This is a genomic window from Streptomyces sp. NPDC088762, assembly GCF_044750905.1.
Classification (GTDB): Bacteria; Actinomycetota; Actinomycetes; order Streptomycetales; family Streptomycetaceae; genus Streptomyces.
Genome location: NZ_JBIVKT010000019.1, coordinates 1 through 57671 on the forward strand (window position 1 = coordinate 1; position 57671 = coordinate 57671).

At 72.5% G+C, this 57671-nt stretch carries 50 protein-coding genes and 1 tRNA gene (1 of these 51 running past the window's edge); 15 read left to right on the forward strand and 36 right to left on the reverse strand.

Features of this window, described 5'->3' with window-relative positions; translation table 11 throughout:
- Nucleotides 1–317: 317 nt before the first annotated feature.
- Nucleotides 318–1955, forward strand: a complete 1638-nt coding sequence (locus tag ACIP5M_RS30840; RefSeq protein WP_401202771.1) for a penicillin-binding transpeptidase domain-containing protein — start codon at nt 318–320, stop codon at nt 1953–1955.
- Nucleotides 1956–1964: 9 nt separating this feature from the next.
- Here the strand turns inward: ACIP5M_RS30840 and ACIP5M_RS30845 are convergent, their stop codons facing one another.
- From ACIP5M_RS30845 to ACIP5M_RS30860, 4 genes are read right to left on the reverse strand one after another with little or no spacing between them, the layout of a single operon-like run.
- Entirely contained in the window at nt 1965–3128 is a 1164-nt protein-coding gene (locus ACIP5M_RS30845; RefSeq protein ID WP_401202774.1) for a serine hydrolase domain-containing protein, read from the reverse strand.
- 28 nt (nt 3129–3156) lie between these two features.
- On the reverse strand, nt 3157–3930 hold the full coding sequence (locus ACIP5M_RS30850) for an energy-coupling factor ABC transporter ATP-binding protein (RefSeq protein WP_401202776.1): 774 nt from the start codon (nt 3928–3930) through the stop codon (nt 3157–3159).
- Complete coding sequence (cbiQ, locus tag ACIP5M_RS30855; RefSeq protein ID WP_401202777.1) at nt 3918–4679, reverse strand: cobalt ECF transporter T component CbiQ; 762 nt, start codon at nt 4677–4679, stop codon at nt 3918–3920. The genes ACIP5M_RS30850 and cbiQ overlap by 13 nt, the downstream gene beginning before the upstream one ends.
- Before the next feature lie 17 nt (nt 4680–4696).
- Nucleotides 4697–5746 (reverse strand): energy-coupling factor ABC transporter permease, encoded by a 1050-nt coding sequence (locus ACIP5M_RS30860; protein WP_401202780.1) that lies wholly within the window; start codon nt 5744–5746, stop codon nt 4697–4699.
- Between the two features lie 172 nt (nt 5747–5918).
- On the opposite strand from ACIP5M_RS30860, the gene ACIP5M_RS30865 reads away from it, so the two are divergent.
- Complete coding sequence (locus tag ACIP5M_RS30865) at nt 5919–6344, forward strand: SsgA family sporulation/cell division regulator (RefSeq protein WP_401202782.1); 426 nt, start codon at nt 5919–5921, stop codon at nt 6342–6344.
- A 69-nt stretch (nt 6345–6413) separates the two neighbouring features.
- Here the strand turns inward: ACIP5M_RS30865 and ACIP5M_RS30870 are convergent, their stop codons facing one another.
- A complete protein-coding gene (locus ACIP5M_RS30870) occupies nt 6414–8612 on the reverse strand; it encodes an MMPL family transporter (RefSeq protein WP_401202784.1) in 2199 nt (732 codons plus the stop codon).
- A 127-nt stretch (nt 8613–8739) separates the two neighbouring features.
- A complete protein-coding gene (locus ACIP5M_RS30875; RefSeq protein ID WP_215017381.1) occupies nt 8740–9330 on the reverse strand; it encodes a TetR/AcrR family transcriptional regulator in 591 nt (196 codons plus the stop codon).
- 170 nt (nt 9331–9500) lie between these two features.
- Between ACIP5M_RS30875 and ACIP5M_RS30880 the strand changes: the two genes are divergently transcribed.
- Nucleotides 9501–12758, forward strand: coding sequence for a S41 family peptidase (locus tag ACIP5M_RS30880; protein WP_401202786.1), 3258 nt, complete (start codon nt 9501–9503; stop codon nt 12756–12758).
- A gap of 71 nt (nt 12759–12829) precedes the next feature.
- Here ACIP5M_RS30880 and ACIP5M_RS30885 read toward each other — a convergent pair whose 3' ends face one another.
- The 4 genes from ACIP5M_RS30885 to ACIP5M_RS30900 all read right to left on the reverse strand — a co-directional run bounded on the left by ACIP5M_RS30885 (nt 12830) and on the right by ACIP5M_RS30900 (nt 16614).
- A complete protein-coding gene (locus tag ACIP5M_RS30885; protein WP_401202788.1) occupies nt 12830–13015 on the reverse strand; it encodes a hypothetical protein in 186 nt (61 codons plus the stop codon).
- Nucleotides 13016–13091: 76 nt separating this feature from the next.
- The gene (locus ACIP5M_RS30890) at nt 13092–13976 is read right to left on the reverse strand and encodes an SDR family oxidoreductase (RefSeq protein ID WP_401202790.1); all 885 of its coding nucleotides are present in this window, start codon (nt 13974–13976) and stop codon (nt 13092–13094) included.
- On the reverse strand, nt 13973–14914 hold the full coding sequence (locus ACIP5M_RS30895; protein ID WP_401202792.1) for an alpha/beta fold hydrolase: 942 nt from the start codon (nt 14912–14914) through the stop codon (nt 13973–13975). The genes ACIP5M_RS30890 and ACIP5M_RS30895 overlap by 4 nt, the downstream gene beginning before the upstream one ends.
- On the reverse strand, nt 14911–16614 hold the full coding sequence (locus ACIP5M_RS30900; RefSeq protein ID WP_401202794.1) for a flavin-containing monooxygenase: 1704 nt from the start codon (nt 16612–16614) through the stop codon (nt 14911–14913). The genes ACIP5M_RS30895 and ACIP5M_RS30900 overlap by 4 nt, the downstream gene beginning before the upstream one ends.
- 172 nt (nt 16615–16786) lie before the next feature.
- Here ACIP5M_RS30900 and ACIP5M_RS30905 point away from each other — a divergent pair, with 172 nt between their 5' ends.
- Nucleotides 16787–17479: a MerR family transcriptional regulator gene (locus ACIP5M_RS30905; protein WP_401202796.1), complete on the forward strand. Its 693-nt coding sequence runs from the start codon at nt 16787–16789 to the stop codon at nt 17477–17479.
- Here the strand turns inward: ACIP5M_RS30905 and ACIP5M_RS30910 are convergent.
- Entirely contained in the window at nt 17461–18264 is an 804-nt protein-coding gene (locus tag ACIP5M_RS30910) for an exodeoxyribonuclease III (protein ID WP_401202799.1), read from the reverse strand. The genes ACIP5M_RS30905 and ACIP5M_RS30910 overlap by 19 nt on opposite strands.
- Before the next feature lie 38 nt (nt 18265–18302).
- Between ACIP5M_RS30910 and ACIP5M_RS30915 the strand changes: the two genes are divergently transcribed.
- Nucleotides 18303–18794, forward strand: coding sequence for a GNAT family N-acetyltransferase (locus tag ACIP5M_RS30915; RefSeq protein ID WP_401202800.1), 492 nt, complete (start codon nt 18303–18305; stop codon nt 18792–18794).
- A gap of 225 nt (nt 18795–19019) precedes the next feature.
- On the opposite strand, the gene ACIP5M_RS30920 is transcribed toward ACIP5M_RS30915, so the two are convergent.
- From ACIP5M_RS30920 to ACIP5M_RS30975, 12 genes are all read right to left on the reverse strand, one after another.
- Nucleotides 19020–20357 (reverse strand): CoA transferase, encoded by a 1338-nt coding sequence (locus ACIP5M_RS30920; protein ID WP_401202803.1) that lies wholly within the window; start codon nt 20355–20357, stop codon nt 19020–19022.
- Nucleotides 20358–20371: 14 nt separating this feature from the next.
- Nucleotides 20372–21067, reverse strand: a complete 696-nt coding sequence (locus ACIP5M_RS30925; protein WP_401202805.1) for a 4'-phosphopantetheinyl transferase family protein — start codon at nt 21065–21067, stop codon at nt 20372–20374.
- Entirely contained in the window at nt 21060–23846 is a 2787-nt protein-coding gene (locus ACIP5M_RS30930; RefSeq protein ID WP_401202808.1) for an amino acid adenylation domain-containing protein, read from the reverse strand. Before ACIP5M_RS30930 ends, ACIP5M_RS30925 begins: the two co-directional genes overlap by 8 nt.
- A 52-nt stretch (nt 23847–23898) precedes the next feature.
- Entirely contained in the window at nt 23899–24723 is an 825-nt protein-coding gene (locus ACIP5M_RS30935; RefSeq protein WP_401202811.1) for an SDR family oxidoreductase, read from the reverse strand.
- Nucleotides 24714–25451, reverse strand: coding sequence for a thioesterase II family protein (locus tag ACIP5M_RS30940; RefSeq protein WP_401202814.1), 738 nt, complete (start codon nt 25449–25451; stop codon nt 24714–24716). Before ACIP5M_RS30940 ends, ACIP5M_RS30935 begins: the two co-directional genes overlap by 10 nt.
- A gap of 1 nt (nt 25452) precedes the next feature.
- The gene (locus ACIP5M_RS30945; protein ID WP_401202817.1) at nt 25453–26718 is read right to left on the reverse strand and encodes a cytochrome P450; all 1266 of its coding nucleotides are present in this window, start codon (nt 26716–26718) and stop codon (nt 25453–25455) included.
- Between the two features lie 12 nt (nt 26719–26730).
- A complete protein-coding gene (locus ACIP5M_RS30950; protein ID WP_401202820.1) occupies nt 26731–28062 on the reverse strand; it encodes an MFS transporter in 1332 nt (443 codons plus the stop codon).
- Nucleotides 28059–31877 carry a type I polyketide synthase gene (locus tag ACIP5M_RS30955; RefSeq protein WP_401202823.1) on the reverse strand — a complete coding sequence of 1273 codons (3819 nt, stop codon included), beginning with the start codon at nt 31875–31877 and terminating at the stop codon, nt 28059–28061. The genes ACIP5M_RS30950 and ACIP5M_RS30955 overlap by 4 nt, the downstream gene beginning before the upstream one ends.
- A gap of 32 nt (nt 31878–31909) precedes the next feature.
- Nucleotides 31910–33130, reverse strand: coding sequence for a cytochrome P450 (locus ACIP5M_RS30960; protein WP_401202825.1), 1221 nt, complete (start codon nt 33128–33130; stop codon nt 31910–31912).
- Complete coding sequence (locus ACIP5M_RS30965; RefSeq protein WP_401202827.1) at nt 33130–36627, reverse strand: amino acid adenylation domain-containing protein; 3498 nt, start codon at nt 36625–36627, stop codon at nt 33130–33132. The genes ACIP5M_RS30960 and ACIP5M_RS30965 overlap by 1 nt, the downstream gene beginning before the upstream one ends.
- Entirely contained in the window at nt 36624–38318 is a 1695-nt protein-coding gene (locus tag ACIP5M_RS30970; RefSeq protein ID WP_401202830.1) for a condensation domain-containing protein, read from the reverse strand. The genes ACIP5M_RS30965 and ACIP5M_RS30970 overlap by 4 nt, the downstream gene beginning before the upstream one ends.
- Before the next feature lie 134 nt (nt 38319–38452).
- Nucleotides 38453–38626 (reverse strand): hypothetical protein, encoded by a 174-nt coding sequence (locus tag ACIP5M_RS30975; RefSeq protein WP_401202833.1) that lies wholly within the window; start codon nt 38624–38626, stop codon nt 38453–38455.
- A 146-nt stretch (nt 38627–38772) separates the two neighbouring features.
- Between ACIP5M_RS30975 and ACIP5M_RS30980 the strand changes: the two genes are divergently transcribed.
- The 6 genes from ACIP5M_RS30980 (at nt 38773) to ACIP5M_RS31005 (ending at nt 44441) form a co-directional block, all read left to right on the forward strand.
- Nucleotides 38773–39753: a LuxR C-terminal-related transcriptional regulator gene (locus ACIP5M_RS30980; protein ID WP_401202836.1), complete on the forward strand. Its 981-nt coding sequence runs from the start codon at nt 38773–38775 to the stop codon at nt 39751–39753.
- A gap of 615 nt (nt 39754–40368) precedes the next feature.
- Nucleotides 40369–41670, forward strand: coding sequence for a cytochrome P450 (locus tag ACIP5M_RS30985; protein ID WP_401202839.1), 1302 nt, complete (start codon nt 40369–40371; stop codon nt 41668–41670).
- Nucleotides 41667–42458 (forward strand): thioesterase II family protein, encoded by a 792-nt coding sequence (locus ACIP5M_RS30990; RefSeq protein ID WP_401202841.1) that lies wholly within the window; start codon nt 41667–41669, stop codon nt 42456–42458. The genes ACIP5M_RS30985 and ACIP5M_RS30990 overlap by 4 nt, the downstream gene beginning before the upstream one ends.
- Before the next feature lie 36 nt (nt 42459–42494).
- The gene (locus ACIP5M_RS30995; RefSeq protein ID WP_401202844.1) at nt 42495–43481 is read left to right on the forward strand and encodes an aldo/keto reductase; all 987 of its coding nucleotides are present in this window, start codon (nt 42495–42497) and stop codon (nt 43479–43481) included.
- A 75-nt stretch (nt 43482–43556) separates the two neighbouring features.
- Complete coding sequence (locus ACIP5M_RS31000) at nt 43557–44114, forward strand: hypothetical protein (RefSeq protein WP_401202847.1); 558 nt, start codon at nt 43557–43559, stop codon at nt 44112–44114.
- A gap of 24 nt (nt 44115–44138) precedes the next feature.
- Complete coding sequence (locus tag ACIP5M_RS31005; RefSeq protein WP_401202849.1) at nt 44139–44441, forward strand: putative quinol monooxygenase; 303 nt, start codon at nt 44139–44141, stop codon at nt 44439–44441.
- Here ACIP5M_RS31005 and ACIP5M_RS31010 read toward each other — a convergent pair.
- On the reverse strand, nt 44419–44922 hold the full coding sequence (locus tag ACIP5M_RS31010; protein ID WP_401202852.1) for a hypothetical protein: 504 nt from the start codon (nt 44920–44922) through the stop codon (nt 44419–44421). The two genes, ACIP5M_RS31005 and ACIP5M_RS31010, sit on opposite strands and share 23 nt — an antisense overlap.
- 68 nt (nt 44923–44990) lie before the next feature.
- Between ACIP5M_RS31010 and ACIP5M_RS31015 the strand changes: the two genes are divergently transcribed.
- From ACIP5M_RS31015 to ACIP5M_RS31025, 3 genes are all read left to right on the forward strand, one after another.
- Nucleotides 44991–45566 (forward strand): hypothetical protein, encoded by a 576-nt coding sequence (locus ACIP5M_RS31015; protein WP_401202853.1) that lies wholly within the window; start codon nt 44991–44993, stop codon nt 45564–45566.
- Between the two features lie 95 nt (nt 45567–45661).
- Entirely contained in the window at nt 45662–45859 is a 198-nt protein-coding gene (locus ACIP5M_RS31020; protein ID WP_401202855.1) for a hypothetical protein, read from the forward strand.
- 159 nt (nt 45860–46018) lie between these two features.
- The gene (locus ACIP5M_RS31025; RefSeq protein ID WP_401202857.1) at nt 46019–46330 is read left to right on the forward strand and encodes a hypothetical protein; all 312 of its coding nucleotides are present in this window, start codon (nt 46019–46021) and stop codon (nt 46328–46330) included.
- A gap of 472 nt (nt 46331–46802) precedes the next feature.
- Here ACIP5M_RS31025 and ACIP5M_RS31030 read toward each other — a convergent pair whose 3' ends face one another.
- The 11 genes from ACIP5M_RS31030 to galU form a co-directional block, all read right to left on the reverse strand.
- Nucleotides 46803–47711, reverse strand: coding sequence for a hypothetical protein (locus ACIP5M_RS31030; protein WP_401202860.1), 909 nt, complete (start codon nt 47709–47711; stop codon nt 46803–46805).
- Complete coding sequence (locus ACIP5M_RS31035) at nt 47708–49003, reverse strand: hypothetical protein (RefSeq protein WP_401202863.1); 1296 nt, start codon at nt 49001–49003, stop codon at nt 47708–47710. The genes ACIP5M_RS31030 and ACIP5M_RS31035 overlap by 4 nt, the downstream gene beginning before the upstream one ends.
- On the reverse strand, nt 49000–49269 hold the full coding sequence (locus tag ACIP5M_RS31040) for a hypothetical protein (RefSeq protein ID WP_401202865.1): 270 nt from the start codon (nt 49267–49269) through the stop codon (nt 49000–49002). Before ACIP5M_RS31040 ends, ACIP5M_RS31035 begins: the two co-directional genes overlap by 4 nt.
- 187 nt (nt 49270–49456) lie before the next feature.
- Nucleotides 49457–49606: a hypothetical protein gene (locus ACIP5M_RS31045; RefSeq protein ID WP_401202868.1), complete on the reverse strand. Its 150-nt coding sequence runs from the start codon at nt 49604–49606 to the stop codon at nt 49457–49459.
- 308 nt (nt 49607–49914) lie between these two features.
- Nucleotides 49915–49988, reverse strand: a tRNA-Ala gene (locus ACIP5M_RS31050).
- A 78-nt stretch (nt 49989–50066) separates the two neighbouring features.
- Nucleotides 50067–51092, reverse strand: a complete 1026-nt coding sequence (locus ACIP5M_RS31055) for a hypothetical protein (RefSeq protein WP_401202870.1) — start codon at nt 51090–51092, stop codon at nt 50067–50069.
- 156 nt (nt 51093–51248) lie between these two features.
- Nucleotides 51249–51863, reverse strand: a complete 615-nt coding sequence (locus tag ACIP5M_RS31060; RefSeq protein WP_401202873.1) for a GNAT family N-acetyltransferase — start codon at nt 51861–51863, stop codon at nt 51249–51251.
- Between the two features lie 17 nt (nt 51864–51880).
- On the reverse strand, nt 51881–52417 hold the full coding sequence (locus ACIP5M_RS31065) for a molybdenum cofactor biosynthesis protein B (protein ID WP_401203125.1): 537 nt from the start codon (nt 52415–52417) through the stop codon (nt 51881–51883).
- A gap of 47 nt (nt 52418–52464) precedes the next feature.
- A complete protein-coding gene (moaC, locus tag ACIP5M_RS31070; protein ID WP_401202876.1) occupies nt 52465–52944 on the reverse strand; it encodes a cyclic pyranopterin monophosphate synthase MoaC in 480 nt (159 codons plus the stop codon).
- Between the two features lie 73 nt (nt 52945–53017).
- Nucleotides 53018–54376 carry a gephyrin-like molybdotransferase Glp gene (gene glp / locus ACIP5M_RS31075; RefSeq protein WP_401202879.1) on the reverse strand — a complete coding sequence of 453 codons (1359 nt, stop codon included), beginning with the start codon at nt 54374–54376 and terminating at the stop codon, nt 53018–53020.
- Nucleotides 54377–54380: 4 nt separating this feature from the next.
- On the reverse strand, nt 54381–55283 hold the full coding sequence (gene galU, locus ACIP5M_RS31080) for a UTP--glucose-1-phosphate uridylyltransferase GalU (protein WP_401202881.1): 903 nt from the start codon (nt 55281–55283) through the stop codon (nt 54381–54383).
- A gap of 95 nt (nt 55284–55378) precedes the next feature.
- Between galU and ACIP5M_RS31085 the strand changes: the two genes are divergently transcribed.
- Nucleotides 55379–55996 carry a 5-formyltetrahydrofolate cyclo-ligase gene (locus ACIP5M_RS31085; protein WP_401202884.1) on the forward strand — a complete coding sequence of 206 codons (618 nt, stop codon included), beginning with the start codon at nt 55379–55381 and terminating at the stop codon, nt 55994–55996.
- On the opposite strand, the gene ACIP5M_RS31090 is transcribed toward ACIP5M_RS31085, so the two are convergent.
- Nucleotides 55991–57671, reverse strand: the 3' portion of a protein-coding gene (locus ACIP5M_RS31090) for a penicillin acylase family protein (protein ID WP_401202886.1). 1175 nt of this gene lie beyond the right edge of the window; only the last 1681 of its 2856 coding nucleotides appear in the window; the start codon falls outside the window, past its right edge; its stop codon occupies nt 55991–55993. The two genes, ACIP5M_RS31085 and ACIP5M_RS31090, sit on opposite strands and share 6 nt — an antisense overlap.

Below are 57671 nucleotides of genomic sequence, written 5' to 3' on the forward strand. Positions count from 1 at the left end.
GCCCTGGTTCCCGGGAAACCTGCTGGCCAGGGCTCCAGACCTCATGGACTGCGACACTCCATCTACTTCTGGCCGATCTACACGGGCCAGACCCTGCCGATGGACTCCTGGCGCAGCCGGATGTGGCTGGACACCTGGGTGTAGCGCGGCAGCGACCGCAAGGGCCTTCCCGTGTGCGGGAGGGCCCTTCGTCGTCTGCGGCCGAGGTTCCGTTCCGGTAACAAGAGACGCTTGGGGTGGTGGCACCGCGTAAGGTCTGCACCAGGGGTTCTTTGAACGTGTTCAGAGAATTGGGACCACGGGGGAAGGAAATGTCAGTGAACGGGGCAGCGAAGGGGGCCGTCGTCGGCGGGGTGTTCCTGGCGATGGTGGGCGGTACCGGGTACGGGGTGTATGCCTTGGTCGGGGATGGCGGGGACGGTACGGGCGGGGGCAAGGCCGGCGGCTCCGCCGCCGCCTGGGCGGAGAAGGGCAGCGGCCCCGTCACCGAGAAGGAGACCGCCGCGACCGCCCGGGCCTTCCTGGCCGCGTGGGCGGCCGGGGACGCCCGGGCGGCCGCCGACCTGACGAACAACGCGGCGGCCGCGCAGGGCGCGCTGGGCGAGTTCGCGTCCAAGGCGTACGTGTCCAGGGCCGTGATCACCCCGGGCACGCCGAACGGGGCCACCGTGCCGTACAGGGTCGAGGCGGAGGTGACGTACGGGGGCGTCACCAAGCCGCTCGCCTACGACTCCCAGCTGACCGTCGTACGGGGCCTGACCAGCGGGAAGCCGCTGGTCGACTGGCAGGACTCGGTCCTCCACCCGCAGCTGCAGAAGGGCGAGAGGCTGCGCGCGGGCGCCCCCGCGACCCCGCCGGTCAAGGCGGTGGACCGCAACGGCGAGGAGCTGAGCGCGGAGAAGTACCCCTCGCTGCGGCCCGTCCTCGACGAACTGCGCGCGGCCTACGGCGCCAAGGCGGGCGGCAAAGCCGGCGCCGAACTGTGGATCGAGAACGCTTCCGGACCCAAGCAGACGCTGCTGACGCTGGTCGAGGGCGAGCCCGGCACGCTGAAGACCTACCTGGACGCGGGGGTGCAGGCGGCGGCCGAGCGGGCGGTCGGCGCGTACCCCGAGGCGTCGGTGGTCGCCGTGCAGCCGAGCAGCGGGCACGTCCTGGCCGTCGCCAACCACCGCGCCGACGGCTTCAACGCGGCGATGAGGGGGGCCAGGGCTCCCGGCTCCACGATGAAGATCGTGACGGCGGCGATGCTGATCGACCGGGGGCTGGTCGCCGCCGACAAGCCGGCGGAGTGCACGAAGGACGCGGTGTGGGGAGGTCGCACCTTCCACAACCTGAAGAACTTCGAGGCGCCGGGCGCGACCTTCGCGACCAGCTTCGCCAGGTCCTGCAACACGGCCTTCATCAAGCCGATCGACGGCGTGAAGGATGACGCCGCGCTGTCGAAGGAGGCCAAGGAGGTCTTCGGCATCGACCTGAACTGGAAGACGGGCATCCAGTCCGTCGACGGGAAGGTCCCGACGGCCACGGGCGCGGAGGAGGCCGCCGGGTACATCGGGCAGGGCCGGATCACCATGAACCCGCTGAACGTCGCCTCCATCACGGCGACCGCCCGCACCGGCGTGTTCCGCCAGCCGCTGCTGGTCTCCCCGGACCTCGACGGCCGTACGATCGCGACCGCCCAGCGCCGCATGAAGTCCTCGGTGCAGCAGCAGCTGGTCTCCATGATGCGGCTGACGGCGAGCAGCGGGACGGCCCGGCAGACCATGGCCGCCGTGGGAGGCTCCGACAAGGGTGCGAAGACCGGCTCCGCGGAGGTCGACGGCTCGGGCAGCCCGGACAGCTGGTTCACCGGCTTCAGCGGGGACGTGGCGGCCGCGGCCATGGTCGAGGGCGGCGGCCACGGCGCCGACGCCGCCGGCCCGATCGTGGCCGGGGTCCTCAACGCGGGCTGAGTCCGCGCGTCAGGAAGCGAGCGTCGAGCGGAGGGCCCGGACCAGGGACTGGGCCCGGGGGTCGGCCGTCACCGACTTGGCGTGGGCGTTGGTGACGTAGCCGAAGCCGATGCCGGACTCCGGGTCCGCGAAGGCGAGGGAGCCGCCGCGGCCCGGGTGGCCGAAGGAGGCAGGGGAGAGCAGCGGGGACGCCGGGCCGTGGAGCATGTAGCCGGGGCCGAAGCGGGTGTTCACCACCAGCACGCGGTCGGGTCCCGAGGCGAGCTCCCGCCCGGCGAGGGCGGTGGTGGCCGGGGTGAAGACGCGGGCGCCGTCCTCCACCACGCCGATGGTGGCCGCGTAGAAGCGGGCGAGGGCGCGGGCCGTGCCGATGCCGGCCGAGCCGGGCAGCTCGGCGGCCTGGTAGGCGGGGTCGTTCTCGTCCGGCTGGGGGTCGATGGCCGCGAAGGCGCGCCGGGTCAGGGAGCCGGGGTCGGCGTAGGCCTCGGAGACGTTGCGCCGCGGCCGGGTCTTGAGGAGGCCCGCGCTCTCCGGCGGCTCGACGGGGGCCACGCGGCCCACCCGGTGCGCCTCGCCCTCGGGCAGGCCGATCCAGAAGTCCAGCCCGAGCGGCTCGGCTATCTCCTCGGCCAGGATGGAACCGACGGTGCGCCCGGTGGCGCGCAGCACCAGCTCGGACACCAGCCAGCTGAAGGTCTGCGCGTGGTAGCCGTGCTCGGTACCGGGCTCCCAGAAGGCGTGCTGGGCCGCGACGGCGCGCGCTCCGGAGACCCCGTCGGCCGCCTCGGCGACGGTCAGGCCGCGGTCCAGCGCCGGAACGCCGGCCTGGTGCGCGAGCAGGTGGCGGACCAGCGCGCGGTCCTTGCCGCCCGCCTTGAACTCCGGCCAGTACGAGCCCACCGGCGCGTCCAGGTCCAGCAGTCCGCGCTGGTGCAGCAGCAGCGGTACGGCCGCGGCCACGCCCTTGGTGGCGGAGCGGACGATCTGCGCGGTGTCCTCGGCCCAGGGCTCGGTGCCGTGGGCGTCCTTGGTGCCGCCCCACAGGTCGACGACCTTGCGTCCGTCCCGGTAGACGGCCACGGCCGCGCCCCGGTCCCCGAGCACCTCGAAATTGCGTACGAACGCGTCCCTGACGGGCTCGAAGCCCTCGGCCACCACACCCTGAATGTTCACGTGGAGGCCAACAACCGCCGGCCGGTCCTTATGCCACCGCGACCGACCGGGGGTCGAAGCCGAAGGGGAGCTCCAGGCGGTGGGCCCGCATCAGGGACTCGTCGCACAGGAGGTCCTGCGTGCGGCCGTCCGCGGCGATGACGCCCTCGCTGAGGATGACGGAGCGCGCGCACAGCTCCAGTGCGTACGGGAGGTCGTGGGTCACCATCAGCACCGTCACGTCGAGCGAGCGCAGGATGTCCGCGAGTTCGCGCCGCGAGGCCGGGTCGAGGTTGGAGGAGGGCTCGTCGAGGACGAGGATCTCGGGGCGCATCGCGAGGACGGTGGCGACGGCCACCCGGCGGCGCTGGCCGAAGGACAGGTGGTGCGGCGGCCGGTCGGCGAAGTCCTCCATGCCGACCTGCTCCAGCGCCTCGCGGACCCGTTCCTCCAGCTCGGCGCCCCGCATCCCGGCCGCGGCCGGTCCGAAGGCCACGTCCTCCCGGACGGTCGGCATGAACAGCTGGTCGTCGGGGTCCTGGAAGACGATGCCGACCCGGCGGCGGATCTCGGCGAGGTTGCGCTTCTCCACGGGCAGCCCGGCCACGGTCACCGTGCCGACCCCGCCGGTCAGGATGCCGTTGAGGTGCAGCACCAGCGTGGTCTTGCCGGCGCCGTTGGGGCCGAGCAGGGCGACCCGCTCGCCGCGCCCGACCGTCAGGTCCACGCCGAAGAGGGCCTGGTGGCCGTCGGGATAGGCGTAGGCGAGGCCGGAGACCTCGAGGGACGGGGTGGCATCGGAGGTGGGGTTCACAGCGTCCATCCCATCATGCAGACGGCGAGCGCCGTCACGGGGAGCGCGGCCGCGTACGCCCACTGGGCGCGCGTGGCCGCGACGTCGTCGATCACCGGCATCGAGCCGGCGTAGCCGCGGCTGACCATCGCGAGGTAGACCCGCTCGCCGCGCTCGTAGGAGCGGATGAACAGGGCGCCGGCCGTCTTGGCGAGGACCCCCCAGTGCCGGACGCCGCGGGCCTCGAAGCCGCGGGAGCGGCGGGCGATGGACATCCGGCGCAGTTCGTCGCTGATCACGTCGCCGTAGCGGATCATGAAGGAGGCGATCTGTACGAGCAGCGGCGGCAGCTTGAGGCGCTGGAGGCCCATCAGCAGGGCCCGCAGTTCGGTGGTCGAGGCGAGGAGCACGGAGGCGGCGACGCCGAGGGTGCCCTTGGCGAGCACGTTCCAGGCGCCCCACAGGCCGGAGACGCTGAGGGACACGCCGAGGACCTCCACCCGCTCGCCTTCGGCCACGAAGGGCATGAGGACGGCGAAGGCGACGAACGGGACCTCAATCAGCAGCCTGCGCAGCAGGAAGCCGGCCGGGACGCGGGCGACGGCCGCGGCGGCCGCGAGGAGGAGCGCGTACAGCCCGAAGGCCCACACCGCCTCGCGCGGTGTGGACACGACGATGACGACGAAGGCGAAGACCGCGGCGAGCTTGCAGTGCGCGGGCAGCTCGTGGACCGGCGAGTGCCCGTGCCGGTAGAGCTTGTGGGCGTGGCCCGCTCCCATGCCGTGACCCCCGGTTCTCAGGCCGCCGACGGCTCGGCCGCGGCCGGCTCGTCGGTACGGCGGCGGCGGACGGTCCAGAAGATCCCGGAGCCGACGGCGACGGTCGCGCCGACGCCGATGACGCCCGCGAGGCCGCCGGACAGGCGGGCATCGTCGACGTCCTTGACGCTGTAGTCCGCGAGCGGGGAACCGGCGGCGGCGTGCTCCTCGGCCTTCTGGTCGATGCCCTTGTCGGCGGCGACCTTCTCGAGGCCGTCGGGGCTGGCGGAGGCGTAGAAGGAGACGAATCCGGCGAGGACAAGGGCGGTGACCAGGCCGGTGGCCCACACCTTCCGGGTCGAGCGGGCGGCGGCGGGGACCGGCGCGGCGGCGGCCGGGGCGTCCACGAGCCGGCCGTCCACGCGCAGCTTCAGCGGGGCGGCGAGCCCGCGCGCGCCGTGCACCAGGTCGGGCCGTACGGCGATCACGGCGCCCACGGTCGCGGCGGTGATGGCGGCCTCGCCGATGCCGATGAGCACGTGCACGCCGACCATGGCGGTGAACACCTTGCCGATGGCCACGTCGGTGGTCCCGCCGAGGGCGTAGATGCCGGTGAAGGCGGTGGCCGCGGCGGGCACGGAGAGCAGGGCTCCGGCGAAGGCGGCGGCGGTCACGGTGCGGCGGCCGGGCGGCAGCACCTTCAGCAGCCCGCGGAAGATCGCGTAGGCGGTGACGACGGTGACGACGCCCATGACGCTGATGTTGACGCCGAGGGCGGTGAGCCCGCCGTCGGCGAAGAGGATGCCCTGCATGAGCAGGACGACGGACACGCACAGGACGCCGGTGTAGGGGCCGACGAGTATCGCGGCGAGCGCGCCGCCCAGCAGGTGTCCGCTGGTGCCGGCGGCGACCGGGAAGTTCAGCATCTGCACGGCGAAGATGAAGGCGGCGACGAGGCCGGCGAGCGGGGCGGTGCGCTCGTCGAGTTCACGGCGGGCGCCGCGGAGGCTGACGGCGACCGCGGCGGCGGCCGCCACTCCGGCGGCCACCGAGACGGGTGTGTTGATGAATCCGTCGGGCACATGCATGGAGAGGCTCCGCTTCCGGTTCCCGGTCTTCGAACCGTTCAAGAGTAGTGCCCAATTGCGAACCGTTGGCAAGAGCGTCCGCATGACAAGTAGAACCGCGCATTTTTGCCGTGATGTGCGAGGCTGGACGGATAAATGGACGCAAATGTTCCGATTTCGAGGGAGCAGGTCGATGTCAGCACCCGCCGAGAATCCCGCAGCGACCAGGACCACGACCGCGTCCCCCGCCTCTTCCCCGGCCGCGTCCGCCGTCGAGGAACGGGTCCGCGCCCGCGTGATCACGGACGACCCCCTCTACCGGACGATCCCGGTCGCCCTGCGCTTCGCCCCCGCCGAGCCGCTGGCCGTACGGATCGTCTTCCCCGCGGACCTCTCCCCCGAAGGCACCGACAACGAGTGGGTCCTCCCCCTCGCCCTGCTGGAGGCCGGGCTGCTGGCCCCGGCGGGGACCGGGGACGTACGCGTCTGGCCCTGCGGCCGCGTCCAGGCGATCGTCGAGTTCCACTCCCCCGAGGGCGTCGCCGTGATCCAGTTCGACATCGCCGCCCTGCGGCGCTTCCTGCGCCGCACGTACGCCTCCGCCACCCGGTCGGCGTAACGGGCCCGGCCCCGTCCCCGAGGTTCGGGGACGGGGCCGGGCCGGCGTGCGCGCACGCAGGGGGCCGGGTCAGACGTTGACCAGCTCGCGGTCCTTGTCCGGGCCCTGCGAGGACTCGGCGAGGTGCTTGCGCAGGCTCTCGCCCTCCACGTCCACGTTGGGCAGCAGCCGGTCCAGCCAGCGCGGCAGCCACCAGGCCTTGTGACCGAGCAGGGCGAGCACCGCGGGGACGATGGCCATGCGGACCACGAAGGCGTCGAAGAAGACGGCGACGGCCAGACCGAAGCCGATCATCTTCACCATCTGCTCGCTGGCCCCGATGAAGCCCGCGAACACCGCGATCATGATGACGGCGGCGGCCACGACCACCCGGGCGCTGTACTGGAAGCCCGTCACCACGGCCTGGCCGGGGCGCTCGCCGTGGACGTACGCCTCACGCATGCGGGTGACGAGGAAGACCTCGTAGTCCATGGCCAGGCCGAAGACGACACCCACCATGAAGATCGGCATCATCGACATGATCGGGCCGGTCTGCTCCACGCCGAAGAGCGAGCCGAGCCAGCCCCACTGGAAGACCGCGACGACCGCACCGAGGGCGGCGACGACCGAGAGCAGGAAGCCGAGGGCCGCCTTGAGCGGGACCAGGACCGAGCGGAACACCAGCATCAGCAGCAGGAAGGCGAGGCCGACGACGAGCGCCAGGTAGGGCAGCAGCGCGTCGTTCATCTTCTGCGAGAAGTCGATGTTCATCGCGGTGGCGCCGGTGACGAGGACGTCGTCCCCGCTGCCGTCGCGGATCTCGTGGACCAGGTCCTCGGTCTGCGTGGAGGACGGGCGGTCCTTCGGGATCACGGTGATGACGGCGGCGTCGCCGTCCTTGTTCGGGGTCGGCGGGGTGACCGCGGCCACGCCGTCCAGCTTCTTGATCCGCTCGACGGTGGAGTCGGCGAGCGCCTTGTCCCCGTCCACGACCACCATCAGCGGGCCGTTGAAGCCCGGGCCGAAGCCGTCGGACAGCAGGTCGTACGCCTGGCGCTGGGTGGTGGACACCGGCTGGGCACCGTCGTCCGGCAGGCCCATCTCCAGCTTGCTCGCCGGGACGGCGATGACGCCGAGGCCGATCACACCGGCCAGCAGCACCATGACCGGGCGGCGCAGGACGAAGCGGGCCCAGCGGGTGCCGCCGTTGGCCTTCTTCTCCAGGGCGACACCCTCCGGCTTGCCCTTGCCGAACAGCCGGCTCTTCTGGCCCGCCGGCAGCACCTTCCTGCCCGCGAAGCCCAGGATGGCCGGGACCAGCGTCAGGGCGACCAGGACCGCGATGACCACGGTTGCGGCGGCCGCGAGGCCCATCTTCGTCAGCATGGGGATGTTCACGACGGCGAGGCCCACGAGGGCGATGACCACGGTCAGACCGGCGAACACGACGGCCGAGCCGGCGGTTCCGACGGCGCGCCCGGCGGCCTCGTCCCGCTCGCGGCCCTCGGCGAGCTCCGCGCGGTAGCGGGAGACGATGAAGAGGGCGTAGTCGATGCCGACCGCGAGACCGATCATCGTCGCGAGGGTGGCGGTGGTGTTGCCGAGGTCCAGCACGTTGGCGAGCGCGGTGATGGAGGAGACGCCGATGCCCACGCCGATCAGCGCGGTCAGCAGCGGCAGGCCGGCCGCGATGAGCGAGCCGAAGGTGATGACCAGGACGATCGCCGCGATCAGGATGCCGATGACCTCGCCGGCGCCGGTCTTCGGGGCCGTCATCAGGGCGTCGCCGCCGATCTGGACGTTCAGGCCCGCGGCGGTGGCCTCCTTGCCGGAGACCTTGAGCGCGTCGCGGGTCGCGTCGGTCAGCTCCATGCCGCTGACCTTGTACTTGGTGCTGATGTAGGCGGTGGAGCCGTCCTGGCTCACGGCCTGGTTCTGGTACGGGTCGGCGACCGAGGAGACCTGGTCCTTGCCGGGGCCGGACTTCAGGCCCTCGACGATCTTCTCGACCTCGGCCTTGGGGCCGGGGTCGGTGACCTTGGCGCCCGCGGGGGCCTTGATGACGATCCGGGCGGTGGCGCCGTCGGCGGACATGCCCGGGAAGCGCTCGTCCAGCAGGTCGAAGGCCTTCTGGGCCTCCGTGCCGGGTATGGAGAACGAGCCGGAGGTGGGCGCGGCGGCCGAGGCCGCGCCGAAGCCGGCGGCGAACAGCAGCGCCACCCACAGGAGGGCGACGAGACCGCGGCGCCGGAAGGCGCCCCGGCCGAGCCGGTAGAGGAAGGTAGCCACGTCGGTGGTTCCCCGTTCTGGTCGTGGGATGGAAGGGCAGGAAGAGCCGGCCCGACGACGAGAGCGGCGTGTCAGGAACAGCGCGGAACGAACGATGGGGACTGTGTGGGACGGGTACCGGGGCGGATCAGACGCCGAGGGCGGGGAAGACCACGGCGTCGATGAACTGGCCGAGGAAGGTCCGGTCCACCGGACGGTCCTCGATCAGCGGGAGCGAGATGAACGCCCCGATGAGCATGTGCGGTACGAAGGCGAGGGCGGGGCAGTCCGGGCGGACCTCGCCCCGGTCCACCGCGCGCTGGAGCATCACCTGGAGACCGTTGATCTCCGGGTCGACCAGAAGGTCTCTGAGTGCCTTGTGGAGCTCCGGGCTCTCGTGCACGGCGTGGGCCAGGCCCCGCATCAGTGCGGTGTCCTTGGCCATCTGCGCGTCGTCGGAGTGCTCCACCATGCGCGAGAAGTCGCCGCGCAGGCTGCCCGTGTCGATTTCCCGCAGCGAGACGGGCTGCGTGCACCGCAGGGCCCTGGCGACCAGTTCGGGCTTGCTCCCCCACTGGCGGTAGAGGGTGGCCTTGCTGGACTTCGTACGGGCGGCGACCGCGTCCATGGTCAGCGCCTCGTAGCCGACGTCACGCAGGAGGTCGAGGACCGCCTCGTGCAGTTCGGCCTGCCGTTCGGGGGTGATCCGGCTGCGCCGGGCCGCCATCGCCTCGGTCATCTCCGTGCCTCCCGTCCGAACGCAACCACTTATCGAAACGAATCCGTTCCGTACACCTCGACCATACCCCTCCTCCCTAGCGAAACGAAACCGTTCCGTTTCGCTGAGGGGAGTGGCGTGGATCACCTGTACGAGTTGCCAGGCCCCCTCGGCGCGGAAAGCATTGGGGGGTGAGTCACGACGCCGCGTACCTCCGGTTCCCGCACCTGCACGACGACCTGCTGTGCTTCACCACCGAGGACGATCTCTGGGTGGCGCCCCTGGTTCCCCCCGGAGATCCGGTCGGCCGGGCCTGGCGGATCACCGTCGACCGCACCCGGGTCGGGCATCCGCGCTTCTCCCCCGACGGCCGGCACATCGCCTTCACCACCTGGCGCAGCCTCGACCCCGAGATCCACCTCGCCCCGGTGGACGGCGGACCGGCCCGCCGACTCAGCTACTGGGGCTCCACCGACACCCGGGTCTGCGGCTGGGACCCTGACGGCAACATCCTGGCGGTCTCCTCGCACGGGCAGCCGTTCTCGTACTACTCCTGGGCCTACAAGCTGCCCACGGACGGAAGCCCCGGCGGGCGCCTCCCCTGGGGCCCGGCCTCCGACATCCAGGTCGCCGACGTCGACGGGGAGCACCGCACCCTGCTGCTCACCGGCAAACCCCCGCACGAGCCGGCCGCCTGGAAGCGCTACCGCGGCGGCGCCATGGGCCGGCTGTGGCTGCACGGCAAACGGCTGCTGGAGGACGTGGAGGGCCACCTCGACTCCCCCATGTTCGTCGGCGGGCGCATCGCCTTCCTCTCCGACCACGAGGGCATCGGCAACCTCTACTCCTGCCTTCCCGACGGCACCGACCTGCGCCGCCACACCGACCACGAGGAGTTCTACGCCCGGCACGCCTCCAGCGACGGCTCCCGGATCGTCTACCAGTGCGCCGGGGACATCTGGCTCGTCGATTCGCTGTCCCCGGACGCCGTCCCGCGCAAGCTCCCGGTCCGCCTCGGCGGCCCGCGCCCCGGGCGCCGCACCTACCAGGTCCCGGCCGCCAGCCACGTCGACTCCCTCTCCGTCGACACCACCGGGCGGGCCAGCGCGGTCGTGGTGCGCGGCAGCCTCTACTGGCTGACCCACCGCGACGGGCCGGCCCGCACGATCGCCGACACCCCCGGCGTGCGGGTGCGGCTGCCCGAGATGCTCGGCAGCGGCGGCCAGGTCGCCTACGTCACCGACGCGGAGGGCGAGGACGCGATCGAGATCGCCTACCTGCCGCGCGCCTCCGGGGAGCGGGAGCCGCGCCGGCTGGCCTCGGGCGAGCTGGGACGCGTACTGGAACTGCTGTCGGACCCGGACGGCGAACGGCTGGCCATCGCCTCCAACGACGGGCGGCTGCTGCTCATCGACGCCACCGAGGAATCCAATGGGGAGGTCACCGAGCTGATCCGGTCCGTCAACGGACCGGTGACCGACCTGGCGTTCTCACCCGACGGGGCCTGGCTGACCTGGTCGCACCCGGGCATCGGGCGCTCGCTGCGGCAGATCAAGATGGCACGGATCTCGGGACCCGGCGCACACGTCGTCGTGGACGTCACCAACGGCCGCTTCGAGGACGAGAATCCGGTCTTCACCCGCGACGGGCGCTACCTCGCCTTCCTGTCCTGGCGCGGCTTCGACCCGGTCTACGACGTGCACACCGGCGACCTGTCCTTCCCGCTGGGCTGCCGCCCCTACCTGGTGCCGCTGTCCTCGGCCACCCCCTCGCCCTTCGCGCTGTCCGCGGAGGGGCGGCCCGCGGCGGGCGGACTCGACCCGCAGGAGGGGGACTCGGGCGACGGCGCGGTGATCGTGGAGGTGGAGGGGCTGGAGAGCCGGGTCACCCCCTTCCCCGTGACCGCGTCCAAGTACTCCGCGCTCTACCCGGTGAGCGGCGGCGGGCTGGTCTGGCTGCGCTGGCCGATCTCCGGCGCGCTCGGCGAGACCTTCGCCAACCCGGCCGACCTCAGCGGCAAGCCGACCCTGGAGCACTTCGACCTGACCAAGGCCCGCAAGACGGAACTGGCCTCCGGGCTCGACTGGTTCGCGGTCAGCGGCGACGGCACCCGGCTCGTCATCAACGACGACGGGGACCTGCGGGCGGTCCCCTCGACCGAGTCGGGCGACAGCGACTCGACCGTCTACCTGGACCTGCGGCGCATCCTGCACGAGGTGGACCCGGCGGCCGAGTGGCGCCAGTCCTACGAGGAGGCCGGCCGGCTCATCCGCGCGTACTTCTGGGAGCCGAAGATGTGCGGCATCGACTGGGACGGGGTGCTGAGCCAGTACCGCCCCCTGGTCGAACGGATCGCCTCCCCCGACGAGTTCGCGGACCTGCTGCGCGAGGTGCTCGGCGAGCTGGGCACCTCCCACGCCTACGTCTCCCCCGCCCGCCGCAACGAAGGCCCGCCGCACTACCAGCGGGCCATCGGGCTGCTCGGCGCCAACCTCGTGCACCGGGAAGAGGGCTGGGTGATCAAGCGGATCCTGCCCGGCGAGTCCTCCGACTCCAAGGCCCGCTCCCCGCTGGCCGGCACCGGCATCCGGGAGGGCGCGGTCCTCACCCACGTGGACGGCCGCCCGGTGGACCCGGTGACCGGCCCGTACCCGCTGCTCGCGGCGGCCGGTGGCACCACCGTCGAGCTGACCTTCCAGCCCGCCGAGGGCGAGGGCCGCGCCCGGCGGGTCGCGATCGTGCCGCTGATCGACGACCGGCCGCTGCGCTACCAGGACTGGGTCTCCAAGCGCCGCGAGGTGGTCCGGGAGGTCAGCGGCGGCCGATGCGGCTACCTCCACATCCCCGACATGGGCGGCTCGGGCTGGGCGCAGTTCAACCGCGACCTGCGGATGGAGATGTCCCGGCCCGCGCTGATCGTGGACGTGCGCGGCAACGCGGGCGGGCACATCAGCGAGCTGGTGGTGGAGAAGCTGACCCGCTCGATCCTCGGCTGGGACCTGACCCGCAACGCCCAGCCGGTCTCGTACGCCTCGAACGCCCCCCGGGGTCCGGTCGTCGCCCTCGCCGACGAGGCGACCTCCTCGGACGGGGACATGATCACGGCGGCCTTCAAGCTGCTGGGCCTCGGACCGGTGGTCGGGCTGCGGACCTGGGGCGGGGTGGTCGGCATGACCGGCCGGCACACCCTGGGCGACGGCACCGTCATCACCGTGCCGATGAACGCCGCGTGGTTCCCGGAGTACGGGTGGTCCGTGGAGAACCACGGCGTGGAACCGGACCTGGAGATCCACCGCACCCCGCTCGACTGGGCGGAGGGGCGGCACGCCCAGCTCGACGACGGCGTCCACCTGGCGCTGGAGCTGCTGGAGCAGGATCCGGCCGCCATGCCGCCCGGCTACACGGACGTACCGGACCGCCGTCGTCCGAAGCTGCCGCCGCGGGAGTAGGGCACGCGCAAGGGGCGCGATCCGCGCAACGGCACGGATCGCGCCCCTTCGTTCAGCACGTGCGGCAGGGGTCAGTCCTCGAAGCGGTCTTCGAAGCGGTCGTCAAAGGTGTCACGGGCCTGCTGGGCTTGCGGCTTCTGGTCCCGCCCGGCCTGCGGGGAGCGCTCGGAGGTCTCGTCCTTCGCGCCCTTCGCCTTGGCCTTGGCCTGGTCCGCGAGCTGCTTCGCCTTGTCCTGGAACTGGTCCTTGATACCCATGCTTCTCACTCCATGAGGGGTGTTGGTGGTGGGGCCTCGACCAGACTGGCATGAGCGGACATGGCTCGCATTTCGACTAGTTACTCTGCGTGCGCTCCTTCTCGTCGGCGGCGCCGCCCGCCCCCATCAGCCCCTTGGGGACACCGGCCAGGCGCGGTTCGAAGCGCTTCATCTCGCGCTGTCCGACCGTCGCGATCATCCCGGGCAGGTAGCCGCGGACCCCCTGCATGCCGCGCAGCCACCCCTGCGCGTACACGTGCGCCGAGCGCCGCTCGATGCCCGCCACGATCCGGTCGACGGCCGGCCCGAGCGGGTAGGTGCGGTTCGCGGGCCACGGCAGCCTCTGGCGCAGTTCCCGCATGACCTCGTCCTGGTCGGCCCCGCGCACCATGTCGGTGTCGGTCCAGGAGAGGTAGCCGACGCCGACCTTGACGCCCTTGTAGCCGACCTCGGCGCGCAGGCAGTGCGCGAAGGCCTCGACGCCGGCCTTGGCGGCGCAGTACGCGGTCATCATCGGCGCCGGGGTGATCGCGGCGAGCGAGGCGATCTGCAGGAAGTAGCCGCGGCTCTCCGTCAGGACGGGCAGGAAGGCGCGGGCGGTGACGGCCCCGCCGATGAGGTTGACCTCGACCACCCGGCGCCAGGCGTCGGGGTCGGAGTCGGCGAACGGCCCGCCGGCGGCCACGCCCGCGTTGGCGACGACGATGTCCACCTTGCCGAAGCGCTGCTTGACCTCCTGCGCGACGCGGGCCATGGCCTCGTGGTCGGTGACGTCGGCGTACCAGTGGTCGCTGTCGGTGTGGAGCCGCTCGGACACCTCCTTGAGGGCCTCCGGCTCCAGGCCGACGAGCGCGATCTTCGCGCCGCGCGCCGAGAGCTTGCGGGCGAGCAGCTCGCCGACCCCTCGGGCGGCGCCGGTGACGACGGCGACCTGGCCTTCCAGATTCCTGCGAGCGCTCACGGCGTCTTCTCCTTCTCGGTGGTGTGCGGGCTGTGCTGGTCCAGGAACCGTGCGGTCAGCTCGCGCACGGCTCGGGTCACGGCCTCCGGGGCCTCGATCGGCGTCATGTGCCCCATGCCGGTGAGCTCGGTGAGCCCGACGCAGTTCGGGAGCGCGGCCGCGAGGGCGCGGGCGTGCGCGACGGGGGTGAGCCGGTCGTTCGTGCCGCCGATGACCGCGGTGGGCACGGTGAGCCGGGCCACGTCGGCGTCCAGGTCCAGCCCGGCGAGCACCTCGGACCAGGCGTGCCGGACAAGCGTGGGACAGGCGTGCACGATACGGGCGCACGCCTCGACCTTCTCGGGCGCCGAACCGGGGCCCATGGTGGCGTACTTCAGGACCTTGCGGGCGACGGGCGTGACCGGTCCGAGAGGGGCGCGCGAGCCGAGGACCGCGCCGGTGATACGGGTCCGCGCGCGCCCGGGGCGCAACGGCAGGACCCGCGCCTCCGCGACCAGCCGGCCGCTGCCGGTGCTGCACAGCAGCGCGGCGGCGGCGTGCTCGGTGAACTCGGGCCTCGCGGAGGCCGCCATGATCGTCATCCCGCCCATGGAGTGCCCGGCGACGACCGCCCGTTCCCCGGGGGAGAGGGTGGCGCCGAGGACGGCCACCAGGTCGTCGGCCAGGGCGGTGGTGCTGTACGCCCGGGCGGCGGGGCTGCGCCCGTGGCCGCGCTGGTCGTAGGCGATGACCCGGTGGTCCGCGGCCAGGTCCCGGATCTGTGCGGCCCAGAAGGCGGTGGAGCAGGTCCAGCCGTGCGCCAGCACGACCGCGGGCGCGCCCTCGTCCCCGTGCACCTCGACGTGGAGCCGCGCCCCGTCGGCCGAGACGGCCGTGAGCTCGCGCCGCGGGGCGGGTGGCGCGTACGGCCCGGCGGTGACGTGCCCGGTGCGCCTCACGCGGCCCCCTCCGCCCGGGCCGGCGCCTGCGCCTTGGCCTGACCCTGAGCGGCGGGCCGCACCTTTTCAGCCTCACCGACGGCAACTCCAGCCCCGCCGGCGTTTGAGGGGCGGGGATCCGGGGGCAGAGCCCCCGGCAACGGCGCCGCACCCGACCCCGAAGCCACCGACCCCCGCACAGGCACAGGCACCCGTACGACCTCGTACTCGGCAAGGTCCACGCTCCGGGTCTCCCGGCGGAACTCACCCGTCGTCCCCGGCCAGACGGTCGTGTTGCGCCCCTGCGCGTCCAGGTACCAGCTGGTGCAGCCGCCCGTGTTCCACACGGTCCGCTCCATGCGGGCCTGGACCCGCCGGTTCCACTGGTTCACCGCCGACGGCCGGGCGGCGAGCGCGACCTTCCCGCCCAGGCTGCTCCCGCCCAGAAGGGCCAGCTGGCGCAGGTAGTCCGCCATGTAGTTCAGCTGCGACTCGATCATCAGGATCATCGAGCTGTTCCCGAGCCCCGTGTTCGGGCCGATGATCGTCATCCAGTTGGGGAAGCCGGCCGCGGTGGCCCCGCGCAGCGCCTGCATCCCGTCCTTCCACGCGTCCGCGAGGGTCGTGCCGTCCACACCCACCACCCGGTCGGCGATCGGCATGTCCGTGACGTGGAAGCCGGTACCGAAGACGATCGCGTCGACCTCGGTCTCGGTGCCGTCGGCGGCGACGAGCACCGAGCCCCGGATCTCCTTGAGCCCGGAGGCGACCAGGTCCACATTCGGCCGGGCCAGGGCCGGGTAGTAGTCACTGGAGAGCAGGATCCGCTTGCAGCCGATCCGGTACGAGGGCGTCAGCTTGGCCCGCAGCTCCGGATCCTTGATGGAGCGGGCCATGTTGGCCTTGGCCAGGGACTCGATCAGCCCGAGCTGGTTCGGCCGCTTGGTGAAGGCGCTGACCTGGAGCTCCCGGATCCCCCACAGCAGCCCGCGCCGCGCCGCCCGGGTGAACGGCAGCTGCCGGTGCAGCCACCGCTCCACGGCGGTGATGGCCCGGTCGGTGCGGGGCATGACCCACGGCGCGGTCCGCTGGAAGAGCGTCAGGCGCTCCACCTCGGGGGCGATGGCGGGCACGATCTGGATGGCCGAGGCACCGGTGCCGATCATGGCCACGCGCTTGCCGCGCAGGTCGTAGTCGTGGTCCCAGCGCGCGGAGTGGAAGACCTTGCCGGGGAACCCGGACAGCCCAGGGACCTCCGGCATCTTCGGGTCGGACAGCGGCCCGGTCGCCGACACCACCACATCGGCGGTCAGGTCGCCGGAAGAGGTCTCGATCTCCCAGCGCAGGCCGTCCGCGTCCCAGCGCATCATCCGGACCTCGGAGTCGAGCCGGATGTGGCGGCGCAGGCCGAAGGTGTCGGCGACGTGCTCCAGGTACTCCCGGATGGCGGGCTGCCCCGAGAAGGTGCGGGGCCAGTCCGGATTGGGAGCGAAGGAGAAGGAGTAGAGGTGCGAGGGAACGTCGCACGCGCACCCCGGATAGCTGTTGTCGCGCCACGTCCCGCCGACCGAGCCGGCCCGCTCCAGCACCACGAAGTCCGTGATCCCCTCGCGCCGCAGCCGCACGGCGGCACCGAGGCCGCCGAACCCGGACCCGATCACCGCCACGCGTACGTGCTCACGCTGCGAGGTGTCACCGCGTGAGATGTCCTTGCCACCCATGCCGCCGCCTTCCGCTTCATCCACAGCCAGCCAGCCCAGCCCAGACCCGTACTCAGACCCAGATAAACACTGCCAGCAATTACTGGCACAATCGGGAGGGTAGAGCAGCCCCGTACTCATGGGTAGGGGTCGCGCCCGGAAAGTTACTGCCGGTACGCCATAGGCTGCGTCTGTGGAGAAGGAAGAGACGGAAGCAGCGAAGACCGTGCGCGAGTACCGCACCGAGGAACTGGCCGAGGCGGCCGGCATCCCGGTCCGCACCCTGCGCTTCTACCGCGAGCGCAAACTGCTCCCGCCGCCGCGCCGCGAGGGCCGCATCGCCTGGTACGACGACCACCACCTGGCCCGGCTGCGCACCATCGCCGCCCTGCTGGAGCGCGGCCACACCCTCGGCGGCATCGCCGAGCTGACCGCCGCCTTCGAGAGCGGCCGCGACGTCGGCCAGCTCGGCGAGCTGCTGGGCATCGGCTGGTCGGAGGAGACCCCGGTCAGGCTCACGCCGGAGGCACTGGCCGACTACTTCGAGGGCGAGGTCACCCCGGAGAACCTGGCGGCCTCGCTCGACCTCGGCTACCTCGCGGTCGACGGCGACGCGATCGTCCACGTCAGCCGCCGGCTCCTGGACGTCTCCTCGGCGCTCGTGCGCGAGGGCGTCCCGCTCTCGGCCGTCCTGGAGACGGGCCGGCGCGTGCGCGAGCACGCGGACGCGATGGCCGCCCTGTTCACCGAGCTGATATCGGCCCACCTGCCGCCGGACGCCCTCCCGCGCCTGCGCCCGCTGGCGAAGAGCGTGGTCGAGGCCGAACTGACCATGGCGATGGACCGCCTGCTGGCTTCCTCGTCCGCTCAGGAACCGAGCTCGTAGACGACGGTCACGGGCGCGTGGTCGGACCAGCGCTCGGGGTGCGTCTCGGCCCGCTCGACGAACGCCTTCACGGCCCGCGCGGCCAGCCTCGGGGTCGCCACCTGGAGGTCGATCCGCCAGCCGGCGTCGTTGTCGAAGGCCCGCCCGCGGTAGGACCACCAGGAGTACGGCCCCTCGGTGTCGGGGTGCAGCTCCCGCACCACGTCGACGTAACCGGCGTCGGTGTACACCGTTTCCAGCCATGCCCGCTCCTCGGGCAGGAAGCCGGCGTTCTTCCGGTTGGTCTTCCAGTTCTTGAGGTCGGCTTCCTTGTGGCAGATGTTCCAGTCACCGCAGACCACGACCTCGCGCCCGTCCGCGGCGGCCCGCACCTTCAGCTTCTGCAGGTAGGTGTGGAACTCGTCCATGAACCGGTACTTCTCGTCCTGCTTCGCGGTCCCGGCCTCGCCGGAGGGCAGGTAGAGACTGGCGACGGTGACACCGGGGAGGTCGATCTCCAGGTACCGGCCGCTCGCGTCGAATTCGTCACTCCCGAACCCGACCTGCACCCGCTCGGGCGCCCGCCGCGTGTACACCGCGACGCCGGCCCGCCCCTTGACGGCGGCGGGCGCGAACACGGTGTGCCAGCCCTCGGGGGTCCGTGCCTCCACCGGAATCTGCGCCTCCTCCGCCCGCACTTCCTGCAGGCAGACGACATCGGCGTCGGATCCGGCGAGCCACTCCACGAAACCCTTCTTGGCGGCGGCGCGGATCCCATTCACATTCACGGAGGTCACGGTGAGCATCCCTGCACCATAGCGGGACGGTTCCGTACGCTATGCGGATGTCTCACGGTATAAACCTGCGCCCGGTGCCGTACGACCACCCGGACGCGGTGAAACTCAACGACCAGGTCCAGCTGGAGTACCAGGAGCGGTACGACGGCGAGGGGGACGCCACCTTCCTCGACCCGGCCATGTTCCTCCGGCCGAGCGGCCTCTACCTGCTGGCGTACGACGCCGCGGGCTCCCCCATCGCGAGCGGCGGCTGGCGCAGCCAGGAGAAGAACGACGAGGGCTACTCGGACGGCGACGCCGAGCTGAAGCGCATGTACGTCATCCCGCAGGCCCGCGGTCTGGGCCTGGCCCGCCGCATCCTGGCGGCGCTGGAGTCGGACGCCCGCGAGGCCGGCCGCACCCGGATGGTCCTGGAAACAGGCGACCAGCAGCCGGAGGCGATCGGCCTCTACCTCTCCTCCGGCTACACCATGTCGGCCAAATTCGGCCACTACCGCTTCCACGACTCCAGCCGCTGCATGACCAAGCCGCTCCCCTAGCGCTGGGCCCGGCGGCTCGATGTGGTCCGGGTGGGTGGGCCCGCGCGGCTCAAGGACCGGGGCTCCGCCCCGCACCCCGTACGTGCGCTCCGCGCCCGTGCCCTCAAACGCCGGGCGGGCTGGAACGTCCAGCCCGTCCGGCGTTTGAGGACCGGGTCCGGGCGGAGCCCGGGGAACGGTGGAAGGGCGGGTAGGGGACGGCTCCGCGCAGCGGCACGGGACCCGCTAACGCGGGAGCCACACCGGCTGGTCCGTGCCCCAGCGGGACGGACCGCGGTCCCAGTCCCCGAGCGGGCTCACGGCGTACCGGAGCCGCCCGTACCCCGAGTCCGTCTCGCGGAGCCACGGCTCGGGCGCGTAGCCCGACGGCCCGGGTGCCGCCGCCGGGACCTCGCGGACCAGCCACGACCCCGTCCCGGCCAGGGAGAACCGCAGCGCCCGGCCGCCCCCGCCCGCCAGGGCCCGCAGGACTCCCGCCGCCACGAGGTACCCCGTCCCGTGGTCCAGCGCCTGCGCGGGCAGCACCCCCGGCCGGTCTCCGTCACCACAGGCCGCCGCGATGCCGTAGCCCGCCTGCACCAGCGAGTCGAACCCCCGCCGCCCGGCCCACGCACCGTGCCAGCCCCACGCGCACAGTTCGGCCACCACCAGCCCAGGCCACCGCTCCAGCAGCTGCGCCGCCCCGAGTCCGTGGCGTTCCAGCGCCCCCGGCCGGTAGCCGCTCACCACCACGTCCGCCTCGGCCAGCAGCTCCTCGAACACCGCCCGGTCCCCGGCCTCCGCGAGGTCCAGCAGCGCGGACCGCTTCCCGAAGCCGGTGTCCGCGTGGGCGTCGTCCGCCTCCGGCAGCCCAGGCGCGTCGACGCGCAGCACGTCCGCGCCCAGCAGCCCGAGCGTCCGCGTGGCCACCGGACCGGCGATGACCCGGCTCAGGTCCAGCACCCGTACGCCGGCCGCCGGCCGCCCCGCGGGGGCCGGCCCCAGGGTCCGCCCCCGCGTCCCGGATTCCCGTACGGTCTCGACGAGCGGCTGCGGATCCCCGTACTCGCCCGCCACGGCCACCGCGAGCCCGCCCTGCCCGTAGACGAGCTCCTGCACCTCGACGGCCGGCCGGCTCGCCACCGCGTCCCGCAGCGCCTCGGGCGTCGCGGACGGCAGCCCCAGCGCCCGTACGAGCGCGGCCCGGTGGTGCGGATAGTTGGCGTGCGTGCGGAGCCACCCGTCCGCCGTCCGCCAGAAGCCGGACAGGGGCGCGAAGTTCACCGGCTGCCGGCCCTCCACCCGCAGGTGGCGCTCGCTGATGAACGCCGTCGCCACCGCGCCCTCGTCCACCACGGGCGCGGCCGCGTCCTCGACTCCGCCGCCGGCCCGTACGGCGGTCAGTTCCGCCGCGGCCAGCGCGCACGCGCCGACGGTCGCCCGCGCCAGCTCCCGTACGGGCAGCGGCCCGTCCCCGAGGCCGGCCGCCCCCCGGTAGCGCACCCGCCCGGCGAGTTCCGGCGCCCCGCCGAGCGCGGCCCAGGCCTGGGCCGTCGCTCCGTCCCGCTCATCCGTGATCTTCATGGGCGCAGTCTGCCTCAGGCGGCGCTCAGTGCGATGGCCGCGGCGTAGGCCGGCGGGGCCGGTACGTCGAGCACGGTCCAGCCGCCGATGGGGGCCGGGGTGTCCGAGATGCCGACGTACGGGTCGGCGAAGCCGTAGGCGAGGCCCACGCCCGTGCCCTTGAGGTAGGCCTCCTTGCGGGTCCAGAGCCGCGCCAGTGCGGTCGGCCGCCGCGCAGCGGGCAGGGCGCGCAGGGCGGTGTTCTCCTCGGGGTGCAGGGAGGGGAGCAGTTCCTCGGCGATGCCCGGCTTGGGGACCCCCTCCACATCGGCGCCGACGGGCACGCCGGAGACGGCGATCAGCGCCAGGTCGTCGCTGTGCGACAGGGAGAAGTGCGGGCCGCCGCCCGCCACGGCGGGCCGGCCGTGCGGCTCCCCGCAGCAGGGGCAGTTCTCGCGCGTGACGGGCACGGCCCGCGGGTCCACGCCGGTGTAGCCGCCGAGGACCAGCCGCAGACCGATGTGGGCGGCGCGGTAGCGGTGTCGGTCGCCGGGGCGGCGCAGCCGCGCCGCCCGGCTCCGCTCCGCCTCGCTGAGCGGGGCGTCCGCGCCGTCCACCCGGTGGCCGCCGACCACCTCACGGGTGGTGTCGAGCCACCAGAGGACGACCTGGCGGCCCTGCGGGGCGGGTCCGATCCGGGGTTCCGCGCCGTCCAGGACGTACTCATCCATGGTCGCCGGTCCCGGCCAGGTCCCGGATGGTGGGCGTGCGGAACAGGTCGCGGAGCGGGATCGCGGGCAGGCCGCGGGCGCGCAGCGCGGCGCTGATGCGGACCGCGAAGAGGGAGTTCCCGCCGAGCTCGAAGAAGTCGTCGTCGAGCCCGACCGGGGTGCCGAGGACCGTCGTCCAGATCTCCTGGAGGACGGCGGCGCGGTCCTCCCCGGCGGCGCCGGCGGCGGTCGCGGGCGCAGGGGCGGTGCGCACGGGCAGCGGGAGGCGGGCGGCGTCGAGTTTGCCGTTGGTGGTGAGCGGGAGGGTGTCGAGCGCGGTGACGGTCGCCGGGAGCATGTAGCCGGGCAGGACGCCGGCGGCCCGCTTGCGGACGCCGGTGGTGTCCAGGCCGGCCGGGACCACGTAGGCGTCGAGCCGGGCGGACGCGGGGTCGGCCGGGTCCTCGCGGCGGACGATGACGGCGGCGGCGCGCACGTCCGGGTCTTCGAGGAGCACCGAGCGGATCTCGTCGAGCTCGATGCGGAAGCCGCGGATCTTGACCTGGCTGTCGATCCGGCCGAGGTGTTCCAGGGTGCCGTCGGGGCGCAGCCGTCCCAGGTCGCCGCTGTGGTAGCGGCGGCCGTCGGCGTACGGGTCCTGCGTGAAGCGGGTGGCGGTGAGTTCGGGCTGTCCCAGGTAGCCGAGGGCGACGCCTGCGCCGCCGACGCAGATCTCGCCGGTCACGCCGGGCGGGACGAGGCGGCCGCGGGCGTCGGTCACGTAGAGGTGCCAGCCGGGGAGGGCCGGGCCGACGGAACGGGAGCCGGCGAGGGCCAGTTCGCGGGTCACCGTCTGAGCGGTGACGTGCACGGTGGTCTCGGTGATGCCGAACATGTTGACCAGGCGGCAGCCGCTCTCGGGATGGTGGTCGAACCAGCGCAGCAGCATCCTGGCGTCGAGCGGTTCACCGCCGAAGACCACCAGGCGTACCGGGAGCCCGGCGTGGTCGGTCTCCAGGAGCTGGGAGAAGGCGGAGGGCGTCTGGCTCAGGACCGTGACCCGGTCGCGGAGCAGCAGGTCGCGGAACTCCTCCGGCTCGCGGGAGACGAGGTAGGGGACGACGACGAGGCGGCCGCCGGTGAGCAGGCAGCCCCAGATCTCCCAGACGGAGAAGTCGAAGGCGCCGGAGTGGAAGAAGGTCCAGGTGTCGTCGGGGCCGAGGCCGTACTCCTCGCGGGTGGCGTCGATGAGGGCGACGACGTTGCGGTGCGGGACGACGACGCCCTTGGGGCGGCCGGTGGAGCCGGAGGTGTAGATGACGTAGGCGGGGTCGTCGGGGGTTCCGGCCGCCGGGAGGGGGCGGGCGGGTGCGCCGGTCAGCTCATCGGGGGTGACGGCGGTGCCGGCTTCGCCGGGGTACTCGGGGGCGCGGGTGATCACGAGGGCGAGGCCCGCGTCCTGGGCGGTGTGGACGAGCCGGTCGGCGGGGTAGGCCGGGTCGGTGGGCACGTAGGCCGCGCCCGCCTTGAGCACGCCGATCATGGCCACGACCAGCTCGGTGGTCCGCTCCAGGCAGATGCCGACGCGGTCCCCCGGGGTGACGCCGCGGGCGAGCAGGCCGTGGGCGAGCCGCTCCGCGCGGGCGTCGAGCTCGCGGTAGGTGAGGGAGGTGTCCCCGTCGCTGACGGCGGTGGCGTCGGGGTTGGCGGCGACGGTACGGGCGAACGCGTCGGTGAGCCGGTCCGGTTCGCCGGTCAGGGGCCGCGCGGGCCGCCCGAGGTGCGCGACCCGCTCGCGCTCGGCGGCGTCGAGCAGCTCGGCGTCGGCGGCGGCGGTGTGCGGGACCTGCGCGAACTGGCCGTACACGTGGGCGAGATGGCGTACGAAGGCGGCGGCGGTCCCTGCGGAGAAGTGGCTGCGCCGGGCGGAGTACCAGAGCCGCGCTCCGCCGGAGGCCTGCGGCAGCAGGGCCAGCGTCAGCGGGAACGGCGGCGCGAGGCAGGGCAGGTACCGGTCCGGGTCGAGGCCGTTCGTGGCGGCGGCCGCTTCGAGGAGCCCGGCCGTCACGGGCCGGTCCACGGCGGTCGCGGCGCCGGCGGCGGTCCGCAGGTCCGCGAGGGGGGCGTCGGCGGGCAGGGCGAGTTCGAGCGCGCCGCGCCGGTCGGTGGCGACGACGGCGCTGTCGGCGGCGCCGTGGCCCGCGTACCGCTGGAGGGTGAGCGCGAGCGCGGCCAGCCAGCCGTCGCCGTCGGCGGCGTCGGCGGCCGCCAGGTCGAGCGAGCCGGTGCACCAGCCCCCGTCCCCGCGCACCCCGCCACCCCAGTCGGGCGCCGCCTCTTCGACCCGGCTGGAGGCAAACCCGGCCTCGCCGGGGGCAACTCCAGCCTCGCCGGTGTTTGAGGCCCCGCCAGGGGCAACTCCAGCCTCGCCGGCGTTTGAGGCGCGGGGGTCCGGGGGCAGGGCCCCCGGCAACGGCGCCGCACCAACCACCCCAGCGGGAGCGGCAACGGCGGCCAGGTGGGCCAGGCCCGCCCCGTCCAGGGCCGAGCGGTGTGCGACGACCACCAGGTCGGCAGCCCCGTCCCGGTACCGGAGCAGGACGCAGCGCACGCTCCCCGTCGGCCGGTTCAGCTCCGCCGCCCGGCGGCGGACGGCCACCGGTTCGCCGTGGCCGGCCGGTATGTCGTCCACCCAAAGGCGCCAGGGGCCGAAGGCGGCCAGCCGGGCGGCCAGCAGCTCGGTGTCGGCTTCGGGCCCGGTCAGCCGGATCTGTACGGCGTGGCACTGCTCACCCACCACGGGGTGTCCTCCCTCTCTCACAACGGTCGTCTCTCTTCGGTCCCCCGCCCGGTCAGCGCGCGGTGAACCCGCCGTCCACGGTCATGACCGAGCCGGTCACCTGACGGGAGTCGTCCGAGACCAGGTAGACCACGGCCGCGGCGACGTCCTCCGGCTCGATCAGCGCGTTCATCGGCTGGGCCTCGGTGAAGGTCTGCTCGTGCTCGCCGACCTGCACCTCGAGGGCGCGGGCGATCTCGGCGAGCATCCGGCCCTCGGCGGACGAGTCGTCGCGCACCGAGCCGGGGCACACGGCGTTGACCCGGACCTTGGTGGGCGCGTAGTCGAGGGCGGCGGCCTTGGTCAGTCCGATCAGGCCGTGTTTGGCGGCGACGTAGCCGGCGAAGTGCCGGTAGCCGACGAGGCCGGCCGTCGAGGAGATGTTGACGATGCTGCCGGAGCGGCGGGCGCTCATCGACCGGCCGACCGTACGGATCACGCGCCAGGCCCCGGAGAGGTCGACGTCGATCATCAGCGCCCACTCGTCCTCGGCGATCTCGTGGGCGGGCTTGCCCGAAGGGGCGGCGATCCCGGCGTTGTTGACGACGGCGTCGACGTGCCCGAACCGTTCCTCGGCGAGCGCCACGGCCGCTTCCACCGAGGACAGGTCCCGTACGTCGCAGGGGGCGGTGAGCACGGCGGCGCCGGCCTCCCGGCACAGCGTCGCGGTGTGCTCCAACTGGCCCTGCGTGCCGAGCGGGTAGGGAACGCCGTCGAGGTCTCCGCACAGGTCCAGCAGGACCAGGTCGGCGCCCTCGGCGGCGCAGGCCGCGGCAGTGGCCCGGCCGAGGCCGCGTGCGGCGCCGGTGACCAGGACGGTCTTTCCGCTCAGACGCACTGTTCCTCCCGTACGCGGGCCAGGTCCTCGGCGACGACCGCCAGGAGTTCCGGCGCGGACTCGGTGAGGTACATGTGTCCGCCGGGCAGCTCGACGGCGCGGAAGGCGCTGTTCGTCGTACGCTCCCAGGCGGCCGCCTCGGTGCGGCTGACGAGGGTGTCGTCGGCGCCGCGCAGGCAGGTGACCGGGACCGGGAGCGGCTCGGAGCCGGCGGGTACGTAGGACTCGTGCATCTCCACGTCCGCCCGCAGGGTGGGCAGGATCAGCTCGCGCATCTCGGGGTCCTGCAGGGCCTCGTGGGTATATCCGGCGAACTCGTTGACGCGCTCCAGGAAGGCGTCGTCGTCCAGGCCGGTGGCCCGGCGTTCGCGCTGTTCGGCCGGGTGCGGGGAGCCGCTGGCGAAGAGGCCGACGAGCACGAACCCGGGGGTCTCGGCGATCCGGCGGGCGAGCTCGTAGGCGAGGACGGCGCCCAGGCTGTGGCCGAAGAGGGCGATCCGGTGCGGCTGCGGCGAGTCGGCGAAGGCGGCGCGCAGGTCGGCCAGCAGGCCCTCGGCGGCGGTCGCGGCGTCGCGGTAGGGCTCTTCGTCGATCAGCCGCTCCCGGCCGGGGAGCTGGAGCGGGAGGATGTCCAGCGCGTGCTGGTCGGCCAGGCGCTGCCACGGCCGGTAGAAGGAGGCTCCGGCGCCGGCGAAGGGCAGGCAGACCAGTGTGGTGCGGTCGGACATGTCACGCATCCTGGGTGGTGTCGGCGGCGAGGCGGGCGTCGTACCGGACGGGCAGGGACACCAGGCCGCGGCTGGTGGAGTTGTCGAAGAGCCACTCCAGCTCCTCCGCGGGGACGGCCAGGCGCAGGCCGGGAAGGCGGCGGAGCAGGGTGGTGAAGGCGATCTGGCCCTCGACCCGGGACAGCGGCGCGCCGACGCAGAAGTGCGGGCCCTGACCGAAGGCCAGGTGGCGGTTGGCGGTACGGGTGATGTCCAGCTCGTCGGGGTTCTCGAAGGCCTCGGGGTCGCGGTTGGCCGAGCCCATCAGGAGGTGCACGAAGCTCTCCTTGGGGATGGGGCAGCCGCCCAGCTCCATGTCCTCGGCGGCGACGCGCAGGGTGCCGCGGTAGACGGGGGACTCGAAGCGCAGGAACTCCTCGACCGCCGAGTCGGCCAGCTCCGGCTTGTTGAGCAGGAGCTCGAACTGGTCGGGGTGGGTGAGGAGGGCCTGGGTGCCGTTGCCTATGAGGTTGGCGGTGGTCTTGTGGCCCGCGATGATCAGCAGGACGAGCGTGGAGACCAGCTCGTCGTTGGTGAACCGGCCCTCTTCGTCGGCGGCCCGGAGCAGGATGCTGACCAGGTCCTCGCCGAGGTTGGCGCGGCGGTCGGCGAGCAGGTCGAGCAGGTAGCGCTCGATGTTCTCGCTGGCGTCCTTGAGCTTCTCGTTGGACTCGGCGTCGGGGTACGGGGCCCCGCTGAGCCAGTTGCCCCAGGAGTGCAGCTGCGGCCGGTCGGCGACCGGGACCCCGAGGAACTCGCAGATGACCCGCATGGGCAGGGAGAACGCGAACTCCATGAGGTTCACCTCGCCCTCGGCCGGGAAGGCGTCGATGAGCTCGTCGGTGATCTGCTGGATGCGGGGCCGCAGCACCTCCATGCGGCGCGGCACGAAGGCGCGGCTGACCAGCTTGCGCAGGCGGGTGTGCTCCGGCGGGTCGGCGGTCAGCATGTTGCTGATGAGGACGGGGCTGGCGTCCTTGACCAGGTCGCGGAACCAGGCCGGCGCGTTGTCGATGCGCTTGGACAGCCGGGGGTCGCTGAAGCCCTTGAGGGCGGTCTCGTAGTCGGTGACGACGTAACCCTCACCGCCGACGGGGTAGTTGATGGCCTGGACGGGGCAGCCGGAGCCGCGCAGCCGGGCGTTGCCGGCGTGGAGGTCCCCGCCCTCGGGGGCGGTGAAGAACTCGGGGGGAAGCTGTTCGAGGGTGACGGGCAGCTCGGTCGTCATCGGGGGTCTCCCTTACTTGGTCGGGGCGCCGGGGGCGTCGGAGGCGTCGGCCGGGTCCGCGGCGACCGCGGTGTCCGTGTACGCCTCCGGGGGTGCGAGCTTGCGGATGCGCGGGCTGAGGGTGGGGAGGGCGGCCAGGCCGGAGATCACGGCCATGGTGGTGAACACCCAGACGGGGCCCGCCTGGTCGAAGATGGTGCCGATCAGGAACACGCCGACGGGCGCGGCGATCATCGACATGAACATCACGGCGCCGAGGACGCGGCCCTGGGCCTTGTCGGGGACCATCGCCGCGAGGTAGGCGAGGAACAGCGCGCTGGTGATCGGGCCGCGCAGGAAGACGCAGGCGACGATCAGGCCGAGCGGGATCAGGCCGGAGACGTTCGCCAGCAGGACGGCGGCGACCGGGCCGATCCAGGCGGCGGCCAGGAAGAGCGTGGAGGGGCGGACCTTCTTCATGACCGGGCCGGCGATCAGGGAGCCGACCAGGCCGCCGATGCCCGCGATGGACAGCAGCATGCCGGTGAAGGTGGAGGAGGCGCCGCGGCTCTCGGCGGTGGCGATCAGCGCGAGGAAGACGCCGGAGTGGGTGAACGCCATGTTCGAGCCCATGATCCACAGGATCAGGAGGCGCAGCACGGGCTGGCCGGCCAGGATCCGGAAGCCTTCGGCGGTGTTGCGCTTCTCGCCGGGCGCGGCCTGCTCCACCTTGAGCGGCTTGCGGATGAAGAGCATCAGCACGGTGGAGACGAGGAAGCCGATCGCGGCGCTCAGGAAGGGGAACGCGCGGGCCACCCCGAAGAGGGAGCCGCCGATCGGCGGGCCGCCCATGGTCGCCGCGAAGTAGCGGATCTGGTTCTGGGCGGTGGCCTGGGTCAGCTGGGAGGGCGGTACGAGCTGCTTGATGACGGCGAGCCCGGTCGGGTTGGAGATGCCCAGGCACACCGCGGAGCCGACGGCGATGCCGAAGACGACGGGGTAGTTCACCTGGTCCGCGAAGATGATCAGGCAGAACAGGCCGAGCAGCGCCACCCGGACGAGGTTGCAGGCGATCAGCAGCAGCCGGCGGTCCATCCGGTCGGCGAGGGTGCCGCCGACGATGGACATGACGCTGGTGGTGATCAGCTGGGCGGAGCCGACCGCGCCCGCGTAGAAGGCGGAGCCGGTGGTGGCCAGGATGAGCAGGGGGTAGGCGACCTCCGCCGTCTCCTTGGCCATCGCCGCGAAGGCCTCGCTGGTCCACAGGAACTGGAAGTCCTTGTTGCGCAGCAGCGGCTTTTCGGGGGCGGCCGCCGTCTCCTCCGGGGCGGCCTCCGGGGCGGGCGGCTTCTCCGAGACCGTCATGGGTGCTTCCTCTCCTTGTGCGTTGCGGACCGGATCCCGTCCGGCAGGGCTTCACTGATGTGCGCGGCGAGCAGGCCGACGTGCGGGGGCGTCAGCATCGACCAGTGGTTCCCGCCCACCGGCCGCACCCGCAGGCCCGCCGGGTAGAGGCCGGACAGCCGGGCCTCCAGCCGGGCGGCGCGCGCCGGGTCGCTGTCCGCCTTGAAGAGCACGGCGGGGCAGGCGACGGCGCGCGGCCGGTAGCCGAGTACGGCGGCCTGCCCGGCGAGGAACCGGCGGCGCAGCTCGGGGCTGCGGCGGTGCAGTGCGGCCAGCGGGCCGACCTGGAGCAGGGCGTCGAGCCCGGCCCGCGCCCCGCCGAGCAGGAAGTCGGGGGACGCGGCGACCGGCAGCCGCCCGGTGTCGGGCACGTAGCCGTCCAGCGCGAGGAGGAGGTCCACCTCGCGCCCGTGCAGGGCGAGTTGGCGGGCGGTCTCGTGGGCGACGACCGCGCCGAAGGACCAGCCGCCGAGGGTGAGGGGGCCGGCGGGCTGGGCGTGCAGCAGGGTCGCGACGTGGGCCGCGGCGATGGCTTCGATGGAGCGCGGGCCGGTGCGCCCGGTGCCCGCGGACTGTTCCAGGGCGAGTACCGGACGGTCGCCCTCCGGTGCGATCAGCCCGGCCAGCGCCCGGTAGGGCAGGGCGTTGCCGCTCGCGTCGGAGACGAGGAAGACGGGACGGCCGGCTCCCGCGCGCAGGGTGACCGGGCCGGCCGGCCGGGGCACCGCCGTCACCGCGCCGGCGGCGGCCCCGGCGGGCAGCTGCCGCTCCACGAGTCCGGTCAGCCCGGCGAAGGTTCCCGCCAGGGAGAACTCGGTGACCGACACCTCGGCCCCGGTCCGCTCCCGTACGGCGGTGGTCAGTGCGAGCGCGAGGAGCGACTCCCCGCCGAGGGTGAAGAAGTCGTCGTCGTCCGTGACGGTCGCGACCCCGAGGGTCCGGCACCACAGCTCTTCCAGTACGGCGCGCAGCGGCTCGGTTCCCGCCGCCGCGGCCGGTACGGGCGCCGGCGCGGGGGCGGGTGCCGCCGTACGGGCCTGGGCGGTCCCGGTACCGGCGGGCGACGGGCGTACGGCGGCTGCCGCGACGGGTTCTTCGGGGTCTTCGCCCAGGAACGGGTGGGCCGGCAGGGAGCAGCGCACCGGGCGGTCCTCGTCGTCGGCGTACCGCGTCTCGTGCACCGTCTCCAGGGCGCGGTCCACGCCCAGTTCCCACAGGGTGCCGAGCGCTTCGAGCAGCCCGGTGCCGGCGTCGGTCCGGCCGCCCGGGGCGAGGCGCACGGTGGTGTGTGCGGGGTCCCACCCGGGGGCGGCGCGCAGCGATCCCGTCATCGACCCGCCGGGTCCGAGCTCCACGTAGGTGGTGCAGCCGGAGGCCAGCAGGGTGGCGGTGCCGGTGTCGAGCAGCACCGGCTCGCGCAGGTGCGCGGCCCAGGTCTCCGGCGCGCCCGCCGTGTCCGGGTCGGCCCAGTCGCCGGTGGTGTTGGAGATGTACGGCAGCCGTGGCGGGCGGGAGGGCATCGACGACAGATGTGCCCGCACCGCCTCGGCTGCCGGGTTCATGGCCGGCGAGTGGAAGGCCCGCCGGGTGTGTACGGGGGTGACGCGCAGCCCGTGGAGGGCCTCCCCCGTGAGGAGTGAGTCCATGGCCGGTTCGCTGCCGGACAGGACGACCGTTCCGTTGCCGCGGACGGCTACGGTGACGCCGCAGCCGGCGGGCAGCCGGGCCTCGACCTCCGCGGCCGGGGCGCCGACGACGGCCATGCGGCCCGGTTCGGCGTCGCGCATCGCGCGGGCCCGCAGGTGGACCACGCCGACCGCGTCCGGGAGGGTCCACACCTCGGCGAGGGCGGCGGCCGCGTACTCGCCGATGCTGTTGCCGAGCATGGCGCTGGGCGTGACGCCCCATTCCCGCAGCTGCCTGCCGAAGGCGAACCCGAGGGCGAAGAGCCCCAGTTGCTGGTGGACGGTGTCGGCGAACCAGTCCTCGGCGCCGCCCGGCCCGGCCCGGCCGATCACGGGGGTGAGGTCGACCCCGCAGTCGTCGGCCGCGGCCTTGCGGACCTCCTCGAAGGCGGCGCGGAAGCCGGGCAGCAGCCGGTACGCGGCCTCGCCCGAGGCCTCCTTGAGGGTGCCCTGGCCGGGGAAGAGGAAGGCGACCTTGCCCAGGCGCGGAGGGGCGCCGGCCGAAGTGGTGGCGGCGGTCCGGGCGGCCGCGGCCCGCAGCGCCTCGGCGGCGTGCGGGGCGTCCTGCACGACCACGGCCCGGCGGTGCTTGTGCCTGCGGCGGCCGGCGAGGGTCAGCGCGGCCTCGGCCGCGGCGGGCACCGCCTCCGGTTCCGCACCGCGGGCGGCGGCGGGGACGGGGGCGAACCGCTCGGCGAGGTCCTCGCCCAGGCGGGCCAGGGCCGCCGGGGTCGCGGCCGACAGCGGCAGCAGGTGCGGTCCGGCGTACGCGCCCGACCGCGAGCGGGACCGGGCCGCCCGCACCGCACGGTCGGGGGCCTGGACCAGGACGGCGTGCGCGTTGGTGCCGCCGACGCCGAAGGAGCTGACGGCCCCCGCACGGGGCGCCCCCTCCTGACGGACCGGCCACGGCCGGTGCTCGGTGGCGACCCGGAAGGGCGAACGGTCCAGCTCCAGCAGCGGGTTGGGGCCGGTGTAGTGCACGGTCGGGACGAGCTCCCCGTGCTCCAGCATCAGCGCCGTCTTGATCAGGCCGGTGACGCCCGCCGCCGCCCCGGTGTGGCCGATGTTGCCCTTGACCGCGCCGAGCGCGCACCAGCCGGTCTCGTCCGTGGCGGCCCCGAAGACCTCGCTCAGCGCCTGGACCTCGATGGGGTCGCCCAGCCGCGTCGCGGTACCGTGCGCCTCCACGTGGCCGATCGCGGTGGGGGCCAGCCCCGCCGTCTGCAGCGCCGCGCGGATCACCTCACTCTGCCCGCTCGCGGACGGCGCCGTGTACGCCATCTTGTCCGCGCCGTCGTTGTTGACGGCGGTGCCCGCGATCACGGCGGAGATCCGGTCACCGTCGTGCAGCGCGTCGGCGAGCCGCTTGAGGACGACCACGCCGACGCCTTCGCTGGGCACGGTCCCGCCCGCGAGTAGGTCGAAGGGACGACAGTGCCCGTCGGCCGCGAGGATGCCGCCCGGCTCGAACAGGTAGCCCCATTCGCCCCGCGGCATCACGGTGACCCCGCCGGCCAGGGCGGCGTCGCACTCGCCGCCCAGCAGTGCGCGCACCGCGAGGTGCACGGCGGTCAGCGAGGTGGAGCACGCCGTCTGCACGGTGATCGCGGGCCCGCGCAGTCCCAGCTTGTAGGCCACGCGGGTCGCGACGAAGTCCTTCTCCCGCCCGATGTACCGGGCCAGTTCGCTCAGCGCGGCATCGTTCCTGCCCGCTCCCGAACGGTCGGCACCGGCGTAGACACCGACCCGGCCGCGGAACCGCGCCGGGTCGATGCCGGCGTCGTCGACGGCCGTCGCCGCGCACTCCAGGAAGACCCGCTGCTGCGGGTCCATCGCCGCCGCCTCCGCCCTGCTGTACCGGAAGTACCGCCAGTCGAAGCGGCGGGAGTCCTCGATGACCCCCATGGCGGCGACGAAGTTCTCCCGGCCCACGTACTCCGGGTCCACGCCGAGCGCGAGCAGTTCCTCGCGGGCGGGGCGGCTGATGCCGTCCCGCCCGGCGCGGAGCATCGACCAGAACGCGCGGACGTCGCGCGCGCCGGGCAGCCGGCAGGCCATGCCGACGACGGCGACGGCGTGTTCCGTCACGGGAGGTGCGGGGGTTGCGGGAGAGGAGTGCATCAGGCGTCTCCGGCCAGATCGACGTAGAGGTGGTCGAGGCCCACGTAGCTGAGGTTGGGCCCCCATACGGCGGCTTCCTCGGCCAGCCGGGCGTGCGGGAACCGCCGGGCGAGGCGGCGGAGCAGGATGGCCGCCTCCAGACGGGCCAGCGGTGCGCCGACGCAGTAGTGCGGTCCGTGTCCGAAGATCAGGTGCCGCTCCGAGCCGCCGCCCACCGCCTTGGCGCCCGCGTCCGTACCCGCGACCGCGTCGGTGGCGGCGCCGGTGCGCGCACCCGTGACCGGGCAGACCGCCGCCGGCGCCTCGTCGGCGTCGTTCAGGGGGTTCTCGCCCGTGAGGCTGACCAGCACCAGGTCGCCCTCGCTCAGCCGCACGCCCGCGAACTCCTGGTCGTACGCGGCCACCCGCCCCAGGTGGCGCAGCGGGGGCCGGCTCACCAGAACGGATTCGACGAGGTCCTCCACCGCACCCGGCACCTCCCGGCACACCGCGTCCCACAGCGCGCGGTCGCCGAGCGCGGTGAGCACGGTGGAGCCGAGCAGGGAGGCCGTGGTCTCCAGGCCGCCGAAGAGGCACATGGCCCAGGTCGCGGTGGTCCGCGCCCGGTCCTCCTCGGTGTCGACCGGGAAGCCCTCCATCGCCCGCGCGCCGGCCAGCGCCTCGGACATCTCCACCATGACCCGGTGGGCCGCCAGCGCGTGGTCGCGCCGGTACATGGCGCCGATGAACAGCGACAGCGTCCGCGACCACCGGTGCAGCACCGGGGGAGGCACGTCCAGCCCGACGACGTGGGCCATCACCTTGCCCGAGATCCCGTCGGCCACCGGCGGCATGACGTCCGACGGACGGGGGGCCGCCGCGAGGTCGTCGAGGCACTCGTCGGTGATCTCCTCGATCCGAGGGGCGAGGGAGCGCACGTAGGAGGCGGAGAGCATCCGCTGGACGGGACGGCGCAGCGCCATGTGCTCCGGCGCGTCGGCCTGGACGAACCACAGCCGCAGGAACTCGGTGAGCTCCCGGTACTCGGCGCGGGCCGCGTCCGTCATGTACAGCTGGAAGGAGCGCTCGAAGGTCCCGGAGGCGAAGCCGGGGTGGTTGAGGACCTGCTGGGCCAGGCGGGGGTCGGCCACGACCCAGCAGTCCAGTCCTTCGTCCCACTCCGGGGCCCGCACGCCGTCCGCGAGGGACGGCGGCGGGACCGGAGCCGCGGTACGGGCCATCAGACGGCGGCCTTGTCGATGAGCGTGCGCAGCCCTGCGGGCGTGGGGGACAGCAGGAAGTCCCGCAGCCGGACGGACGCGCCCAGTTCCTGCTTCACCTTGCGCATCAGCCGTACGGCGCCCAGGGAGTTGCCGCCGACCATGAAGAAGTCGGTCTCGGCGGTGACGCCCGTGACGGGCTCGGGCCCCTCGATGACCTCGGCGAACAGCTCGGCGATGCGCTCGTCGAGGCCGGGGCCCGCGGCGGGGGCCGCGACCGTCTCGACGACCGGTACGGCAGGAGCGGCGGAGGCGGCCGAGCGCCTCGCCGGACCGGCCACCGCGGCGAGCGCGCGCCGGTCCACCTTGCCGTTGGCGGTCACCGGCAGCCGGTCCACCACGGCCCACAGGGTCGGCACCATGTAGGACGGCAGCCGCTCCTTGAGCAGGTCGCGCAGGGCGACCGCGTCGGCGGCCGCGCCGTCGGCGAGGACCACCGCGGCGACGAGCCGCTTCTCGGCGCTGTCCCCGTCGGTGACGAGGACGACGGCGTCCTGCACCTCGGGGTGCTCGGCGAGCACGTCGCTGATCGCGCTCAGCTCCACCCGGTAGCCGCGGAGCTTGACCTGGTCGTCGGCGCGGCCCAGGAAGCGGATCCGGCCGCGGGTGTCGATCCGTACGAGGTCGCCGGTGCGGTAGAGGCGCTCGTCGACGTCCGGCGAGAGCTGCCCGAACGAGCGGGCCGTCTCGGCCTCGTCGCCGAGGTAGCCGTCGGCCAGGCCCTCGCCGCCGGTGTACAGCTCGCCGACCGCGCCGGGCGGGAGCTGACGGCGGCGCGCGTCCAGTACGTACACGCGGGTGCCGGGCACCGGGCGGCCGATGGGCAGCGGACCGTCCACGTCCGAGGCGCGCGCCACCGAGTGCGTGGTGGTGAAGGTGGTGTTCTCGGTCGGCCCGTACCCGTTGGTGATCACGATGTCGGGGTGCCGGGAGAGCACGCGGGCGGTGTGCTCGTGGGGGACCACGTCGCCGCCGGTGAGCAGCTGGCGCAGGCCGCCGAGGGAGTCCGGCGCGAACTCCTCGACCAGCCGGAAGAGTCCGGCCGTCAGCCAGGCCACGGTGATCCGGCGCTCCTTCAGGAAGGCGCCGAGCTCGGTGGGCGAGGCGAGGCCCGCCGGGTGGACCTCCAGGGAGGCGCCGGTCAGCAGCGCGCCCCACAGCTCCAGGGTGGAGGCGTCGAAGGAGAGCGGGGAGAGCCGCAGCATCCGCTCGTCGGCGCCGAGGCGGACGTAGCCCGCCTCGTGGACCAGGCGGATCACCGCGCGGTGCGGTACGCAGACGCCCTTGGGCTGCCCGGTCGAGCCCGAGGTGAAGGCGACGTAGGCGAGGCGGGAGGGGTCCTCGGCCGGGGTCGGCACGGTGTCCGGGGCGGCCGGCTGCCAGTCCGGCTCCCAGGTGGCCACCGCGGGGGCGCCCAGCTCGGCGAAGCGGCGCGCGGTCGGCGCGTCGACCGGGCCGGTCAGCGCGGCGGCAGGCCGGGCCCGCTCCAGGATCCGGGCGAGGTGGGTGTCGGGCTGCGCCGGGTCGATGCCGACGTACGCGGCTCCGGCCCACTGCACGCCGAGGACGGCGACGGCCTCGGCGACCGACCGCTCGACGCCGACGAGTACCCGGTCGCCCGGGCCGACCCCGGCCTCGCGCAGCAGCCGGGCCTGTTCGGCGGCGGCCGCCGCGAGCTGACCGTACGTCAGGGTGTGCGTGGCGTCGCGGACGGCGACGGCGCCCGGGCGGCGGCCGGCCACCTCGCGGAAGAGGGCGTCGAGGGAGGTGGCGGGGAAGTCCCGGCCGCTCTCGTTGATCTCGTCGAGGAGCGCGCGGCCCTCGTGGGAGATGCAGCGGATGTCCTCCAGCCGCGCGTCGGGCGCGGCGGCGAGCTCCTCCACGGCGGCCCGGAAGTCGGACACGAAGGACTGGGCCTCGGTCTCGTTCCAGACGCTGGTCGCGTACTCGACGTGCCCGGCCAGCGAGGGGTCGGCGTGGCCGATGAGCATGGTGAGGTCGAACTGCGAGCCGCCGCCGTGCCCTTCCTCGACCCGAATCCGCAGGGCGCCGGCGGTCAGTTCGCGGGGCACGAGCTGGTCGTGCATGCCGAAGCAGACCTGGACCAGCGGGTGGCAGCCGAGGCTGCGCTCGGTGCCGAGGCGCGCGACCAGCTCCTCGAAGGGCAGGTCGCCGGCCTCGATGGCGGTGCCGAGGCTGTGGTGCACGGCGCGCAGGTAGTCACCGACCGGAGCGTCGTCGTCCACGTCGATGCGGACCGGTACGAGGTTGCCGGCGACGGCGATCAGCCGCTGGAGCTCGGAGGCGCCACGGCCCAGCAGTGGCACGCCCACCAGCAGCCTGCGGCTGCCGCTGAGGCGGCTGAGGGTCAGGGCGAAGGCGCCGAGCAGGAAGGAGTACGGGGTGATGCCCAGCCCGCGCGCCTGCCGGGTGACGAGCTCGGTGGTGGCCGGGCCGAGGTCCAGGCCGAGCCGGTCGCCCGCGCCGTCCTGGACGGAGGGGCGCTGCCGGTCGGCGGGGAGTTCGAGGATGGAGGGGACACCGTCGAGGTGTTCCTTCCAGAACGCGGTCTGCTCGTCCCAGGCGCCGCGGGCCCTGGTCTCCGCCTGGCGGCGGGTGAGCGCCGACAGCGGGGTGCCGGGGTCGCGGGGGGCCGTGTCGGTGTGCTGCTGCTCGTCGCTGAGCTCGGCGTACGTCTCGAAGACCTCGCGCAGCAGGTAGCCGACGGCGAACCCGTCGAGCACCATGTGGTGCGCGACCAGGACGACCGCGCAGCGCTCGTCACCCTGCGGGCCGGAGCCGTAGAGGGCGAAGCGGTAGGCGGGTTCGGCCGCCAGGTCGAAGGGGAGGCGGCCCAGTTCGGCGGCGGCCCGGCGCACGTGCCCCTCGAAGGCCTCGGCCGGCCCGTCGTAGGTGAACTCGGCGAGCTCGGGCGTGTAGGCGGGCAGGATCTCCTGGACCACGTCGTCCGCGGCCTCGCGGAAGACGCTGCGCAGACCCTCGTGGCGGGCGGCGGTGGCGGCGAGGGCCTTGGTGAACAGGCCGCGGTCGAGCAGGCCGTCCTCGACGAAGCAGCGGAAGACCAGGTTGTACGGGGAACCCCCGGCGACCCGCTCCATCAGCCACATCCCGCGCTGGGCGGGGGTGAGCGCCTGCTCGGCGCTGCCGGCCGGGGCCTGCGCGGGCTCGGGCGCGGCGGGGGCGGCGGGCACGGCGGCGGCCAGTACCCCGGCGAGCGGGGAGCCGCCGAGCAGCTCCAGGATCGAGACGCGCAGCGCGAGGCGCTCCTCGAGGACGGCGGCCAGGCGCATGGCGCGCAGGGAGTCGCCGCCGAGGGAGATGAAGCTCTCGGTGTCGAAGCCGTCGGGCCCGTCGGTGTCCAGGATTTCGGCGGCGAGGCTCTCCGCGGCCTGGAGCGCGTCAGGCAGGATCTCCGCGGCCGGCGTCCCGGGCGTCATCGGGCGGCCTCGGCGCCCTGGGAGCGGGCGGCGTTCAGCAGGGCGGCACGGTCGGTGCCGGCGGCGGCCGCGGCGGGCTGGGCGGCGCCCGCGATGAGCTCGGCCTGGCCGCTGATGGTCGGGTTGCGGAAGAGGTCCATGGTGCGGACCTCGCGGCCGGAGACCTGGCCGAGGCGCTCGACGAGGAGCACCAGGAGCAGGGAGTCGCCGCCGGACTCGAAGAAGCTGGCGTCGTCGTCGACGTCGTCGGTCTCCAGGACCTCGCGCCAGATGGAGCGGACGAGTTCGAGGCGCGCCGCCGGGTCTTCCAGGTCCGGGGCGGCGAGGGCGGTGGCGGTTACGGACTCTTCGAGCACGGGATTCTCCGGGAAGGTTGCGAGGTCCGCGGCGCTGTGCCGCAGAGCGTTGAGGAAGCGCGAGACGTCGGTGTGGCCGAAGACGTTGACCGGGTAGTCCAGGGACAGCGCCAGGCGCCGCCCCTCGGCGGTGTCCTCCAGCCGGACGAACACGGCCAGGTCGTACTTGATGAACATCGGGTCGAGCGGCCGCAGTCGGGCCGGCACCCCCGGTGCCAGCTCCAGGGACCGCGGGGCCTCGTCGAGGTTGACCAGGACCGGCGACAGCGGCGGCCACAGGACGTTGCGGTCCGGGTTGAGGGCGGCGGACACGGCGTCGAGGGGCACGTCGCTGTCGACGAAGGCCTCCATGCCGTTGATCCGTACGCCGCTCAGCAGGTCGCGCCAGGTGTCCTCCGGTTCCAGCGAGGCCCGCAGCACCACGGTCGTCATGAACATCCCGATGACGTCGGCGGTGGCCGGGTCGTCGCGGCCGGGCCAGGCGAAGGCGATGAGGAAGTCGCGCTGGGGGCCGGTGCGCGCGAGGGTGCCGGCCAGCAGGGCGACGCCCAGCATGAAGGGCGTGCAGCCCTCCTGCGCGGCCACCTCCATGACCCGCGCCGTGGTCTCCTCGTCGAGGGACAGGGCCAGGGTCGCGCCGAGCAGCGAGGCCTCTCCCCCGTCGTGGGCGAGGCGGGTGAAGGGCAGCGTCACGTCCGCCGGCGCACCGCGCAGCCGGTCGACGACCTCCCGTACCTGCTCGGCGACCTCTTCGGGAGTGCGGTCGGCGACCACGGCCGCCGGGTGCGGAGGATCGCTCAGTACCGGCTCCACGCCTGCGAGGCCGGCCCGGTAGATCTCGCCGATCTCCTCCAGGAGCATCGTGCGCGAGACCCCGTCGACGACGATGTGGTGCGCGTTCAGCACGAGGAGGGTGCGCTCGGGCCCGGTCCGGATGATCTCGGCGCGGGCGGGCGCGTCCGCCGCGAGGTCGAAGGGGGTGACGCACAACGCCCGTACGAGCCGGTCGACTTCTTCGTCGCTCCAGCCCTCGGCCGCCGCGTCGAGAAAACCGGCCTCGGCCGGCGGGCCGTCGGTCCGGTACTCGACCTGGCGCCGCTTCACGTCGAGCCTGAAGCGCGCCCGCAGCGAGGGGTGCCGCGCGAGGGACCGCCCGACCGCGGCGACCAGCAGCCCGTGGTCCACCGGGCCGGTGAACTCCACGACGGTGGGCACCAACTGGGTGGGCCTCAGCAGCTCGTCCCGGTCCAGGACCCAGATGCCTTGCTGCACCCGGGTGGCCGGATACCAGGTGTGACCGCCGTGCGACGTTCCGTGCGGTGCTTCGGGCAGCACGAATGGACCTCCGAGATCTGCGGGAGCGTTGGTGAGTGGCCCGCCCCGCGGATCGGCGGTCCCTCAGGCGGGGGCCGGCCGGCCGGTGCGCGCCGGACACCCCTGGCGGTCAGGGGTGGCGTACGGGAGGGGGCTCAGCCCCACTGCGAGTCATCCGCCACGGGGGCGAAGGGGACCGGGGTGCCCCACTGGGAGTCCCCGGCCACGGTGGCCGTCCGATCGGGGGCGGAGCCGGTGGTGACACCGGCTGCGGCGACGGCTGCAAGGGCAAGTGCGCCAAGGGCGAGACCGAGAGCGTTCTTGATCATTTTCGTACCCTGCTTCCTGAATCATTGGATCTGCGAGGTATAGACCTGTCGTGGTTCCCCGCCGAAATCATGCGTGGCCATTGCCCTTCAGTCAGCGGAAATCAGGGAGGATGATCGTGCAATGCGGAAACCAGCAGGGTGGATATATGTGCATCGGAACGGACATAACCGCAGAAGATCGCAAGGTCGAGATCTGCGCAGACGGCCTTCAGTACTACTCGGACTCCCTGCAGGGCCGAGCCACGTCCGGCGAGTGTCCGCAATGCCTGCTTGACCTGGGACTCGTCCAGCTCCTCCCCAACGGCACCCTCGCCCCGATACCGCCCCGGCTGGCCGCCGGAGCCCGTATGGACCGCCTGGAACAGGACATCGAGGAGAAGAAGAACGCACTGGCCGCCGTCCGCACGTCGATCTCCCGCGCGCAGGAGATCTATTTGGACAGCTACGGCCAGGGGAACTCCCACCTGATCCGCGTGGTCCAGGGCGCGGGCGCCATCAGCGCGACCCTTTCCGCGGCCGTCCACGCCTGCCAGGAGGAACTGCTGACCGCCCAGCCCGGCGGCGGCCGCCCGCAGGAACTCCTCGACAAGGCACTGGCCAGCGACCTCACCGCCCTGGGCCGCGGCATCCGGCAGCGGACCATCTACCAGCACACCGTCCGCTCGCACCAGCCCACGCTGGCGTACGTGGAACAGATCTCGCAGGCCGGCGGCGAGGTCCGCACCCTGGACGAGGTCTTCGACCGGCTCATCGTCTGCGACCGCAAGATCGCCTTCGTCCCCGACCCCAGCTCGGTCCGCAGCGAAATCGCCCTGGTCATCGAACACCCCGGCGTGGTCCGCTACCTGGTCGGCATCTTCGACCACGCCTGGCAGCGCGCCTCCCCGCTGCGCAACTTCCCGAGCAGCCGCCTGCCGCCCCTCCTGACCGACGACATCCGCCGCGCGATCCTGCGCCACATGGTCAACGGCTACACGGACGAGGCCATCGCCTCCCGCCTCGGCATGAGCACCCGCAGCGTCGCCAACCACATGCGCTGGGCCGCCGAACTCTTCGGCAGCCGCAGCCGAGCTCAACTGGCCTACCTGATCGCAAAGAGCGACTTCCTGGAGGACGGCCCGGAGTAACCCCGCCGGCGCCCAAGACAGGAGCCCCGATGCGAAGCCCCGATCCCTGACCAAACACACCCAGAGGCGCCAACTCCACCCCGACCGGTACCCCCAGCCCCGCCGGCAATCGAGGCGCGGGGCCCGGGGCAAAGCCCCGATCCCCAACGCGCACAGACACACCCAGACACGCCAACTCCAGCCCCGCCGGCGCTTGAGGCGCGGGGTGCGGGGCAGAGCCCCGATCCCTGACCCGCACAGGCACACCCAGGCACGCCAACTCCAGCCCCGCCGGCGTTTGAGGCGCGGGGTGCGGGGCGGAGCCCCGACAACACACGCGTGACGGGGGCCGCTTCACCTTCCCCGGCCCGTCATGTACGTTGTGCGGGCAACGCCCCACCCCGTGCCCAGCCCTTCCCCGGCGCCGCACGGCACACGCGCAGACCGGCTGGTTCCCCGTCACGCGCCACGATGGCCCCCGCTCCGGCACGATCACCGGACGCCCGAGGGGGTCCCTCACTCCGTTCGCCCCGCACGGCCCCCGTCCCGCATCCCGGGCCGGAGGCCAAAAGGCGGACCGGCGCCGCTCCCACGCCCACCCAGGCGAAAGGAAGACGGGCCTTGACCGTCCACGCCATGTCCGACCCCGCAGTACAGTCCCTCACACCCCCGCCGGGCTGCCCGATGCACGCGGCCGCCACCGGCCCCGCCGACACCCTCGACCTCGTCGACCCCGGCCTCTACAGCGACGGCGACCCGCATCCCGTCTGGCGCCGGATGCGCGCCCTGGACACCCTGACCCGCCACCACGTCGACGACGACCGCTGGTTCTGGAACGTCGTCCGCTTCGACGACTCCGACCAGGTCCTGCGCGACACCGCCACCTTCACCTCCGAGCGCGGCACCATGCTCGACCTCCTGGGCCTGGACGACCCCGCCAGCGGCAAGCAGCTCGCCGCCACCGATCCGCCCCGCCACACCGCCATGCAGGGCCGCCTGAAGAAGGCCCTGGCCATCAAGTCGGTCGACCAGCAGCGGGACATGATCCGCGACCTGGTGGTCCCGCTCATCGAACCGCTCGGCGACGGCGGCACCTTCGACTTCGCCCAGGCCATGCTGGCGATGCCGATGTCGGTCACCGGCACGATGATGGGGCTGCCCACGGCGGACTGGGCCTGGCTCAACCGGCTCACCACCGTGTGCATCGCCGCCGACGACCCCGAGTACCAGGACCCGGGCGGCCGCGAGGCCACCCTGGAGAACGCCCACCGCGAGCTGTTCGCCTACTTCCAGGACCTGGTCCGCTTCCGCCGGGGCAACCTCGGCGACGACCTGCTGAGCGTGCTGATCTCCACCGAGTTCGAGGGCCGCCACATGGCGGCCGACGAGATCGTCGCGAACTGCTACAGCCTGCTGCTCGGCGCGAACGTCACCACCCCGCACGCCCCCAACTTCGTCATGGCCGAGTTCATCGACAGCGGCGTGCTCCAGGACTGGGCCGCCCACCCCGAGCTCGACTCCACCGGTCTGGAGGAGGCCCTGCGCTGGGCCTCCCCCGTCAACCACTTCCTGCGCTACGCCACCCGCGACATCGAGATCCGCAACACGCTGATCAGGGCGGGCGACGCGGTGGTGGTCTGGCTGGGCTCCGCCAACCGGGACGACCGCGTCTTCGCGCGCGGCTCCGAGTTCGACATCCGCCGCAAGCCCAACAAGCACCTCGCCTTCGGCATCGGCCCGCACTACTGCATCGGGCACAGCGTGGCCCGCGTCAGCCTGAAGACCCTCTTCCACGAGCTGTTCACCCGCTTCGAGGACTTCCGGCCGGCCGGCCGTCCCGAGCGGCTGCGCTCCAACTTCGTATCCGGCTACAAGCACATCCCGATCACCGCCCGCCCCGCACGCGGCGGCAACGGCCGCGTCCGGCGGTCCGGATGAGCCGCGCGAACCGGGCGAGTGCGGTGGCGCCCACCGGCACCCCGTGGCTGCGCCGCTTCCACACCGCTCCCCCTGAGGCCCCGCGCCTGCTGGTGTTCCCGCACGCGGGCGGCAACGCCTCGTACTTCTTCCCCTTCTCGGCCGCCCTCGCGCCCCACGCCGAGGTCCTGGTGGTCCAGTACCCCGGCCGCCAGGAGCGCTTCGGCGAACCGTGCGTCGAGTCCCTGCACGAGCTCGCCGACCTGATCACGGCCGAGCTCCTCCGGGGGGCCTTCCTCGACCGCCCGTTCACGATCTTCGGGCACAGCATGGGGTCCTCGCTCGCCTTCGAGGTGGCCTGCCGGCTGCGCGACGCGGGCCGGCCGCCCGCCGCGCTCGCCGTCTCCGGCCGCCGCGCCCCCTCGGTGCCCGCGCCCGGCTCCGTACACCTCGCCGACGACGAGACGCTCATCGCCGACATGAAGCTGCTGGGCGGCACCGACACCCGGATGCTCGACCACCCGGAGCTGCTGGCCGCGATCCTGCCCGCCGTGCGCAGCGACTACGTGGCCACCGAGACGTACCGGTTCACCGGCGCCGAGCCCCTGGACTGCCCGGTCACCGCCCTGATCGGCGACATCGACCCCCGGGTGGACGCCCCCCAGGCCGAGGCCTGGCGGAACCACACCACGGGCCCCTTCCGGCTGCGCTCCTTCTCCGGCGGCCACTTCTACCTGGTACCGCACCTGGACGCCGTGATCGCGGAGCTGCTGGCAGACCTCCCGCAGCGCACCGCCGCCACGGCCTAGTTCCCGTTCCCCACCCCTGGACCGAAAGGCATCCCAGTGAAATTCCGCGTCATCGGCAGCGCCCCCGAAACGCGCCGCGAAGTAAGCGTGCTGAGCCTCGGCACGATGACCTTCGGCACCACCGTCGACGAGGCCACCTCGTACGCGATCCTCGACCGCTTCGTGGAGGCGGGCGGCAACTTCATCGACACCTCCAACAACTACGCCTTCTGGGTCAACGGCACCCAGGGCGGCGAGAGCGAGGAACTCGTCGGCCGCTGGCTGCGCAGCCGCGGCATCGGCGACGAGATCACGGTGGCCACCAAGCTCGGCGCCCGCCCCAACCAGCCCACCAGCGGCTTCAGCCTCGACGTGGAGGGCCTGTCCGCCAAGGTCATCCGCGAGTCGGCGGAGCGCAGCCGCGAGCGCCTCGGCATCGAGCGCATCCACCTGCTGTACGCGCACATCATGGACGAGCACACCCCGCTGGAGGAGACCGTCCAGGGCTTCGCCGATGTCGTCGCGGACGGCGTCGCCGGCCTGCTCGGCGCGAGCAACCACTGGGCGTGGCGCGTGGAGAGGGCCCGCACCCTGGCCGCCGCGGCGGGCGTTCCGGGCTACGAGGTGCTCCAGCACCACCACAGCTACCTCCGCCAGCGCACCGACATCCCCAGCCTCCGCTCCCCCGACGGCAACCAGGGCCTGGTCAGCGGTGACCTGCTCAGCTACCTGCGGGCCAACCCGTCGCTGACGCAGGTCTCGTACTCGCCGCTGATCTCGGGCGCCTACGTACGCGACGACAAGCCGCTCGGTCCGGGCTTCGAGCACGCGGGCACCGAGCCCCGCCTGAAGGCGGTCCGCGAGGTCGCTGCCGAAACCGGCGCCACCGTCAACCAGGTGGTGCTCTCCTGGCTGATGGGCGGCGACATCCCGGTCCTCCCCCTGGTCGGCGCCTCCTCGGTGGCCCAACTGGAGGAGAACCTCGGCGCGGTGGACCTCGACCTCACCCCGGAGCAGCGCACAAAGCTCGACTCGGTGCACTGACCCACCGGATCCCGCCCGGTCACCCGACCGGGCGGGACCGACCCGCCTGTCAGTGGCCACGCCTACGTTTCTGCCGTGGCGAACTCCTACACGACCCTGTGGACCAACGACCTGTGCCGGTACCTCGAGCGATCCGGCTACGCAGGCCAACGTCTGACGATGCTGTTCGGCGGCCCGCACCAGTCCCTGCCGAGCTTCACGCGCGCAGGTGTGCGCCCCGGTGACACCGTCTTCCCCGTCCGGGCCTTCCGCACCCGTCTCCACGTACTGGGCGCTCTGGAGGTGTCACGGATCATCCCCTACGAGGACGCCGGTTCACAGCTCCACGACGACGACTACCCGAAGCTCCTGGACTGGCGGCCGCTGAAGGGGGGGTGCGTCACCGAGGTGCTCCTCGGCCCGCCCTGTTCTCCCCTCACGTTCGGCACCGCCGTCCCCGCCGGCCTCCTGGAACGGCTGACGTACACCTCACGCCGCGGCGAGCGCAGGCTCAAGTACGTGGAGGAAGGCCGGCTGATCCGGTCGGTGAGCGTCCAGGGCATCTACCGCCTGGCCCCCGACTCCGCGGCCGAACTCCACGGCCTCGTAGGGAACCAGGCCCCCTCGGCAGCGAAAAGCGCTTCCCGCACCTGAGTGCCCGCCCATAGCCTTCGCCACATGTCACACCCCATACATCTGGCCGTCCTGATCACCACTCTCCCTGGCCGCGGACGGGAGCAGATCGAGGCCTTCGAGCGCCTCGCGCCGATCGTCCGCGCCGAAGACGGCTGCCTGCAGTACGACCTGCACCAGGTAACGGGCCACCCCGACCGCTTCGTCCTCCTCGAGCGGTGGACGTCGAGGTCGGCCCTCGCCGCGCACGACGCCACTCCCCACATGATCGAAGCCGACGCCGCCGGCCCCGCCTTCCGAGCCGGCCCCGCAGAGGTCCTCGAACTCACCGCCGGCCCGCTGGCCTGACACCCACCGCCCGGCCGACCCGGTCCAACTCCCGGAGCGCGGAAGACATATCGTGGAACCCAGGCGAGAACTGGACCGGGGGGACCAGATGAGCGAGTTGCACTCGGTGGCCGATACCGACGTCGAGGATGCGCAGCCGGATCCGGAGTCCCGGGAACCGTCCGAGGACGATGCCTTCGCACAGCCCGAGGAACCGGAGTCCGCCGACGACGCCTCGGAACTGCCGGACGTCGAAGGCGAATACGCCGAGCCGGAGTCCGCCGACGACGACGTCTCGGAGCTGCCTGACGACGACGAGGGCGAATACACGGAGCCGGACGAGCCCGGAGATCCCGCCGAGGAGATGGTGGAGCCACCCGCTGCGGAGCGTCGCGAGCGGCAGCCCGAGCCACCAGAGGAACCCGAGCAGGCGGAGGCGCCGGAGAGCACCGAATCCGGGACGGACGTCGAGGTCGAGGAGGAGGCCGAAGTCGCCTCGCACAGGCCGAGGCCGAGGGACGGGCGATCGGCGAACCGCACGACGTGCACGTCGACTACACGACGAATCCCTTGTCGCCCGACTCGGCGAACGAGGTCAACCGGGCCATGGAGAAACTCTCCGCCGAGTATCCCGACGTCTTCCGCACCATGGAGGTCGTCCAGTCCGAGGCCGCCGGTGAGGACTCCACCCTCGCGTACGCCGTGCTCGAACCCGGTGGTGACCAATCCGTCGGCATCTACCTCGACGCGGGCGACTTCGGTGACCACGAGGCCCTCTCGGAGCAGGGCAAGCTCGAGGAGGAGTCCAACTGGACCGTTCCCGGCGGCGGATCGGTCGAGGGGATCTTCCATCACGAGTTCGGGCACCATTGCGCCGAGCGGGTCTTCGCATCGCCCGAGGCCAACGCGGAGCTCGAGACCGTCGTGTCCGATGCGATCGGACTGCCCTACGACACCAGTGTCGAGCCGCACGACGAGGAAACGGCAGAGGCGATCGAGTCCCTGGTCTCGGAGTACGGGGCCACGGATCCGCATGAGATGGTCGCCGAGTGCTTCGCGGAATACAAGCTGGCCGATAACCCCAGGCCACTCGCGGTCGAGGTCGGCCAGATCATCGACAAGTACCTCAAGAACACGAAGGAGTGACCCACGTGCGCCGATCGCCCGTGCTGTGTGATGCCTGCAAGCACCTACAGCGCCGCCGGAATCCCGGGTCCCGGACCACGGCCGACAGATACGTCATGTACTGCGCCGCCTTCCCGGAAAGCATTCCGGGCGACATCTTCCCCGGCGGCTTCGACCACCGCCGCCCCTATCCCGGGGACAACGGGGTGACGTTCGAGCTGAAGGACGGCAAGGAAAAGATCGTGACCCTGTACGAGGCCACGGTGCCGGAGGACCGCAGGACACGGATTTCCGACGGCGACGCAAAGCGATGACCACGAAGGGCTCGGGCCCGCCACCCACCCGGCACCCGAGCCCTCGGCCGCCGCACACGGGCAGGAACCACTCCGGCAAGGGATCAACGACGCGATGGACCAGAGGGAACAGGCGCAGCAGCCCGGTGGCGGGAACGTGCCCCCGGTCAGGAACCGGAAGTGACGCGGGGACAGTGGGGGTGCGCGGTCGCCCCCGTGGCCGGTCTGACCACTGGTGTGCTCGGGTCGGTGCTGCTGGCAGCCGGCTGGCGGGCCTGCGACGCAGGAGTGAACGGCCCGGCCAACCTGCTCGCGCTGATCTTCTACGGAGCTCTGCTCTCGATCACGGCAGCGGTGTGGTGGGGGGTGCTCATCGGATCCGCAGGCCGCTGGAACCTCACCGTCGCCCTCCTGGGCGGCACGGCCGGCACCGCGGCCATGGTGTGGATCTTCGTGGCCCTGCTCCAGGTCCCCAACGGCTACCGCTGCTGACGAGGTCCGCCCCGACGCACGGGGTGTCAAACGCCGAGATCCCGCCCGGTCTTTCGACCGGACGGGATCTCGTGACGTTCACGAGAGCTACTCGCGAATTGTCATCTGTGGGTGTGTTCACGAGTGGGTCTGACCAGGGCCGCGCGAAGCAGTTAAAGATCGCTTCCCGTAGGCGGGAAGATCGCTTCCCACCTCTGCAGGTGGCTGGGTGTCGGAGGTGCGGACACTCTCTATGGTTCCCTCACCACGCCAGCCAGCATGTGCCACCTGATCCACAGCGCTGGCTGCCCCTCTACAGTCCCCCAGGTGAAGGCGTGCAAGCCTCTCACTCCAAAGGCCGGCTGCTGTGGCTGATCCCCGGTCCCCAGTTCTCCGTACCACCAGCCCAAGCATGGACCCGGCACGCGATTCCCGTCGCGTACCGGACCTGTGCTATTGCCGTCAAGGAACGTGCAGACCGGTCTGCACGAAGTCAGGCCTGCTCCCAGGGCACGGGAACGGGGCGGCGGTGCCACCACCAGCCGACCGACGTCTGTTCGGACGCACCCGTCAGCTCTCTTCGGAGGCTTCCCGACGGGTCTTCCTCTGTTGCGGCGGCGAACTGCCTGTCCAATTCCTCCAGGGCCTTGTCGAGCAGCTCGGTTACCTCACGAGGCAGGTGGGCGCTGATGCCGACGAGCGCGTCCCGGGCTTCCAACCGTTCTCGATAGAGGTCGGCGGGATACCAGCCCGACGGCGCCCATCCGGATTCCATTTGCCGGATGACTCGCTCCCACACGACCAGCTTGTTCCTCGCAGACCAGATGGGGCTGCCGACGCCGTCGTCGAGGGAAAGCCGTGACAGTTCCGAGGCAGCCCGTCGCACCCTTTCCACCGAGGACGTGAAGTCCTCCGCCACGGGGGTGTCCGGCCGCTGTTCCCGTACAATCTCGGCGAATCTCACCACAGCAGCCCGGGGGAGCTGAGGCACCGGCGCCTCTACCGCAGGGATCATGTAGATGGGGGGCTCGTCGGCGGACAATTCGAGCCGGGCGCGAGTGAGCAGACCTTCCGGCGTGACTGCCCAGTAGGCGCTGGGGGGCGCCTCCTCAGCGGGAAACAGGACGGTCGTCGCCACTGCTTTCGCGAACTGCGCGGCGAGGTCGGGCTCAAGCGGCTGATCAGAAACCTGCTCCTGGGCATAGATGTCCAGCGACCAGGCCACATCACCGCGGACTCCCCGGTATTCGCACGAGACGGGCGCATCCCAGTTCCGGAGTTCGAAGTCGCCGTCGGAATCCGCCACTTCCACATCGCTGACCGCGACGCCCAGGCACCCGGCAAGGGCGACGGCCATGCTTTCGGGGCTGACGGCGTCGACAGTGAGAAGATTATAGGTCACTGATACGTCCCATTATAGATAGCCAGGGCTTTCTCGACGACGCCTGGGTTATTGGTGAATCTCGGGTTCTTGGTCAATTGCGGTGCGGCGCTAAGATCTCCTTTCGCTTTGGCTATCTCCTTCAGTGCAGCGTACTCGTTTCTGTCGAGTTTCACGATGCCTGGCCCGGAGTCCGGGTAGACCGTTCCCGATCGCTCCACACCATAAGTGCGCCCATTTATCTCATAACGGTCGGTCTGATCGTTGTATTTGGCTTTACCGCTGGCGATGTCAGCTATGTCCTGGGAAACGGATTTCTGCTGGCCTCGCAGGATGACACTGTTGTCCGGTTTCACCTCGCCACTGGCTGAGCCCGAGACAGTGTGCCGCGCGTTGGGCGCCTTGAGCTCCTTGCCTGCGGCCGGCCCTACGAGGTCGCTCGGCGCCGGCCAGGGACCTCGACCGGGGCCGGACCCGCCAGCCGTCCCGGAAGGCGGCCCCGTACGGAAGGCGTACGGATCGCCGCCCGGGAGTCCCTCGGGGAGGCCGGCGAAAGCAGTACGGGGCCCACCCATGCCATTCGCCACGCCTGGAAACAGCCCAGCGATTCCGCCGCCCTCCTGGGCCAGCTGGAACGCCCTTCCGGCGCCGCCGAAGGCTCCGCCGGTGAGGGCTCCATAGGCTCCGGCCTCTTGCGCCTCGTCGAGGTTGAATCCAGTCTGGAGGCCCGCGGCGATCTTGAGCGGTTGAGCGACCGCAAGGTCGACGGTGACGGATTCGATACCAGCGATGGCCGCGGTCGCGAAGACGGTGCCGGCAATGGTGGCGACCTCCGTCGTCAGCGCCACGCCCACGGTCGCGGCCAATTCGACGATGGTGGCAGTGGCTGCCGCCGCGGCGACTTCGGTGGCTCCGAGGGTGAAGAACGCCAAGGCCGTACCGGCGACGATGACGGCGCCGGCGATCTCCAGCTGACGGTCGAGTTTCTTCTTCGCGTCAGCCACAGCGTCGGCATACTTGTCGATCCCGTCCGCCAGCGAGCGGGGGCCATCGACGAGGTCCTGCAGCCACCCCTTCTTGTCGCTGTAGTAGCGAGCCCAGAAGGGGTCTGCGAACGCGGAGATCGCCTCGCCGGAGTTGTTGTGAATCAGCGTCTGCGCCGCCTTGTTGGCAGCTGCCGCTATGTCTTCCATGTCGTCGGCGAACGCGCGCCAGGCGCTCGCGATGTTACGCAGTTTGCCGACGTCACCCGCGGGCCACTCGATTCCGGTGACGTCAGTGACGATCTCCCGGACCTTGTCACCGGTACTCACTCCTGGCGCCCCGGGCCGTCGGGGCCCCCATGGGCTGCGGGCACAACCTTGCGGAACATCGCCCCGACCAGAACGTCGTTCTCTATGTGGCCGTCCGCCATGTCGGTCATCGCGGTGTGGATGCTCGCCAAGCCGTCCTTGATGATGCCTGCGGAGTTCTGGATCCGATCGACGATCGGCCCGTACTTGTCGTGAAACTCCTTGCCTGGGCCGTCATCCCCCCACGCGGCCCCCGCTTTCGCCAACGACGCACGAAGCGTGCCCAAGGCCGTGCCGAGTGCCTCGCTCTGGTCGTGGAATGTCGGTGCTGTCGCTTTCAGATCAGCCGTTTTGATGTCAAGGGATCTTGCCCTCGTCGCTCACTCGTGTCCCCTCCCGTTGCACTCGCGGCCATATGACCCTAACTACGGCTGAGGGTTCACGACTGCGGGGAGCGCAAAGAACCAGCAAAGATCAACTTGCACCGTCGACCGTCTGGTGGAGCAACGAACCACCGGGCAGCCACATGCTGGGCCTCAGGCGGATCTGCTCCAGGAAGTGGTACACGTCCGTGCAGTCCTGCCAGTGCTTGGCGGTGCTCTGCGGGCTGTCTTCGGTCGGCATACCACGAGCACCGCAGCCCCACCCCGGCCGGCCTCCCGCCGCCAAGAACACGGATGATCCAAACGAACACCTGAGAACTGGCATCACAGGCTGCGAGCCGTCATGCCTCCAGACGGGTCGGAGCGTCGCATCCGCGCGGAACCACCCCCAGGAATCCCCTTCACCCTTGTCCCAGGTCGGCCAAGCACCGGGACGGGCAATCGGACATCGTCTCGAACACACCCCGGAAACGCCGAGATCCCGCCCAGCCTCTCGGCTGAACGGGATCTCGTGACGATTCTTGAGAGCTATTCAAGAACTGTCGTCTGTGGACCTGTGGGGATTTGAACCCCAGACCCCCTCGATGCGAACGAGGTGCGCTACCAGACTGCGCCACAGGCCCTTGCGACGTGTGAAACATTAGCATCCCCGCGCGGGTGCTCCAAAACGCGTATCCCGGAGCGTCCGCGCAGGTCACCGATCACTCGTTCGCGGCGCGCGGGCGGTCGTCGTTCTCGTACTGGTCGAAGAGGGGGGTGCGGCCGAGGTCGCGGCCGCGCGGGCGCGGGGTGGTCGGGGTGCCGGGGGTCTTCGGGTCCGGCTTCGGGGGGGCCGGCTGGGCGCGCAGGCGCGGTTCCGTCGGCTCGGCCGTGCTCGAGCGGGTCGCGCTCCAGGCGTCCGGGGCCGCCGGGCCGGTGGCGCGGGGGGCGACCGGGGCCGTCACGTACGTGGGGAGCGGGACCGGGACCGGCTCCCAGCTGTCGCCGCGGGCGGGGCCGCGGTCGCGCTCGCGCTGCTGGTCCACCCACTCGGCGTGGTCGGTCTGCTCCACGAGCGCGCGCCGGCCGGCCTCCTGCGGGGAGACGGGCGGCGCGGGGTCCGGTTCGGCGCCCCCGGCGGAGGTGTCCTCCGGGTGGCGGCGGCGCTGGCGGCTCTCCCGCAGCTGCCGCGCGGCGGCCTCGGCTCGCCGCCGGTCCATCGTGAACTCGTAGCGGCGCCGCTCCTGGACCCGCAGGTGCACGATGTACGCGCTCAGCAGGAGGGCGGGTACCGCGGGGGCCCACAGGAAGCCCAGCCCCCCGACGGCGGCGACGACCGCGCCGAGGGTGAAGAGCAGGAAGAGGAGCAAAGTGGTGCGCCGGCGGCGCGCGAGCACCTGGAGGCGCTGCTCCCGCCGGACCCGTTCGGCCGCGGCCGATCTGGGCTCCGCCCTGGTCTGGGGTACGACAACGGCCCGGGCGTCGGCGTCCACGGAATTCACCGTTTCCGTCGCGGCGTCCGGGTCCGCGTGGGGCTGGGGCTCCGCCTCTTCACCACCGCGCTCACGAAGCCCCTTGGCGTAACGGCGCTCCATTCCCGCCCGGCCGGAAAGCAGCCGAATGGCAGTGGAGAAGCGTTCCGTCGGACGGGCTTCGTTCAGCTCGTCCTGCCTCCGGAGCCACATGGGCACCAAGTAGGCGGCCCAGGCCCCGACAATGACTGCGTAGATGAGGCCGCTGCTGCTCACACCCCACACCGTAGAGGGGCGCGGCCGAGGGGATCGGCCAATTGGGCCGGTGTGTCGCGCGATCTCGCTGATATCACGGACTTTTTTTGTGATTCTTCGGATCAGGTTATGGACGAATCGGTTGTCCGGTCCCGTGAATTCGAACAGTTATTCGCTTTATTGCGCGGACGGCGGCGCCTGCGCGTGGCGCGCCCGGTGCCAGCGCCGCAGCAGCCCCTCCGGGACCTCCTCCACCGTGACCGCGTAGACGAGGTGATCGCGCCAGGCCCCGTCGATGTGCAGGTAGCGCGGCCGCAGCCCCTCCTCGCGCAGGCCCAGCTTCTCCACGACCCGCCGGCTCGGCCGGTTCTCGGGGCGAATGCACACCTCGATGCGGTGCAGCCCGACCTTCCCGAAGCAGTGGTCCACCGCGAGCGCCACCGCCGTCGGCATCACACCGCGGCCCGCCACGTCGCGGTCCACCCAGTAGCCGATGTGCCCCGCGCACATCGAACCCCAGGTGATCCCGGCGACCGTCAGCTGGCCCACCAGCCGGCCCTGGTACTCGATGACGAAGGGCAGCATCCGGCCCGCGTTCGCCTCCGCCCGCAGATGGCGCACCATCTGGCGGTACGTCGGCCGTTGGACCACCGGCCCCCACGGCGCGGGCGGCGGAATCGTCGCCTCCCACGGCCGGAGCCATTCGCGGTTGCGCCGGTTGACCTCGCGCCAGGCCTTCTGGTCGCGCAGTTTTATCGGCCGGAGCGTGACGTCGCCGTCCGTCAGGACCACCGGCCAGGAGGGGCCGTTCAGCTCGCGCTCCCGGGGGCCCCCGACGGTCTGGGGTGGTCCCCGCCCCGGATCTGGTCCACCGCGTGCAGGAGGAGCCGGGACAGGACGGCGAGCCCGTCGCGCACCCCGCCCGTCGAGCCCGGCAGGTTGACGATCAGGGTGCTCCCGGCCACGCCCGCCAGGCCCCGGGACAGGGCCGCGGTCGGCACCTTGGCCAGGCCCTCCGCGCGGATGGCCTGCGCAATGCCCGGGATCTCGTAGTCCAGCACCTTCGCGGTGGCGTCGGGGGTCCGGTCGGTCGGCGAGATGCCGGTGCCGCCGGTGGTCAGGATGACGTCGTAACCGGCGGCCACGCCCTCGCGCAGCGCCTGTTCGACGGGATCACCGTCCGGGACGACCCGCGGGCCCTCGACCGCGAAGCCGAGCTCCTCCAGCGCCTCGGCCAGCAGCGGGCCGCCCTTGTCGGCGTAGACGCCCTGCGAGGCCCGGTTCGAGGCCGTGACCACCAGTCCGCGCAGCGAGGGCGCCGCTGGAGCCGCGGCCGTCGGCTCCACCGCGGGTCCGTGGCTGTGGCTGTGGACCTCGCCGCCGCGCGGGGCGTTCACGCGCGCGTCCAGTCGCCGGACTTGCCGCCGGTCTTCTCCTCCACCCGCACGTCCGTGATGACCGCGCCCTTGTCGACGGCCTTCACCATGTCGATCACGGTGAGCCCGGCGACCGCGACGGCGGTCAGCGCCTCCATCTCGACGCCCGTACGGTCGGTCGTCTTCACGGTGGCGAGGATCTGCACGGCGTCGTCGGCGACCGACAGGTCCACCTTCACGCCCGAGACGGCCAGCGGGTGGCAGAGCGGGATCAGGTCGGGGGTCTTCTTGGCGCCCATGATCCCGGCGATCCGCGCGGTGGCGAGGGCGTCGCCCTTGGGGACGCCCTCGCCGCGCAGCAGCTCGATCACCCGCGGGGAGACGAGGACCCGCCCGCTGGCCCGCGCCGTGCGGGTGGTGACGTCCTTCTCGGAGACGTCGACCATCCGGGCCGCGCCGGCTTCGTCGATGTGCGTCAGCCTGCTCTGGGTACTCATTGCTGTGCCGCTCCGCTCTGGGCCCGCACGGGGCCTGTGTGGTGCGACACACGCTACCCGCACCGGGCGGGTGTCAGCCGAGCAGGACCACTTCCACCTCGGTGCCCGGCTCCACCGAGGTGACGTCCTCCGGTACGACCATCAGCGAGTCGGCGTGGGCCAGCGCGGCGATCAGGTGCGAGCCCGATCCGCCGACCGGGCTGACCGTTCCGGTCGCGGCGTCGTACGTGCCGCGCAGGAACTGGCGGCGGCCGGCCGGGGAGGCCAGCGCCTTGTCGGCCTTCAGCACCGCCCGGACGCTCGGCCGGCTCACCTCGGACTCCGGCAGGCCCATGAGCGCGCGGATCGCGGGGCGCACGAACAGCTCGAAGGAGACGTACGAGGACACCGGGTTGCCGGGCAGGGCCAGCAGCGGGGTGTGGTCGGGCCCGATCGTGCCGAAGCCCTGCGGCTTGCCGGGCTGCATGGCGACCTTGCGGAAGTCGATCGTGGCGCGGCCCTCGAGCTCGTCGTCACCGCCGCCGGAGACCGACGTCAGCGCCTCTTTGACCACGTCGTACGCGCCTACGCTGACCCCGCCCGTGGTGACCAGCAGGTCGGCGCGGATCAGCTGGTCCTCGATGGTGGCGCGCAGGCTGTCGGCGTCGTCCGCGACGGCGCCGACCCGGTAGGCGATGGCGCCCGCGTCCCGCGCGGCCGCGGCCAGCGCGAAGCTGTTGGAGTCGTAGATCGTCCCGGCGGCCAGCGTCTCGCCGGGCTGGACCAGCTCGCTGCCGGTGGACAGGACGACCACGCGCGGCCGCGGCCGCACCCGGACGGCGCCCCGCCCGATGGCGGCCAGCAGGGCGATCTGCGGCGGGCCCAGGACCGTACCAGCGGCCAGGGCCAGGTCGCCGGCCTGTACGTCGCTGCCGCGCGCGCGGACGTGCGCCCGCGCCTCGGCGGCGCGGTGCACCCGCACCTCACCGGCCGCGCCCTCGGGGGCGGCGCTGGCCGGGCTCATCCCGGCGGCCGCACCGCCGCCCGCACCACCGTCGGTCCACTCGACCGGGACGACGGCCTCGGCGCCGGGCGGCAGCGGGGCGCCGGTCATGATGCGGGCGGCCTGGCCGGGGCCGACGGTGGGCAGCTCACCGCTGCCCGCCGCCACGTCCCCGATGACCGTCAGCACCGCGGGGAACTCCTCGCTCGCGCCCTGGACGTCGGCCGTGCGGACGGCGTAGCCGTCCATCGAGCTGTTGTCGAAGGGCGGGAGGGCGACGGGCACGGTGACGTCCTCGACCAGGACACAGCCCTGGGCGTCGAGCAGCTGGAGCTCGATGGGCTCCAGCGGCCGGACGGTGGCGAGTACGTCCGCGAGGTGCTCGTCCACCGACCACAGACGGGGGTGGTCACCCGCCGGTCGTGGATGCTGCGGTGCGGAACTGGTCAAGGTCCTACATCTCCTCCGTGACGTAACGGCGAAGCCAGGTGCGGAACTCCGGGCCCAGGTCCTCCCGCTCGCACGCGAGGCGGACGATGGCCCGCAGGTAGTCGCCGCGGTCCCCGGTGTCGTAGCGGCGACCCCGGAAGACGACGCCGTGCACCGGACCGCCGACGGTCTCGTCGGCGGCCAGCTTCTGCAGGGCGTCGGTGAGCTGGATCTCCCCACCGCGGCCCGGCGCGGTCTCCCGCAGTATGTCGAAGATCGCGGGGTTGAGGACGTAGCGCCCGATGACCGCGTAGTTGCTGGGGGCGTCCGCCGCGTCCGGCTTCTCGACGAGGCCGGTGACCCGGACCACGTCCCGCTCGTCGGTGGCCTCGACGGCGGCGCAGCCGTAGAGGTGGACGCTGGCCGGGTCGACCTCCATGAGCGCGATGACGGTGCCGCCGGTGCGGGCGTGGATCTCCGTCATCTGGCGCAGCAGCGGGTCGCGGGGGTCGATGAGGTCGTCGCCGAGCAGCACGGCGAAGGGCTCGCGGCCGACGTGCGGCTCGGCGCACAGCACGGCGTGCCCGAGGCCCCGCGGGTCGCCCTGGCGGACGTAGTGCATGGTGGCGAGGTCGCTGGATTCCTGGACCTTCTTCAGCCGGTCGTCGTCGCCCTTGGCGATGAGGGCCGACTCCAGCTCGTAGTTCCGGTCGAAGTGGTCTTCCAGAGGCCGCTTGTTACGCCCAGTGATCATGAGCACGTCGTCGAGTCCGGCCGCCACGGCCTCCTCGACCACGTATTGGATGGCCGGCTTGTCCACTACCGGGAGCATTTCCTTCGGCGTCGCCTTCGTGGCGGGAAGGAATCTGGTGCCGAGGCCCGCAGCCGGAATCACGGCCTTCTTGATCACGGGGTGCAACATAGTCATGCCCCGAACGATAGTGGGTCCCACCGAAAGGCCGGGCCAGATCGCGGTGGGTAAGTCCACTTATGCACGTAATTCGCAAGGATATTGAGACCACCGTGTCCGAGAACCAGCACGCCGCCTCCTCCGCCAAGGCCGAACTGCGCCGGGAACTTCTCGCCGCCCGCCGCGCCTTGTCCCCCGACGCGTGCCGTACGGCGGCCACCGCGCTCGCCGCCAGGGCTGTCGAACTGCCCGAGCTGGCCGGAGCCCGGACGGTGGCGGCGTACGTCTCCGTCGGCACCGAGCCCGGCACCCGCGCCCTGCTCGACGTCCTGCGCGCGGCCGGCAAGCGGGTGCTGCTGCCCCTGCTGCTGCCCGACAACGACCTCGACTGGGCGGTGTACGAGGGCCCGGCGAGCCTCGCCGAGACCGCGCACCCGGGGAAGATGCGGCTGCTGGAGCCGACCGGCCCGGCCCTCGGCCCGGACGCGGTGACGGCGGCGGACGCCGTGCTGCTGCCGGGACTGGCGGTGGACGCGCGCGGGTTGCGGCTCGGCCGCGGCGGGGGCTCGTACGACCGGGTCCTGGAGCGGCTGGAGCGTGCCGGGGCGCATCCCGCGCTGGTCGTGCTCCTCTACGACGACGAGGTGGTCGCGCGGGTCCCGGAGGAGCCGCACGACCACCCCGTGCAGGCGGTGGCCACCCCGTCGGGGGTGCGCCGCTTCAGCTCATGAGCCGGCCGGCTTGAGGGTCAGGGTGTCGACCGTGGCCTTGTCCACGGCTTCCTTGCCGAAGGGCCAGTCCAGCAGGTCGCCCTTGGCCCACATCGTCGTCTGGTCCGTGTAGTGCGCGTTGTACGCGTGCCCCGAGGCGCCGGTCAGGTTGATCCAGCGGGACTTGTCGAGGTCGTTGAGGTTGACGACCATGCGCATCGACGGCACCCAGGTGACCCCGTAGCCGCTGGAGGCGTTCCAGCCGGTCGCGTTGACGGTGGCCTCGCCGCCGCCCAGGTTCCACGGGCCCCGGTTGAGGAGCCACTGCATGAAGCCGGGGCCCTCGGTGCCGATCGTCTGGTTCTTCAGCGTCAGCTGGTGCAGCCGGCCCCAGCTCCAGGTGGACTGGTCCTTGCCGAGCTTGGCGGTCAGCTCCCAGCGGGCGTCCTTCATGGCCCGGGCGAACAGCTCGTCGCGGGTGGTGGTCTCCGGCTGGTTGCGGGCGGCGGGCGACTTCCACCAGGCCGACTTCTCGTCCTTGACCAGACGGCGGACCACCTCGAACCAGCGGTCACCGCCGTCGGGCTGCGCCGAGTCGGAACCGCGGCTGCCGCATTCGCGGACCACCTCGGCCAGGTCGTCGGCCGGGCCGTTGCCGGTGCCGCGCACGTTCTGGCAGTTGCCCTCGATCCGCAGCTCCTGCGGCATCTTGTCGCCGAAGGACAGCTTGAGGATGTTGCGCCAGACCGCGTTGAAGTAGGCGGCGGCCGCGGAGTCGGGCTCCTGGGTGTAGTTCCAGCCGTCGAGGAGCTTCTGCGCGGAGCGCACGTCCGGGTCGGAGACCTCGATCTTGGCCAGCATCGGGGTCAGCAGCGCGGCGATCTCGCTGCTGTTGTCCATCTGCATGGTGCGCATGTCGTCGGTCGAGATCTTGCCGCTGTCCTTGATCTTCGCCTCGATGAGGTCGTTGATCCGCTGGCTGCGGGCGCCGTAGCCCCAGTCGGTGGTCAGCAGGTTCGGGTACTTGCCGGCACCGGTCCCGGGCTCCGCGACGGCCTGGTTGGCGGTGACGATGTAGCCGCGGGAGGGGTTGAGGTCCCAGGGCAGCTCGCTTTGCGGGATGTAGCCGGCGTTGCCGTCCTTGCCGCCCTTCCAGGCGTACTTGGAGTCCCAGCCGGGCGCGGGCATGCGGCCGTCGCCCTGGCCGCGGACCGGAATGCGGCCGGGGGCCTGGTAGCCGATGTTGCCGTTGAGGCCCTTGTTGTCGGCGTAGATCAGGTTCTGCGAGGGGACCTCGAAGTCGGCGGCCGCCTTGCGGAAGTCCTCGAAGTTCTTGGCCTTGTCGAGCTTGAAGACCGCGTCCATGGACTTGCCCGGGTCCAGGGCGGTCCAGCGCAGGGCGACGGCGTAGCCGTCACCGCGGTCGGGGGCCGAGCTGGCGACGGGGGCGCGGTCGCCGACGGCGGCGAGCTGGTCACTGCGGTCGGAGATCAGCGGGCCGTTGTTCGTGGTGCGGACGGTGATCTTCTTGCTCTTGGCGCCCGCGATCTTGATCTCCTCTTCACGGGTGGTGAAGGGGAGCACCTTGCCGTCGTAGACGTAGCCCTCGGGCTTGACCTGCTCCAGGTAGAGGTCGGTGACGTCGGCGCCGAGGTTGGTCATGCCCCACGCGATGTCGGCGTTGTGGCCGATGACC

Bases quoted from the DNA above. Each gene is read 5' to 3' on its own strand.
- ACIP5M_RS30960 (WP_401202825.1), bottom strand. From the start codon at position 33,130: ATGGCCCGTACCGCGGCTCCGGTCCCGCCGCCGTCCCTCGCGGACGGC.
- ACIP5M_RS30990 (WP_401202841.1), top strand. From the start codon at position 41,667: ATGAGCCGCGCGAACCGGGCGAGTGCGGTGGCGCCCACCGGCACCCCG.
- ACIP5M_RS30865 (WP_401202782.1), top strand. From the start codon at position 5,919: ATGTCAGCACCCGCCGAGAATCCCGCAGCGACCAGGACCACGACCGCG.
- ACIP5M_RS30860 (WP_401202780.1), bottom strand. From the start codon at position 5,746: ATGCATGTGCCCGACGGATTCATCAACACACCCGTCTCGGTGGCCGCC.
- ACIP5M_RS30985 (WP_401202839.1), top strand. From the start codon at position 40,369: ATGTCCGACCCCGCAGTACAGTCCCTCACACCCCCGCCGGGCTGCCCG.
- ACIP5M_RS30945 (WP_401202817.1), bottom strand. From the start codon at position 26,718: ATGACGACCGAGCTGCCCGTCACCCTCGAACAGCTTCCCCCCGAGTTC.
- ACIP5M_RS30915 (WP_401202800.1), top strand. From the start codon at position 18,303: ATGTCTCACGGTATAAACCTGCGCCCGGTGCCGTACGACCACCCGGAC.
- ACIP5M_RS31005 (WP_401202849.1), top strand. From the start codon at position 44,139: ATGTCACACCCCATACATCTGGCCGTCCTGATCACCACTCTCCCTGGC.
- ACIP5M_RS31020 (WP_401202855.1), top strand. From the start codon at position 45,662: ATGTACTGCGCCGCCTTCCCGGAAAGCATTCCGGGCGACATCTTCCCC.
- ACIP5M_RS31045 (WP_401202868.1), bottom strand. From the start codon at position 49,606: ATGCCGACCGAAGACAGCCCGCAGAGCACCGCCAAGCACTGGCAGGAC.
- ACIP5M_RS30950 (WP_401202820.1), bottom strand. From the start codon at position 28,062: ATGACGGTCTCGGAGAAGCCGCCCGCCCCGGAGGCCGCCCCGGAGGAG.
- ACIP5M_RS30885 (WP_401202788.1), bottom strand. From the start codon at position 13,015: ATGGGTATCAAGGACCAGTTCCAGGACAAGGCGAAGCAGCTCGCGGAC.
- ACIP5M_RS30920 (WP_401202803.1), bottom strand. From the start codon at position 20,357: ATGAAGATCACGGATGAGCGGGACGGAGCGACGGCCCAGGCCTGGGCC.
- moaC (WP_401202876.1), bottom strand. From the start codon at position 52,944: ATGAGTACCCAGAGCAGGCTGACGCACATCGACGAAGCCGGCGCGGCC.
- ACIP5M_RS30965 (WP_401202827.1), bottom strand. From the start codon at position 36,627: ATGACGCCCGGGACGCCGGCCGCGGAGATCCTGCCTGACGCGCTCCAG.
- ACIP5M_RS30875 (WP_215017381.1), bottom strand. From the start codon at position 9,330: ATGACCGAGGCGATGGCGGCCCGGCGCAGCCGGATCACCCCCGAACGG.
- ACIP5M_RS30980 (WP_401202836.1), top strand. From the start codon at position 38,773: ATGTGCATCGGAACGGACATAACCGCAGAAGATCGCAAGGTCGAGATC.
- ACIP5M_RS30925 (WP_401202805.1), bottom strand. From the start codon at position 21,067: ATGGATGAGTACGTCCTGGACGGCGCGGAACCCCGGATCGGACCCGCC.
- cbiQ (WP_401202777.1), bottom strand. From the start codon at position 4,679: ATGGGAGCGGGCCACGCCCACAAGCTCTACCGGCACGGGCACTCGCCG.
- ACIP5M_RS30940 (WP_401202814.1), bottom strand. From the start codon at position 25,451: ATGTCCGACCGCACCACACTGGTCTGCCTGCCCTTCGCCGGCGCCGGA.
- galU (WP_401202881.1), bottom strand. From the start codon at position 55,283: ATGACTATGTTGCACCCCGTGATCAAGAAGGCCGTGATTCCGGCTGCG.
- ACIP5M_RS30910 (WP_401202799.1), bottom strand. From the start codon at position 18,264: ATGCTCACCGTGACCTCCGTGAATGTGAATGGGATCCGCGCCGCCGCC.
- ACIP5M_RS30850 (WP_401202776.1), bottom strand. From the start codon at position 3,930: ATGGACGCTGTGAACCCCACCTCCGATGCCACCCCGTCCCTCGAGGTC.
- ACIP5M_RS30900 (WP_401202794.1), bottom strand. From the start codon at position 16,614: ATGGGTGGCAAGGACATCTCACGCGGTGACACCTCGCAGCGTGAGCAC.
- ACIP5M_RS30975 (WP_401202833.1), bottom strand. From the start codon at position 38,626: ATGATCAAGAACGCTCTCGGTCTCGCCCTTGGCGCACTTGCCCTTGCA.